Origin of the sequence: Brevundimonas sp., assembly GCF_036659295.1 — a bacterium.
In the GTDB taxonomy this organism is placed as follows: domain Bacteria; phylum Pseudomonadota; class Alphaproteobacteria; order Caulobacterales; family Caulobacteraceae; genus Brevundimonas.
This window is the reverse complement of the sequence record NZ_JAVXCU010000015.1, coordinates 1,858-47,427: the sequence shown is the minus strand read 5'-3', so window position 1 is coordinate 47,427 and position 45,570 is coordinate 1,858. Positions and strand designations below refer to the sequence as shown.

Sequence of the window (45,570 nt, the reverse complement as noted above, 5' to 3'; positions counted from 1 at the left end):
GACAGATCGCCACCTATCCGGATGGTCAGTTTGTCGTCGAATATGATGGCGAGATCGTCGGCTATGCCGCCAGTTTCCGCATCGACGAGGCGGCGGCCCTGTCGGCCCATAGCTGGGAACAAATCACCGGCGGCGGCTATGCTTCGCGCCATGATCCGCATGGGGCGTGGCTATATGGCATGGAGGTCTGTGTGGACCCGACACGCCGGCGTCTGCGGATCGGCCAGCGCCTTTATGATGCACGCCGCGATCTGGTCGAAGCCCAGAACCTGAAGGGCATTATCTTTGGCGGGCGGATGCCGGGTATCTATCGCCGCCGTGCAGACCTGCGTGATCCGGAAACCTATTTGCAGGCGGTGCTGGACCGCAAGTTCAATGATCCGGTCATTGCCTTCCACATGCGTTCGGGTTTCGAGCCGGTGGGCGTGCTGAAGGGCTATTTGCCGACCGACAAGCAGTCACTGGGCCATGCCACCCATATGGTGTGGCGCAACCCCTATTTCCTCGAAGACACCGGTAAGGGGGCCGCCTTTGCCACCAAGGAGACGGTGCGCGTGGCGACGGTCCAGTTGCAGATGCGCAAGGTCGAAAGCTTTGACGAGTTCATCGCCAATGTCGAATATTTCACCGATGTGGTGTCGGACTATCGCGCCGATTTCGTGATCTTCCCCGAACTGTTCACGTTGCAGCTTTTGTCGCTGGAACACAGGAAGCTGACACCAGCGGAATCCATCGAGGCTCTGACCCGCTATACGCCGCGCTTTGTCGAGGCAATGCGCAAGCTGGCGGTTAGCTATAATGTCAACATTATCGGTGGCTCGCACCCGACCCGCACCGAGGATGGTGACATCCAGAACGTGGCCTATGTGTTCTTGCGCGATGGCTCGGTCCACGAGCAGGAAAAGATCCATCCGACCCCCAATGAACGCCACTGGTGGAACATCAAGGGCGGCGAGCGCGTCCATGCCATCCCTACCGACTGTGGCCCGATCGGGGTGATGATCTGTTATGATTCAGAGTTCCCCGAAGTGGCGCGCCGTATGGTGGACGAGGGCGCGCGCATCCTGTTTGTGCCGTTCTGTACCGACAACCGTCAGGGCTATCTGCGGGTGCGATATTGCGGTCAGGCGCGGGCGATCGAGAACCAGTGCTATGTCGTGCTGGCGGGTAATGTCGGCAACCTGCCCAATGTCGAGAATATGGACATCCAGTATGCCCAGTCCTGTATTCTGACGCCGTGCGATTTTCCGTTTGCGCGCGATGGTGTGGCCGCCGAGGCGACCGAGAATGTGGAAACCGTGACGGTGGCCGATCTGGATTTGTCGGACCTGTCATGGGCGCGGGCACAGGGCACGGTGACCAATCTGCGTGACCGTAGGTTTGATCTGTACAAGACCGCCTGGACCGACGGGGGCTGATCAGTTCTCGCGGTAGAAGTTGCAGTACCAGTCGACAAAATGGCCAACCCCCTCTTCGACCGGCGTCGAGGGGGCATAGCCGATGGCGTTCAGGGTATCGGACACATCGGCCTCGGTATTGACGACATCGCCATCCTGCATGGGCATCAGGTTCAGTTGGGCCTTGCGACCCAGCTTGTCCTCGATGACCTGAATATAGCGCATCAGCGGCACAGGCTGTCCGGCTCCCAGATTGAGGATGCGCCACGGGGCCACGCCGCTGGTGGCCGGATCGGGCAGTGTCGGGTTCCAGTCGCGATTGTTGCTGGCAGGTTGATCCAGCGCGGCGATGATGCCGGTGACGATATCGTCCACATAGGTAAAGTCGCGACTCATCCGCCCTTCGCCATAGACGTCGATCGGTTCGTTCTTGAGGATAGCGCGGGTGAATTTGAACAGCGCCATGTCCGGCCTGCCCCACGGTCCATAGACGGTAAAGAAGCGAAGCCCCGTCGTCGGAATACCGAACAGATGCGCATAGGAATGGGCCATGGCCTCATTGGCCAGCTTGGTCGCCGCATAGAGGGTCAGCGGGTGGCTGGCCCCGTCATGGACACTAAAGGGTAGCTTGCCGTTGGCACCATAGGCCGAGCTGGTCGAAGCATAGACCAGATGCTGGCAGCCTGTTGCGCGTGCGCCCTCAAGGATCGACAGGAAGCCGACCACATTGGAATCCACATAGGTTTCGGGCGCTTCAAGGCTGTAGCGAACGCCCGCCTGTGCGCCCAGATGGACGACGCGCGTGGGTTTTTCAGAGGCAAACAGCCCCGCCACGCCCTCGCGGTCGGCAAGGTCCAGCGTGTGGTGGCGATAGTTCGGATGCGACAAAAGCTGATCCAGCCGCGCCTGTTTCAGCGCCGGATCATAATAGGCGTTCAGATTGTCCAGACCGATGACCGTCTCGCCGCGCGCCAACAGGCGCTGTGCGGTGTGAAAGCCGATAAAACCGGCGGAACCTGTGACGAGAACGGTGTTGGACATGGTCTTTGCGATAAACCTGTCCGCGCGCCTTCGCCAGAGGGCTTATGCGCGCCCAAGAGCCTATGAACGAATGGCGATCAGGGACTTGGTCAGCGGGCCGACCTTTTCGTCATGGTGGGCGGCATCGGGATACAGGAAGCGGAACTGGGTCTTGTCCAGCAGGCGGGCATGCTGGACATCACGCATAGCGGCCCCGACATCGGCGGCCTTTTGCGAGAAGCCGTGGCCGCGTTTCATCAGGGCGCGAGCGCGGCTCTGTTCGCTCTTCCAGTGGAAGAACAGGCTGGAGAAATGCGGTTCGACCGGAAACCAGAAATAGGGTGTCTGGACGTAATAGCGCGGGGCCAGACGGCGGCATTCGTGTGCGAAGGCCTCCATCCTGACCCAGTCGCCAACATGCTCGATGACCGAGTTGGAATGGACCAGATCGAAGCTGTTGTCGGCATATTGCGGCAGGTGGGTGGCATCGCCATCGATGACGGTGAACAGGGCATCGTCCCACACATCGTCCACGCCGCCCGGATTGACGAGGGTGATGTGGACATTGGACGCCTTCAGGAAATCGACGTCGAACAGGTGCCAGTAGCTGGCTTCGCCCCCCAGATCGATGATGCGGACCTCGCCCTTTTCGGCGTGGATGGTCTCGATCAGCGACACGATCCGCTTGCTGCGCGCACGGCGAAAACGCGACACCAGAGAGTCGGGATTGTTATTGTCTTGGAGGGCGTGGATCAGCTTCATGCCGCCTCATTGGCATAACCATACTACTGTAAGCTTAAGCGCGTCGCCTTTTCGGCCATGGCGGTTGCCTTTGACGGTTCGGCCAGACGCGAGCCTGCGCCGATGGCGACCGAGGCCAAAAGAAACACCACGGCCAATATGGTCAGCCAATAGTCGTCGCGCGCGGGAACCAAGGGCCGCACAAACAGCAGCACCAGAAAACCGATGATCCCCAGCGCACCGGGCAGGCTGATGCCTATGCCCAGAAACACCAGATGCCCGTAACCCATCAACCATGCGCCGCCGATAATGGTGGCGATAGCGGGGGCCAGCAGGCCGCGCATTTCGCTGAGTGACGGCGAAATGGCGGCTGTAACGCACATGGCAATAACGGCCAAAAGCACCGGCCATACAAAGATCAGGGCCGCTTGCGGGGCCATGATCTGCAAGGCGATCCCTAATGCGAAGGCCAGAATAACACTGCCGATCCAGCCGCCCCACTGCGTGCGCGATGCCGCACCGGGCCACAGGGAAAGCACAGCGGCGAGTGTGCCGGCACCGATCAGAACCGGCTGTACGCCATCGACCAGATTGACCAGCACGGTAATGGCCGCCAGCCCGTACCCCAGCAGGCGGCGATATTGCGCGCGGGCCCCCGACATCAGGATAAAGGCCAGTGCCAGTACCGCCAGAGCCGCCGAGGCCTCCATCCATGGCAGACGGCGCAGCAGGATATAATACTGGCCCGAGGTCTCAACCGGCACGGCCAGAAGACGCAATCCCTGACACAGGATCAGGCTGGCGCTGATGAACCAGACCCCGTCCAGCGCACCTTGCAAAATCTGTTTGGGACCAAGACGGGTCACAGCGCGCGCGCGCCAGACACTGAAGGCCAGACCGGCGGCCGACAGCACTAGGACTATCCAGTTTCCCCACAGCGGCAGATGGATGACGATACGGCCAAACACATCCGCATAGGCGCGGTTGTCGCCCTTGGGCGGGATGGCCTGTGCCTGCATCATGCGGCTGGCCATTTCCAGAGTTTGGGAGCCGATGTGCTGGAGCGACCCCTGATCCAGATTTTCAGGCGTGGATTCTGCGGTGTGATATTGGCGGGCGCGGCCGACAAAGGCGATGTTGATGCCCTGTGCGCCCTGATTGCGCGGGATGGTAAAGTCGGTCCCGTTGGGCATGCGCTCATACATGAAGCTGGCCAGCGATGTGGTGTCGATGCCGCCATCGGCAGACCATGCCAGAGGTGCAAAGGCCTTGATGGTCGGGCCGTCACCGCGTCCTGTTTCGAACATGGTGGCGCGACCGCCGCCGCCTCGGGCTTCCAGATTGATGATGAAGCCGATTGTGGGGGCCAGAGCGTGTTCCTCGAAGAAGATACGCGCCCCTTCCAGCCCGATTTCCTCGGCATCGGTGAACAGTACGATCAGATCGCGTTGCGTGTCCTTGCGGGCTTGCAGAGCGCGGGCGGCTTCCAGAATGGCGGCTATGCCTGTGCTGTCATCGGCGGCACCGGGGGAGTGCACGCTGGTATCATAGTGGGCCATCAGGAGGATGGGTGGCAGGCCGGACTGGGTGCCCTTGCGGACCGCGACCAGATTGACGGCCTGAAAACCGGCAGCCTCGGGCGTGCCGCCTTCTTTTTGCAGGCGCTGGACGGCACCGACCGTCAGGGAGCCGGTCTGTTCGGAAACACTAAAGCCTAGTTCGGTCAGGCGGCTGGAAAGGTGTTGCCGCACGCGCCGGTGTTCTGCAGAGCCCAACGGGTGCGGGGCACGGGCGATCTCGCGCACATCCACCATGGCGCGGGTGGCCGAAAACTGGTCGGCGGGAGCATCCAGCGGACGCGGTCGTGGCGTCTGCAGGCTGAGTACCGCCAGGGCGAACATCAGGGCCAGTGTACCGAGCAAGGCTGATAACCGCATCCATCCCTCCATGGATCGAAGCGCGTATTGGCTATCAATGTTCTGCAGATAGCAAGAGGGCGGTTCCAGCCTTGCCGGAACCGCCCTCAAGACGCATCAGACTTTAGATCTTATGGGATCAGAAGCGCTTGGAGACTTCGATGCCGTACATGCGCGGATCGTTGACGAAGACGGTCAGGTTGTTGAAGTCGATCGCGCCGAGGATGTTGTCCTCATCGGTGATGTTGCGAACATAACCGGCCACTTCCACATCGCGGCCCAGATGACGCCAGCCTGCACGCAGGCCGCCTTCAAACTGGGTGCCCAGCATGAATTCCTTGGATTCATACAGGAAGATGTTGGTGTTCTTCTGCATGACCCAGTCGGTCGCAGCGAACAGTTCCTGATCGTTGCCAATGGACTTCACATAGGACAGCACGAAGTTGGCCGAATATTCCGGAGCCATCGGGAACGGGTTGCCGTTGATGCTGGCGCGGTTGGTGCCACCGACATTGACGAGCGGATCGGTGATGGTGCAGCCGCCGGTGCACAGAGGCACGCTCAGGCCGTTGTCCTTGATCTCGGTGTCGTTCCAGGCAAAGCCACCGGCGAAGGTGAAGCCTGCACCCAGATAGACATCACCGTCGATCTCGATACCCTTGCCGACACCTTGGTTGGCGTTCAGCAGGCGGTTCGAGTTGTTGTCGCCACCGATGGCGGTAAACTGCATGTCGTCCACTTCATAGAAGTAGGCGGTACCGTTCAGGCGGGCGCGACCATCCCACAGGCGGGCTTTGAAGCCGGCTTCGTAGGACATGACGGTTTCGCTGTCAGCGGTGGTGAGGATCGGCAGGCTGCGGCCTTGGATCGACGGGCCGCGATAGCCATTGGCGATACGGGCGAAAACGTTCCAGTCGCTGTTCACTTCGTACAGGGCACTGATGTCCCACGAGACCTGTTCGTCGCCAACCGAGACGGTGCTGGTCGGCAGCAGGACATTGGCGGGGTTTTTCACGTCAATGGTGATGTCGCCGCGATAGTCGCGGTTGTCTTCGGTGTAGCGCAGGCCACCGGTGACTTTCAGGGCATCCGTCAGCTGATAGTTGGCCTGACCGAACACCGACCAGGAATCCGACTTCTGGATGATGTCGGTTTGCTTGTCCGGCGACAGGCCGCCTACGCCGTTATAGGTGTTGGACACCAGGTTAAAACGGTCCTGGAAGTAGAAGGCACCGACCTGCCAGTCGAGACGGTCGCCACCGTTCGAAGCCAGACGCAGCTCGTAGGTGTTCTGGACCAGATCCGAATTATCGGTGCCGCTTTCAACGCGGAACGGGGTGGCATAGCCGGCACCGACCGGTGCGGTGAACGAGACACCGCCGTCGATATCGCCATCGCCCATCGACTGGCCCTGATAGGAGCCGACAACACCCGTCAGGGTCATGTTGCCGAAGTCATAGGCCACTTGCAGCGACTGCGAGGTGGTGTCCTGCTTCTGGAAATTGTTACGGCCGCCATCGTAATAGACGGTGTCGCGGTCGTAGTTGTCGTTCAGCTTGTTCGAACCCTTGGTCAGGGCGTTGGCGCGGTTCAGCGTGCCGGTACCGGCATAGTCACGCGCTTGCAGTGTCGCCAGAACCGACAGACGCTCGGTCGGGGTCCACGACAGGTGGCCACGGATGGCGCGGTCTTCGAAATTGCCCAGTTCCTTGCCGTCCGGATTGGCAAAGCTGGCATCATAGGCGTTGTTGACCCAGTCATCGCGGTGGTTCCACAGACCGGCGACGCGCAGCGACAGAGTGTCGTTCAGCGGCAGGGTCACGCCGCTCTCGGCGCGGACCGAACCGTAGTTACCCATCGACAGCGAGCCAAAGCCTTCGAACATGTCGCCCGGCTTGGTGGTGTCGATCTTGACGACGCCAGCGGGGGTGTTGCGGCCGAACAGGGTGCCTTGCGGACCGCGCAGAACTTCCATCTGTTTGACGTCGAACAGCGGGAAGCCCTTCAGGTAGACGCTTTCGAGGACGACTTCGTCCATCACAACCGAAACCGGCTGCGAGGCGGTGAAGTCGAAATCGACGTTGCCGAAGCCACGGATATAGAAGCGCGGCGCGTAACGGCCGTTCGAGCTTTCGACGTTCAGGCTGGGTACGCGACCGGCCAGAGCCAGAATGTCGGCACCGCCGGCGTTCACAGCCGCCAGCGTCTCGGTGTTCATGGCCGTGACGGCGAACGGCACGTCACGGATGCTCTCGCTGCGGCGCTGGGCGGTGACGACGATATCGCCGACCGAGGCGGTTTCTTCGACAGTCTGAGCAAAGGCCGGAGCGGCAACCAGCAGGGCGAGGGTGCTGGCCGAAACGGCGAGGGCGGCAATACGCTTCATTTCTATATCCCCTAGGAATGATGGGCGGGGGTCTAGAGGGTGGACGCGGCTCAAGCCAAGCTCGAAAGACCGTCGAGCGGTGAACCTTTTATGACATGGCCACAGTCGGGCAAAACCTGAGCCCTACAGACGGATATCGCCCTTGCTGCGCCCGATTGCCGCAGTTCCAACACATTGTGTGCCTTTTTACATCAGCCCTTTGCGAAGCCTGCGTCCTGCACATGTTAAGGGCGGATGGTTGTCATCAGGGTCGACTTACATGTCACAGTCTTTTATTTCGCGTCGCCACCTTCTCCAGTGGGCTGCTTGCCTGCCTTTGGCGGGCGCTGTGGCCGGGTGCGCGCACAGTCCGGTTGCTCAGTCGAGGCCCAAGCTTCGGGTTCTGGCGATTTCGGACCTGCATTCATCCTATGGCCGCATCGCCCAGCTTTTGGCCGCGTTCCGTGCCGAGGTGGCCTCCAGTGATGCGCCGCATCTGATCGTCGTCAACGGCGACAGCTTTGAAAAAGGCAATGTGGTCTCGGTGCGTTCCGAAGGGGCGATCGACTGGGCTTTCATGGCCGAGCTACCCAAGATTGCGCCGACCGTTTTCAATCTCGGCAACCATGACAACGATCTGGTGCATGACCTGCATCCGGTGGTCGCGCGTATGCGCAGCCTTGGCCTGACGGTGGTCAGCAACCTGATCGACAAGCGTACCGGCCAACCCTATGCGCCATCGACGGCGCAGTTATCGCTGGGGGATGAAACCCTGCGGATTGTCGGTCTGGGTACGCCGTCCTTGAATTCCTATCCGGCGGAAAGCCGCGAATGGCTGACCATTCCCGATCCGGTCGAGTGGGCGCGCGCCAACTTCCCGTCCATGCTGGCGGGTGATGGCCTGAAGCTGGTGCTCAGCCATGTGGGCGTGGTGGACGAGCGCCAGTATTTGCCGCTGCTGCCGCAAGGTGCGCTGATGATCGGCGGCCATAACCATCTACTGTTCACCCATCAGGAAGGGGCCACCGGCTATGTCCATTGTGGACGCTGGGGCGAAACCTATGCCGTGGGCGAGTACGGGGCCGATGGTGTTGTAACGACGGCCAACCGCGAGGTTTCGGGTACGGCGGCCGGTGATCCTGTGATGGCGCGTCTGATCGCAGCCACGCTGGCGGCGCATCTGACGCCGGTTGAGCGCGCTGTGCTGGGCCATAACCCGCAGGCGCAAACGCTGGGCGAGACGGGCCGTAATGTCAGCCGTGGCTTTGCCGATGCGGTCGATGCCGACTGGGGTTTTATCGGCCACACCACGCTGGGGACCGGCCTGAAGGCGGGCGATGTGGACCAGTTCCACTTTGACGAGGTCGTACGCTTTGACGGGCGGCTTCAGGTTGCCGAGATCGAGGCCTCGCGCATGGAAGCGGTGCTGAAGGTCTGCAATCAGGATCGTCCGATGTCGATCTACGACATGACCGGCGACTTCCTCTATGCGGCCGAGCGCACAGGCGGTGTGCGGGCTGGATCGCGCCTCAAACTGGTGACCAGCGACTGGTGCGCGCGCAACCAGTCCAAATATTTCGGCACCACAGATCTGGTCTTTGTGGATGTGCCGACCGACGGGGTAAAGGCGGTCGCCCGCAAAGCCCTGCTGGGATAGGCCAGTTCTCAGGTGCTTGTCAGGCCGCGCGCTGGTTGCGGCCTGAACCCTTGACGAACAGACCGTCGCGGCCTGCAACCTGTCGAAACGCCTTGCTGTCGATCTTTTCGTCGGCCCCGAGAAACAGACAGCCGTCATCAGCCAGCGGGCCGTGCAGATGCTCCAGAGTTTTGAGGCGGGCCTCAGGCAGCATATCGCCCAGCACATAGCGACAGAATACCAGATCGAACGGGTCCTTGCCGACCAGATCATGGGGCAGGGGGGCCAGCAGATTGGCCCTTTCGAATTGCACGATCTGGCGCAGGGCCGGGCGGGCCTGCCACTGGTCCTCGACCGGATCGAAATAACGCAGCATGGCGCGGGCGGGCAGGCCGCGCTGGATTTCAAAGCCGGAATAGATGGCGCGTCCGGCTTTTTCCAGACTGCGGCGCGACAGGTCGGTACAGAGGATATCGACGCTTAAACCCTGATCGAGTGCCGCCATGGCCAGACTAAAGGCTTCCTGACCAGAGCTGCCACCGGCCACCCAGATGCGAACCGGACGCCCCTGACGGGCCTGAGCCAGCGCGGGCAGCAACTCGCGTGCATACAGGTCAAAGACATGACGGTCGCGGCGGAACCATGTCTCGGTATTCAGCAGGGTTTCGATCACGCTCCAGCCCAGCGAGCCGATCGGGCGTGACCAAAGCGTATTCAGCAGGGCTTCGACATTATGAAAGCCTTCGCGGCGGGCGATCGGGCCCAGCCGGTGCTCGGCCAACTGCATACGGTCGGGCGACAGCGCAAAACCGGCGCGACTGGCCATCAGGGCTTGCAGCCGGTCGAAATCTTCGGGGGTCATGCCGCCCACGTTTTCAGGGCACCGACTTCGTCGATCTTGGATTCAAGGATATCGCCGTCGAACGGCTTCATCACATAGTCGTCGGCCCCCGCCGCCAAGGCTTCGGCGATGCGGCGCGGATCGCTTTCCATGCTGCAGAACAGCACCTTGGGCATGCGATCTTCGCTAATTTCCTTGAGGCGTGCCAGAAAATCCATGCCGTCCATTGTCGGCATGCGCCAGTCCAGCAGCACCAGGTTCGGCATCGCCTGCAGACATTGCTCCAGCCCGTCTATGCCGTCACAGGCTTCGGTCACGTCAAAGCCCAGTCCCTCGACAATGCGACGGGCGACTTTTCGGATGATCCGGCTGTCATCAACAATAAGGCACAGAGGCTTCGGCAGGGGACATCTCTCCATCAACTTCCGGCAAGAGAAGCTTCACAATGGACGTATTGGCCCCGATCGTGTCAAATTTCAACGTGATTTGGTAGTCGTGCTAACAAGGATATACATTGTTCCTCGACAACTGTGTCCAGTCGTCCACCGATTTCCGATATAGTCAGCCACAGCCAGTAGGGCTGAATCCACTGCCCGTGCAGACCCTCGGACAGGGGCTGGCCCCTAAGGCCGGCCAGAGCCTCGGGCTTGAGGCGGGCACGGTTGCCTTGCGCCTGACCGGCAAGGGTAAGGCCATTGTCTTCCTGACGCGCGGTGATGGTGGCGGTGCCGCCCAGCGCAAGGGCGCTGTGGGTCAGATAGGCCAGATTCAGCAAGGCCCGCGCATGGGGCTTTGACAGGGACATTTCGGGAATGCGCCAGTCAATCTGGGCGCGTCCGCCGTCGGTCAGCCCCAGCACCAGATTGTGAATCTCGGTGCTGGAAAAGCGCTCGGCACTGGATGAACTACCAAAGGCCACACGGGAGAAATTGACCAGCGAGATCATTTTACGCGCGCTTTGACGGATGAGGCCCATGGCGTCGTCGCGCATATCCTGTGCGGTCGGATCATCCAGCAGGTCCAGCCCCGACATTACGGCCCCGGACGGACTGATGAAGTCATGGCACAGCTTGGCGGCGACCAGAGCGGTCAGCTCGGCACCTTGCGGCAGAGCAGGTTGCTCTTCGCCAGAGTGGCCAGAGGTACGGGCGGCGGTATCGGTCAGAAAAGACATGCGTGTCCCGATCCTGAAAACGAGGATCCAAAAACGTAGTTAATGAAGGTTAATCAATCCCTGACCTGATTTGCCGGTTCGTTAAACTGCTGGATTGGAGTATCTGCACAAAACCATGTCCAGCACGTCAGGTCCCCCCATGTCTCCTGCCTCGCCCGAAACACTTGAACGCCTTGAGGCGGACCTTGTCTCGGGCCGTCTGGCTGTCGTCATTGCCGAGATCGCCGAAGAGGCCGCCGAGGTCATTCGCGGCTTTTGGCAACAGGGTGTGGTGGCCGAACACAAGGCCGATAACAGCCCTGTCACCGAGGCCGACCGTGCGGCCGAGCGACTGATTTTAGAGCGTCTTGCGGCCGAGTGGCCTGGGGTGCAGACCGTGGCCGAGGAACAGTCCAGTGATAGCGGCCTGCCCGCTGGATGCGACGGCTGGTTCTGGCTGATTGATCCGCTGGATGGCACGCGTGGCTTTGTGCAGGGCCGCGAGGCCTTCAGCGTCAATATTGCCCTCATACACGATCATCATGTGGTGGGGGGCGCAGTGGTGGCACCGGCGACGCACACCTCGTGGCGCAGCGGACCTGCGGAGGGCGGGGCTTTTCGTCGCCAGAAGGACGAGAGCTGGCACCCTATCCATGTGCGCGAACGCCCTGCCGAGCCGGTGGCTCTGGTCAGCCATAGCCTCAGCGACGAAGAGGCCGAGCGCCTGATCCGTCGCCATGGCTGTACGCAATGGCAGGCGCTGGATTCATCGCTGAAACTTTGTCTGATTGCCGAGGGCCGGTTTGATGCCTATCCGCGCACCGGCCCGACCTCCGAATGGGATATCGCGGCCGGTCACGCAGTCTTGCAGGCCGCAGGAGGCCGCATCATTACGCCGGATGGCCAAGGCCTGCTGTACGGCAAGCCGAGCTTTGCCAACGGGGCCTTTGTGGCACTGGGTGGCTAAATTTTAAGGAGCGGGCTCAGGCGGCGCGTGAAGACGTGACGCGGGCCATTTCCAGCTGGGCGGGCAGGCTGACCGGCATGTCGCGCTCGCAGGCCTTGGCAAGGCGTTTCAGGCGCTCGATATTGGGGGCGTGCACCACCACTCCGGCCAGAGACGGGTCCAGCAGGGCGTGTGCCAGACACAGGTCTTCGGCTTCCCAGCCCGGTGTGGAATACAGGAAGGCAAACGGGTTGGGCACGTCTTCGACGACCGGCTTTTTGCGGCCCATGCCGAACAGGCCTTTTTGCGCCTCGGCAACGACAGGGCGTTTAGGAGCCACCAGCAGGGACTTGGGGAAGTAGTCGGTCGAGAACACGATCATCTGCTGCTCGCGGGCCGAGCGCAGGCAGGACCTCTGGCGGGCATCCATCTGGATGTGGCTGGGCGTATAGAGGACGTCAAAGCGGCCGCTATGAATATACACCTCCATCACCTCCGAATTGCCGCGCAGCCCCAGACGTTTGACGCGTTCGTCCGCGCGCAGGGTTTTCAGCGATTGTGAGGGCAGTTCGCTCTCGGACGGATCATCCAGAATAACCGTGTCCATATAGACGAGGCCCGAGGCCTTGAGGACGGCACCGATAACGGCGCTCAGGCCCTCGGGTGTGAAATTGCGTTTGCCATTGGGCAGGGGGCCAACCGTCAGGGCAATATGCAGGAGGTCGCGGTCAACCTGACGCAAGGCCTCGCCCGCCGTACGGATAAGGGTGGGGTCGAGGCTGTCGATGAAGAAGCTGTTCACGCCTTCTTCGACGGCCGTATCAATAAGATTGCGTATGCCGTTGGCACCGGACACAGCAACCGCTGCATCCAGTGTCAGTGTTATTGCTGAAACTGCAGAGCCGACCTCTCCGAGAGGACGATAGCGCATATCAGATAACCTCTGCGGGGGTTTTGGCATCAAAACTGACCGAGTGGACCACGGTGCCCAGCTTGTCCTTGAGGGCGGCATTGCACGCGCGGCCACGGTTGACGCGGCTCATGCCCTCGAAGGCGCTGGAGACGACCAGCGCCACCCAGTGGTCCTCGTCGCCTGCGGTGTCACGCAGGTCAATGACAGCGTCCGGAAAGGCGTCGGTCAGGTGCGCGCGCAGTTCGTCGGCAGACATAGGCATGGGCGGAACTCGTTTCAGTAAGCGGTACAGTCCTATAGCCAATAGGCGTCTCTGAGCAGATTGTCAGCCTGCGCTGTTGGTCGAGGGCCTTTGACGTTCATACAGGCCAAGGGTTGAGCCTTTGTGTAGACCCTGCCCATAGGGCTTAAACCCGACCGCCTCGGCCAATTTGATCGAAGGCGTATTGGGGTCGGAGATCATGCAGACGGTGCGCTCGAACCCCAGAACACTATCGGCATAGTCCAGCACAGCGGACACCGCCTCGCGTCCCAGACCCTTGCCATGAAATGGCGAGGTCATGGCCCAGCCGATTTCGGGGGCGGTAAAAGGCGGCGACAGGTCGCGGCGATAATCGAACAGGCCGACACTGCCCACCAGTGTCTCTGTGTGATCGCGCAGGACCCAGTTGCCATAGCCTAGAACCTGCCAGTGGCCGATATCGCGCAGCAGACGCAGCCAGACATCCTCGGCGCACATGGGCTGGCCGGAGATGTAGCGGGTGACGCCTTCTTCGGCCCACATAAGGGTCAGGTCTTCGAAATCGGTGGGGGCGACGGGGGTCAGCGTCAGGCGCTCGGTACGAAGGATGGTCACATCAGGCCTAGTTGTTTGAAGCTGGTCACGCCGTGGCGTCCGGCGATCAGGTGGTCGTGAATCTGGATATCCAGTGCGCGGGCCGCCTCTATGACCTGTTTGGTCATATCGATATCGGCGCGGCTGGGGGTCGGGTCGCCCGACGGATGATTGTGGACGATAATCATGGACTTAGCACTTAACTCAAGGGCGCGGCGCACGACCTCGCGCGGATAGACCGGCGCATGGTCGACCGTGCCGCGATTTTGGATTTCATCGCGGATCAACTGGTTCTTGTTGTCGAGATACAGGATGCGGAACTGTTCGCGCGGCTCGTGCTGCAAGGCCAGTCGCACATAGGACAGCAGGGCCGTCCATGACGAGATCACCGGACGCTTGGCCACTTCGTCCAGTGCGGCACGGCGGGCGGCTTCCTGTAGGGCGCAAAGATCAAGGGCGGTTTGTTTGCCGACGCCGCGCATCTGGCCTTTGATGTCGGTGGCCCGCACGGTCAGCATGTCTTCGAGCGAGGCAGCCATCACACCGGACATGGAACCGAAACGGTCCAGCAAGGCCTTGGCTAGTGGTTTGACATCGCCCTGCGGCTGGCTGCGGAACAGGAACAGCTCCAGCAGCTCATAGTCGGGAAGGGTGGAGAGTCCGCCTTCCAGCGCTCGTTCGCGCAGACGCTCGCGATGGCCCAGATGATGGGCCTTGGGCTTGGCCGCTATGGGTATGCTGTCCGTCATAGTCTCCCCCCGAAAGAGGAGACTAGACGTAACTGCGTTCGTCAGAAAGTGGGGCGGAACATGTTCTTGGGCGAGGCCGAGAAGATTTCGACGCCGTCTTCGGTCACACCGATGGTGTGCTCGCACTGCGAGGACAGCGACTTGTCGCGGGTCACGGCGGTCCAGCCATCGGACAGAACCTTCACGCCGGGCTTGCCGAGGTTCACCATCGGCTCGATGGTGAAGAACATGCCGGGCTTCAGGACCGCGCCTTCGCCACGGCGGCCATAGTGCAGCACGTTGGGATTGTCGTGGAAGACGCGGCCGATGCCGTGACCACAGAAATCGCGCACCACGCTCATGCGCTGGGCCTCGACGAATTTCTGGATGGCAAAGCCGATATCGCCAAAGGTATTGCCCGGCTTGACCTGGGCCAGACCCAGTTCCAGCGCATCATAGGTGACTTCGACCAGCTTCTTGGTGCGGGCGTTGATTTCGCCGACCGGATACATGCGGCTGGAATCGCCATGCCAGCCGTCAACAATGACCGTGTGGTCGATATTGACGATGTCGCCTTCCTTCAGAACCTTGTCACCTGGAATGCCGTGGCAGACGACATGGTTGATCGAGGTGCAGATGGTCTTTTCGTAGCCTTTATAGCCAAGGCAGGCAGGGATCGCATTATTGTCGAGGGTGAACTGGCGCACCAGATCATCCAGATAGCCGGTGGTAACGCCCGGTTTGACGTGCTCGGTAATCATGTCCAGCGCCTCGGCGACCAGACGACCGGCCTTGCGCATGCCTTCGAAATCTTCCGGCGTGTGAATGCGGATCTCGTGGCTACGGACCAGGACGTCGGTTTCCAGTTCGGGCGTTTCGTACATGACAGACTTTCAGCATTTTGCCGTGCTCGCGAGCCTTGGCGGCTGTCGGGTCGGGCAATGTAATTCCGGTATGCCGCGTGCGAAGGCGGCAACTTCTAAGTTCAGATGGTGTTTCTATCACAAAAGCGCAATCGCGTCAGCTTTCGACGGGATAGGACATGATGGAAATGGCGAGGCTAATAAATGCCAAGCTTTACGCTAAGGCGGCATGATAAGCTAAGTAACAACGTTATGGATGATTAAATATTCTTCCCTAAGGTAAGTTATGGCCAAAAAAGTGCGACTTATGCGCCACTCCGTTACTGGTTTCTCGCAGTGTGACGATCCTGTGAAAGGCAGAAACGATGACAAGAACATCGGGCCTGATAAGCCTTTGCTTCTCTCCCCGAGCAAAGGCCCATCGCATCGGTAATGATGGGCCAGTAACTATAGGTGACATCTATGACTTCCAGGAACATGGCCCGCGCTGGCGCCTTGGCGATCCTCATGACTTCGGTGGCCGCTCCGGCCTTCGCAGGCTCCTTCTATCTGCAGGAACAATCGGCACGCGGCATGGGTCGCGCCAATTCGGGCGAAACCGCTGACAAGGGCGTAGAGTCCATGTGGTGGAACGCTGCTTCGATCGCGCGTTCGGGCCGCGAAGTGACCATGTCGCTGCACGCCATCCGTCTGGATGCCGAAGCCACCAATGATGGCTCGTACGTGACCTATACCAACCCGAACACGGGTGACCGTTACGACGTGCCGGTGATGAATGCCCGCCAGACCGAAAAGCCGCTGGAAAACGGTCTGGTGCCGAACTTCGCCATCGCCATGCCCTTGACCGAGCGTCTGGCTGTTGGTGTGGCTGTGGCCGCTCCGTACAACTTCACCACCAAATATTCGGACAACTCGTTTGCCCGTTATGATGCCGGTACCTCGGAACTGCGCTCGGCGGATCTGGGTCTGACCGCCGCCTATCAGGTCAATGACTGGCTGGACGTCGGTGCTGGCGTGAACGTGGAATACGTCAAGGCCAAGCTGACCTCGGCCATGCCGGGCTTTGCTCCGACCTTCGCTGATGGTTCGTCCTCGCTGGAAGGCGATGGCTTTGCCTATGGCTGGAACGTCGGCGCGCAAGTCCACACCGGTAAGTGGGATCTGGGTCTGTCCTACCGTTCGGCCATTGAGCACGAACTGGAAGGCGATATCGTCACCACCCTGACCGGCCCGCTGGCTCCGAACAGCGTCGATTCTGCCGGTAGCGCCGAAATCAACACGCCCTGGTTCGCCTCGGCATCGGTGCGCTATGCCGCCACCGACAAGCTGACCCTGAACGCCCAGATCAACCGTATCGGCTGGTCGGAATTTGACGCCATCCGCGTGTCCTATACGGGCGGTGGTGACACCATCCACCAGAACTACGAAGACGTCACGACCGGCGCGATCGGTCTGGACTATGCCTATAGCGCCAAGACCACCCTGCGCGCTGGCGTCGCTTACGACCCGACCCCGACCACGGATCAACTGCGTACCGCCCGTATTCCGGATGCAGACCGCACCCTGTTCTCGGTTGGCCTGAATACCGAAGTCACCGAAGGCGTCGGCTTCGATGCAGCCGTGACCTATATCGCGATGAACGAGTCGAAGATGCACGACGACCGTAACTTCTATAACGGTCTGGTCACCTCGCACCTGCGCGGTGACATCGAAGGTTCGGGTCTGGTGTTCTCGATGGGCACCACCATCAAGTTCTAATCCTTTGCAGGATTGAACATGGAAAACGGCGGCTCCGGATGGGGCCGCCGTTTTTGTTTGGGCCACATTTAGTTTGGGCTTTGGGCAACAAAAATAGGCCGCCATCCCGAAGGAAGGCGGCCCGTTTTTATCTATGAGGCTTAAGCGCGGCTGAAGCTTTTTGCGCCATTGCCGCCGCCGTTCGGGCGGCTGCGGGGGCGACGCTTCATTTCGCCGACCGGAGCCGGTTCACGAACCGCAGGCTCGCGCGGGGTCTTGGGACGCTCGCCTGCCATCGGATCGTATTCGCGCTTCGGCGCTTCAACGGTTTCACCCGAACGGCCGCCCTTGCGGATGCGGTGCGGCTGACCACCACCCGACGGGCGCTGCTCGTTGCGACGACGGTTGCGGTTACGGTTGCCTTCGCCGTCACCCTTGCGCGGCTCGCGCTCGGGCAGGGTGGCCTTGGCCGAAACGCCAGCAGCCATGATCGAGGCGTCCAGAGCCTGTAGGCCCTTGTCGTTGCGACGGTCGGTCATCGGGATCTTCTGGCGGGTCACCTTTTCGATGTCCTTCAGAAGCTTCATTTCGTCGCCAGCCACGAAGCTGATGGCGGTGCCCTTTTCACCGGCACGGGCGGTACGGCCGATGCGGTGAACATAGGATTCCGGCACGAAAGGCAGCTCGAAGTTCACAACGTGCGTGACCTTGTCGACATCGATACCGCGTGCCGCAATATCGGTGGCGACCAAAACGCGCAGCTTGCCGTTCTTGAAGGCTTCCAGAGCGCGTTCGCGTTGCGGCTGGGATTTGTTGCCGTGGATTGCGCCGGCTTCAACGCCGCCAGCTTCCAGATAGGCCGCAACCTTGTCGGCACCGTGCTTGGTCTTGGTGAAGACCAGGCAGCGCGTATAGGACGGGTCCGAGAACAGTTCGGTCAGCAGGGCGCGCTTGCGGCCTTGTTCAACCCAGATCACCGATTGTTTGATGCGCTCGACGGTCGTGGCTTGCGGCGTGACTTGAACCTTGACCGGATCTTTCAGCAGTTCGCCAGCCAGCTTACCGATTTCGTTCGGCATGGTGGCCGAGAAGAACAGGTTCTGGCGACGGGCCGGAAGGCGGCTGACGACTTGGCGGATCGGCTTGATGAAGCCGAGGTCCAGCATCTGGTCCGCTTCGTCGAGGACGAAGATTTCGGTCGAGGACAGGTCGAGGGTTTTTTGCTGGATATGGTCCAGCAGACGGCCCGGTGCAGCTACCAGAATGTCGAGGCCCTGCTGCATGGCGCGCTCTTGGCCGCCATACTTTACGCCGCCGAAGACAACGGCAACGCGGAAGCCGAGGTGCTGGCCGTATTGTTTGAAGCTGTCTGCGATCTGGGTGGCCAGTTCGCGGGTCGGCGACAGAACCAGGCAGCGCGTGGTGCGCGGCTTGGGCGCAACGCGGTTTTCAGCCAGACGGTGCAGGATGGGCAGTGCGAAGGCGGCAGTCTTGCCGGTACCGGTCTGGGCGATACCCAGCAGGTCGGCACCCTTCATCACGTGCGGAATAGATTTGGCTTGGATCGGGGTCGGCTTGTCATAGCCAGCTGCCCTCAGGGCAGACATCAGGCCGGGATTCAGGCCCAAGGATTCAAAAGTGTTGTCGCTCACGTCGTTCTTTCACGAATAACGACGAACGCTAACAGCCGTCAGGCCAAGCAGCGCGCGTCGTCCGCCCGTATCGTACGGGCAGGTAACGGGCGCCGCCCCGCGTGTCCGGACGACGTATGATCTTGAGGAACCGACGGCTCAACAGACAGGCGTATTCTTGAGAAAGAAAGGCCCACACGCGCTGGAGCACGACGGAAACCGCACTGTGCGGTAGCGGGCAAATGAGGCTTAAGGGCTCAAGAGTCAAGGGTAGGGGCGAAAACACGCCTAAAGTAGATTGATCGCCAGATTGACGGCCAGTGCCAGAATGACGGTGTTGAACAGCCAGGAGAGGAGGCTGTGTACTGTCGCAATACGGCGCATGCGGGCCGTGGAAATCTGCACATCGGCGGTCTGGTTGGCCACGCCGATAATCAGGGCGAAATGCAGGAAGTCCCAATAGCTGGCTTCTTCTTCGCTCGGAAAGATCAGTCCTTTGCGATCGCGTGTGCCATCTGGGCCAGAGGTGGCTGGGCCAGAGGTGTCCGGAGCGTAGAACTCATGGGTGTAGTGCAGGGTAAAGATCACCTGCACGAACAACCATGACAGGGCGATGGTGGCGATGGTCAATATGGCATCAAAGGCCGTGGGTTTGCCGCCGGATGCGGCCATATAGACAATCACAAAGACGCTGGCCGCCGCCGCCAGCAGGCTGAGCGGCAGGACGCCGCTACCAGCCTGATCCATTTCGCTTGCGCGTGCGTGGATGTCGCTGATGGTACGGGCGCGGGTCATGCGAAACAGGGTCAGCAGCAAAAAGGCGGCGACACCGCTATCCCACGCCACGGCCAGTCGCGCGGGCCAGTTCCAACTGGCGGGTTCGATAGCCAGAACTGACGCCATGACGGCCAGTCCCAGCCACAGGGCCACATGCAGCCGCACAATGCGAGGGGCGATGGTCATCGGACGATGTTACGTGATTTACATCCGATGACCAGTAGCTCGCTGTAACCGGCCCTAGGCGGTGGCCCGCTGCTCCGGCACTTTGCTCGTCTGTTCGGCATTGCACACGGTTTGCGGCACAATGCGGATGAAGGCTTTGAGGCTGTTGTCCCAGTCCCCCAGAAGGCGCTGGGCCAAGGGGGAGCGGGTAGCGGTCAGATGGGCCTCGACCAGTTCTTTCAAGCGCGTGGCAGCCTCGGCATTCAAGGTGCCAAGCGTTGCCAGATCGCCATTCAGGGCCTGTGCCGCATGGCCGCCCGGGTCCAACACGAACAGTTCGCCGCCGCTCATACCCGCAGCAAGGTTCCAGCCGGTCTGGCCCAGAACCACCACGCGGCCGCCGGTCATATATTCGCAACCGTGAGCCCCCAAGCCCTCGACAACGGCCTCGGCACCGGAGTTGCGAACGGCAAAACGCTCACCTGCCGCGCCCGCTACAAACAGACGACCCGAGGTGGCCCCGTAAAGGGTGGTGTTGCCGCAGACCTGCTGGTTCTCGCGCCATTCATAGGGACGGACGCGAATATCCGCACCGGACAGCCCCTTGCCGACATAGTCGTTCACTTCGCCGACCACATCCAGCACGAGGCCCTTAGTGGCAAAGGCCCCGAAGCTTTGACCGGCAATACCTTCCAGCTTCAGCGTCAGGCGACCTTGCGGACCTTGCGGACCGTATTTGCGCACGATGGCCGACGACAGACCTGCGCCGACCGTGCGCTGGGTGTTCTTCAGAGGATAGGACAGTTCCAGCGTCTGGCCCGATTGCAGGAAGGACTGGGCATCCTTCAGGACCTGTGCATCAAGGCTCTCGTCGATTTCCTTGCGGTGCTTGTCGGCCAGACGGCCGGGCTTATCGACATCGACCTTCATCAACAGCGGGTTGAGGTCCAGATCATCCAGATGTGAGCCACCACGACGGACTTGGCGCAGCAGGTCGGTGCGGCCGACAATCTCGTCAATGGTACGCGCACCGATGGAGGCGAGGATTTCGCGCACTTCCTCGGCGATGAAGGTGAACAGGTTGACCACCTTTTCGGGCGTGCCGGTGAACTTGGCCCGCAGGCGTTCGTCCTGCGAACAGATGCCGACAGGGCAGGTGTTCGAATGGCACTGGCGTACGATCAGGCAGCCCATGGCGATTAGGCCCGCCGTGCCGATGCCAAACTCTTCGGCCCCCAGCAGGGCGGCGATAACGATGTCACGGCCCGTGCGCATCCCGCCATCCGCCCTCAGGCTGACCGAGGAACGCAGGTGGTTGAGGCTGAGGACCTGATGGGCCTCGGCCAGACCGATTTCCCACGGCATGCCCGCATGCTTGATCGAGGTTTGCGGAGACGCACCCGTGCCGCCGTTATGACCGGCGATCAGGATGGCGTCGGCCTTGGCCTTGGCGACACCGGATGCAATCGCGCCGATGCCGGTGGCCGATACCAGTTTGACCGTAACCTTGGCCTCGGGATTGATGGCCTTCAGATCATAGATGAGCTGGGCCAGATCCTCGATGGAATAGATGTCGTGGTGCGGCGGCGGAGAGATGAGCGTGGTGCCGGGGACAGCATGGCGCATTCGCCCGATGAACTCTGTGACCTTGAAACCGGGCAGTTGGCCGCCCTCGCCGGGCTTGGCACCCTGTGCGACCTTGATCTCGATTTCGCGGCACTGGTTCAGATATTCGGCGTTGACACCGAAACGGCCCGACGCCACCTGCTTGACCGCCGAGTTGGCATTGTCGCCATTGGGGCGCGGGACATAACGCGCGGGGTCTTCGCCGCCTTCACCCGATACGGCGCGTGCGCCCATCCGGTTCATGGCGATGTTCAGCGTCTCGTGGGCTTCGGGCGACAATGCCCCCAGCGACATGGCCTGCGACAGGAAGCGCTTGCGGATGTCGGAGACGCTTTCGACCTCGTGCAACTGGACGGGCTTTAGCCCTTCCTTGAAGTCGAGCAGGTCGCGCAAAGACAGGTCCGGTTGCTCGGCGACAGCGGCAGAATACTGCTTGAAGCGCTTATAGTCGCCGCGATTGGTGGCGTCCTGCAACAGGTGGATGGTCTTGGCGTCGTGGCCGTGGGCTTCGCCGTTGGCACGGATGCGGAAGAAGCCGCCCATAGATGGCGACGGTATGGCATCACTGCCAAAAGCGGTGGTGTGACGTTGCAGGGCGGCGCGTTCCAGACCGGCCAGACCAATACCCGAAATGCGCGACGATGCATTGGGGAAGAACTCGGCGGCCAAGGCCCGCGACAGGCCCAAAATCTCGAACTCGCAGCCGCCGCGATAGGCGGACATGATGGAGATGCCCTTGCGCGCCAGAACCTTGAGCAGGCCCGCCTCGATACCCTTCTTGTAGTTGAGGCAAGCGTCCTTCAGGGACAGGTCCCCATAGATGCCGCGCTCCAGACGGTCCTGGAACAGTTCCTGCGCCAGCCAAGGATTGACGGCCGTAGCCCCCACACCAACCAGAACGGCAAAGGCGTGCGGATCCAGCGTCTCGGACGAGCGCACCACAATCGAGCAATAGGTACGCAGCGCCGCATCGGTGAGACGCAAATGCACCCCCGATGTCGCAAGGATCATCGGCACGCCGAGACGGTCTTCGGAGACATGCTCGTCGGTCAGGACGATCAAGGTCGAGCCGGTGCGGGCAGCGGCCTCGGCTTCGTCACGAATACGGTCGAGCGCAATACGCAGACCGGCTCCCGCATCTGTGCCCGGCAGGGGTAGCGGGTAGCTACAATCAATGACGGTGGTCGAGCCGTCGGCCACGACGCCCAGCAGGCGGTCAAACATACCGGTGGTCAGGACAGGGCTGTCCAGCACGAACACATCGGTCTGAGCCTCGTCATGGGCCAGAATATTGCCAAGGTTCTTGAAGCGGGTTTTCAGGCTCATGGCCCCTGCTTCGCGCAAGGGATCGATGGGCGGGTTGGTGACCTGAGAGAAGTTCTGGCGGAAATAATGCGCCAGAGGACGCGGCAAGGACGACAACACGGCGGGCGGCGCATCGTCGCCCATCGAGCCCAGCGCTTCCTTGCCGTCGCGCACTAGCGCATCCAGCAACAGATCACAGTCCTCGCGGCTGAAACCGGCGGCGATCTGGCGGCGGATCAGCGCATCGCCGGTGGCGGCGCGTGGCTCGGGCCCTGGGCCGATTAGGGGCTCCAGATCGACCATGTTGCCGATCCAGTCCTTATAGGGATGGGCGGCAGCCAATGCGTCGACGGCCTCGTGTTCATCATAGACACGGCCTGTCTTCAGATCGACGGCGATCAGTTTGCCGGGGCCGATATGCAGGCGGCGCTTTACGCGCCCTTCCGGCAGCGGCACCAGACCGGCTTCGGAACCTGCCAGCAATAGGCCATCGACGGTTTCGACCGCACGTAGGGGGCGCAGGCCGTTGCGGTCCTTACCGGCAACAACCCAGCGACCGTCAACGGCGCACAGGGCAGCAGGGCCGTCCCACGGCTCCATCACGGCGTTGCAATAGGCATAGAGGGCGCGGTGTTCTGCCTTCATCACCATGTCGTCCGACGACCACGCCTCTGGCACCAAAAGGGCCTTGGCCATAGGGGCGGGGCGACCGGCGCGAACCAGAACCTCGAACACATTGTCCAGCGCCGCCGAGTCCGATCCGCCCGCCTGAACAACCGGCTTTACCTCGTGGTCACGATCGCCGAAGGCCGAGGCGGCCATGCGGATTTCGTGTGATTTCATCCAGTTGAGGTTGCCGTGCAGGGTATTGATCTCGCCATTATGGGCGAGGGTGCGGAACGGTTGGGCCAGCTTCCATTCGGGGAAGGTGTTGGTGGAATAGCGCTGGTGGAACAGGGCGTAGCCGGATGCAACCGTCGGGTCGTTCAGGTCGATATAAAGTTGGCCCAGCAGCTCGGCGCGGACCATGCCCTTATAGACGATGGAGCGGGCCGACAGCGAGCAAACATAGAAGCCGCCCAGACCCGATTTGGTGACCGCGGCCTCGATGCGGCGGCGGCACAGATACAGTTCCCGCTCCAGCGTCTCGCCATTGGCGTCGGCTTTCCACAGCGCTTCGGGAGCCGCCAGCATGATCTGTTCGATCTCGGGGCGGGTCTGTTCGGCGCGAGTGCCGACGACTGATAGGTCCAGCGGTGTCTGGCGCCAGCCATAGATATAAAAGCCCGACCGGATGGCCTCGGCCTCGACAATGGCGCGGGCGCGGTCTTGGGCACCAAGGTCTGTGCGCGGCAGGAATATCTGCCCGACGACCACAGGGCCGGAGCGCAAGGATTGGCCCACGGCCTTCACCTGTGCGGCAAAGAAGTCATGCGGGATTTCGATCATGATCCCTGCGCCGTCGCCGGACAGGCCATCGGCATCGACCGCGCCACGGTGGGCCACAGCCTTCAGCGACTGGATAGCCATGTCCACAACCTCGCGGCGCGGCTTGCCGTCGATGGCGCAGACGAGGCCGACGCCGCAGGCATCGCGCTCGGTGGTTGGGTCGTAGGATCCGGCAGCGACCAGCTTGGCGCGCGCGGCTTGATACTGTTCCAGCCAGTTGTTGTTTTGGTCGGTCATGCTGCGGCTTCCTCGGTACGCGCGCGCAAGTAACGGTCGATTTCGGCGGCGGCATCCTGACCGTCGCGCACGGCCCAGACGACGAGGGAGGCACCGCGCACGGCGTCCCCTGCGGCAAACACGCCATCAAGGCTTGTGGCAAACCCGCCTCTGGCCACCTGAACGGTGTTCCAGCGCGAGATTTCCAGCGAAGCGTCCATCTGCTCTGCGAAGTTTTCAGGCTCGAAGCCGAGCGCCTCGATGACCAGATCGGCAGCGACGTCGAAATCGCTGTCGGCGACAGGCGCGATTTCGCGGCGTCCCGTTGGCCCCGCATCGCTTAAGGCCATGCGCTGGGCGCGAACGGCGCTGACGGCTTCCCCCTTGGACATGAGCGCCTTGGGGGCGGCCAGCCATTCAAAGGTGACGCCTTCTTCTTCGGCGTTTTGAACCTCGCGGGCGCTGCCGGGCATATTGGCGCGGTCACGGCGATAGAGGCAGGTAACGCTGGCAGCGCCCTGACGGATGGCGGTGCGGACGCAGTCCATGGCGGTGTCGCCACCGCCGACGACCACGACATTCTTGCCCTTGGCCGTGTCGGCTTTGATAGCATCGCCCAGATCACGTCTGTTCTGTGCGATCAGGTAATCGAGCGCTGGCAGGGCATCATCGGGACCACAGCCGGGGATGCTGAGACGGCGGGCCTGATAGACCCCCATGGCCAGAAGCACGGCATCATGCTTGGCACGTAAGGCGTCCATGCTGATATCGGTGCCGACCGAGGTGTTCAGAACAAACCGGACCCCGCCTTCGACCAAGCGGTCAATGCGGCGCTGGACGATGTGCTTTTCCAGCTTGAAGCCGGGGATGCCGTACATCAAAAGGCCGCCCGCGCGATCGTGACGGTCGTAGATGGTGACGTTGTAGCCCGCACTGCGCAGACGATCGGCAGCCGCCAGACCCGCAGGGCCAGCGCCCACAATGGCCACCGACTGGCCGCGCTCAAGCAAGGGGCGGATCGGTTCTACCCAGCCGTTTTCGAACGCCTTGTCGGCAATCCATGCCTCGACCGAGCCGATGGTCACACCGTCCCAGCCGGATTGTTGCAAGGTACATGCGCCTTCGCACAGTCGATCCTGCGGGCAGATGCGGCCGCAGATTTCCGGCATGGTCGAGGTCGCGCTTGCGGTCTTCCACGCCTCGCGCAGATCGCCATCGGCAGACAGGGCCAGCCAGTCCGGAATATTGTTCTGGAGCGGACAGGCATTCTGGCAAAACGGCACGCCGCAGTCCGTGCAGCGTGAGGCCTGTTTGGGGCCGCTCTCGGCTGTCGGTTTGAGTGTGATCTCGTCAAACGACAACACACGCGACTGCGCCGACGACTTCTCCAGTCGCCGCGCTTCGATCAGGAAACCACCAGGGTTTGAGCGTCCACCTTTTTGCATGCGCTCACTTTGACTTCCGGGACGGCGTTCTGCAAATATTTTTCGATGTGGCAATGAAAAATATCACTGAGGCATTTTTTATTGCGGTTTTTGGTAAAAACGGACTTTTTAAATGCGTTACAAATGCTGCATCGCGACATAAATCTGCATCGTTTTTTGAGAATGTTTCGCTGAAACCGCTGATCCGAAGGGGCGGCACGGGAAAATGTGTCGGAACAGAGTTCTCCCAGTAGGGTTCAATCTCCCATGCAACTCAGGGAGAAGCTGTCATGGCGAGGGTCGAGCGCGGTGCGGGTGTGGGAAGTATCCTGATACGAATCTTGGGCGTCGTGATCGCTGTCATCGGGCTAACGCTGGTGATTGGCGGTATCCAGTTGGCGATGTTGGGCGGGTCTTTCTATTACCTGCTGACAGGGGCCTTGATGGTCGTCAGCGGGGGCCTGCTGTTCCTGCGACGGCTATGGGGCGCGTGGCTCTATGTGCTGATCGTGATCGGCACAGTGGCCTGGGCGGTGTGGGAGGTCGGGCTGAACGGCTGGGCCTTGGTGCCGCGTGTGATCGCGCCACTGGTGCTGCTAGTACCGGTTATTCTTTCGCTGGGCGGCCTAAAGCGCGAGCGCGGCGGTAGGGCTGTGCTGGGCGGTTTTGCGGCCCTTGCCGTTGTTTGCATCCTTGGTGGTGTGATTGTCGGCTTTGCCAATCGCGCGACGGTCAGTCACCCCGTACCGGCAGCAGGACAGGACCTCGTCGGTGATCCAGCCATGATCAAGGTCAATAGCGACTGGCCCGCATGGGGCGGCTCCGACAGTGCGCAACGCTATTCGCCGCTGACACAGATCACGCGTGATAATGTGGGCAAGCTGGAACGGGCCTGGATGTTCCGCACCGGCGATCTGCCCGAAGAACGCTGGGGCGCGGAGACCACACCGCTCAAGATCGGCGATACCCTTTATCTGTGCTCGGCCCGCAATCGCTTGTTTGCAGTTGATGCGGCGACCGGCGAGCAGAAATGGACCTATGATCCCAAGGTTTCGGACGAGCAAATCCCCTATACGGCGGCCTGTCGCGGGGTGGCGCACTATCAGGTGCCCAATGTCGATACGGCCCAACCCTGTGCATCGCGCATTATCGAAGGCACGCTGGATGGTCGCCTGATCGCGGTCGATGCCCGCAATGGCCAGCCCTGTCAGGACTTTGGCCAGAACGGTGCCGTCAGCATCAAGCACGGCATGGGCGATCCCTATCCGGGCATGGTGTCGATCACCTCGGCTCCTGTGATCGTGCGCGGCATTGTGGTGACCGGCCATCAGGTTCTGGATGGCCAGCGCCGCTGGAATGCCTCGGGTGTCATTCAGGGTTTTGATGCGGTGACGGGGGCTGTGCGCTTTGCATGGGACATGATGCGTCCCGAAACCACGACACTGCCGCCCGAAGGCCAGACCTATACGCCGGGGACGCCCAATATGTGGACAACGGCCACGGCGGACGAAGCCTTGGGTCTGGTATTCCTGCCGATGGGGAACTCGGCTGCGGACTATTATTCCGCCACCCGCCGTCCGGCCGAGAATGATTATGCGACCTCGCTGGTGGCACTGGATGTCACCACGGGCAAGCCGCGCTGGCACTACCAGACCGTCCATAAGGATGTGTGGGACTATGATCTCGGCTCGCAGGCGACACTGGTCGATCTGCCTATGAACGGGATGATGGTTCCGGCGGTGATCCTGCCGTCCAAACAGGGCGACATCTATGTGCTGGACCGCCGGACCGGTCAGCCTCTGCACGAGGTGGAAAACATCAAGGTGCCGCAGGGCGGTGTCGAACCGGAACAGCGCACCCCAACCCAGCCGACATCGAAATTCCATACCCTGCGCAAGGCCGATCTGACCGAGCGCGATATGTGGGGTATGTCGCCGATCGACCAGATGTTCTGCCGTATCCAGTTCCGTCAAGCCTCCTATCAAGGCTTCTTCACCCCGCCGACGGCAGACCGTCATTACATCCAGTATCCGGGCTATAATGGCGGTTCGGACTGGGGCGGTGTGGCGGTTGATCCGGTGCGCGGCGTGATCGTGGCCAACTATAACGACATGCCGAACCACAATATTCTGGTGCCGCGTGTCGAGGCGGACAAGCGCGGCTGGTTCCCGCGTGATGACCCCCGCTATATCGAGCGCGAGAAGGAAGCGGCCAACCGTGGCGGCAACCTGTCCAAGTCCAAGGCCGAAGGTGCAGGCGATCCGCAAACGGGTGTGCCCTATGCCATCGACGTCAATGCGGGCTGGCGGGTGAAGTTTACGGGGCTTTTGTGCAAACAGCCTCCCTATGGCGGCATCCGCACCATTGATCTGCGTACAGGCCGCACCTTGTGGGACCGTCCGTTCGGTACGGCCCGCAAGAATGGGCCGTTCGGTATTCCGTCCATGCTGCCGGTTGAAATCGGCACGCCAAACAATGGCGGCTCGGTGGTAACGGCGGGTGGTTTGATCTTCATTGCTGCGGCAACCGATGATCTGATTCGCGCCATCGACATCGAAACCGGCAAGACGGTGTGGTCCGATGTCCTGCCCGCCGGTGGTCAGGCCAATCCGATGGTCTATGAGCAGAATGGCCGCCAGTATCTGGTCATCATGACCGGTGGCCACCACTTCATGGAAACCCCGCGTGGCGATCAGCTGATTGCTTATGCCTTGCCGCAACGCGGCTAGGCATAAGCTTATTTTCTGCCCCTACCGCCCTTCGGGCTACTTGAGGGGCGTAAGTGAGAGCGTCTTAAAATGGAAAGGCCGGAGTTATGCTCCGGCCTTTCTGTTGTGCAGAGTGCCGCAGGGATTACGGGCGGGTCTGGCCCTGTCCGCGCACCATGTATTTGTAGGTGGTCAGTTGCTCGGCCCCGACAGGACCACGGGCATGCATGCGACCGGTGGCGATACCGATCTCGCCGCCAAAGCCGAACTCGCCGCCATCGGCATATTGGGTCGAGGCATTATGGACCACGATGGCGCTGTCCACACGGTTGAGGAAGGTGGAGGCCGCCTCGGCATCATCGGTAACGATGGCCTCGGTATGGCCCGAGCCATACTGCTCGATATGGGCGATGGCGGCGTCGATATTATCGACTACGGCAACCGACAGGACAGGGGCCAGATATTCGGTGGACCAGTCCTCGAGGGTGGCCTTGATCATATCCGGCACAATGGCGCGTGCGGTATCATCGGCGCGCAACTCGCACCCTTTGGCGCACAGGTCGGCGGCAATCAGGGGCAGCAGCACGGGGGCCACAGCCTTGTCGATCAACAAGGTCTCGGTTGCGCCGCACACCGAGACGCGCCGCATCTTGGCATTGACCACCAGAGCGCGGGCCATATCGGCATTGGCTGCCTCATGGACATAGGTGTGGTTCATGCCTTCCAGATGCGACAGCACGGCCACGCGGGCCTCGGCCTGAACGCGGGCGACAAGGCTCTTGCCGCCGCGCGGGACGATCAGGTCAATCGTACCGTTCAGGCCTGACAGCATCAGGCCGACGGCGGCACGGTCCGGCGTATCGACCAGTTGCACCCCGTCGGCGGGAAGGCCCGCTTCGGACAGGGCTTCACCGATCAATCCGGCAATGGCCAGTGACGATTGAAGGCAGTCCGAACCACAGCGCAGAATGGCGGCATTGCCCGAGCGGATACACAGGGCGGCGGCATCGGCCGTCACATTGGGACGGCTCTCATAGATGATGCCCAAAACGCCAATGGGGGTACGCACGCGGGCGATATCCAGCCCGTTGACGGGTGCGGTCCAGCGTTCGGTCTCGACGCCCAGAGGGTCTTTGGTACCGGCAATCATATCGACCGCGGCAGCAATGCCCTCGATACGCGCTGGGTCTAGAGACAGCCGGTCCAGCATGGCCTCGGTCATGCCATTGGCGCGACCATTGTCCAGATCGATACGGTTGGCATCAAGGATGGCTTTGGCATTCAAGCGCAGTTTGATCGCCAGCAGGTGCAGTGCATTTGTGCGCGTCTCGCCGGAGGCTTCGCGCAGTCGGCGGGCGGCCATGCGCGCCTTTTGGCCGCGCTCCAGCATGGCGGCAGTCAGGTCGCTCATTGTGTCAGGCCTCCAGAACCAGATCGTTTCGGTGGACCACAACCGAAGGGCCGCGATAGCCGATCAGCGTCTCGATATTGTCCGAGTGCTGGCCCTTGATGCGTTCAACATCGTCATGCGGATAGTTGATCAGGCCGACACCGAGGCGGGTGCCAAACCGGTCCTCAAGACGCACGCTGTCGCCTTTTTCAAAACGGCCGGTGACGGAGGCAATACCGGACGGCAGCAGGCTCTTGCCCGCCCGCAAGGCTCGCACGGCACCGTCGTCCAGTGTCAGGCTTCCGGCAGGCGCGACGCTTCCGGCGATCCACTGTTTCCATGCGGCCAGAGGGGTGGACGAGGCATGGAACAGGGTGGCCTTGGCCCCGTCGCGCACGGCTTTGACGGGGTGGCGTTGCAGGCCCGAGGCGATCAGGGTGGCGCATCCGGCAGAGCCTGCGATCTGGACGGCGGCCAGCTTGGTGGCCATGCCACCAGTGCCGACACCCGCATCGGTATTAGCCCCTGTGCCCATGGCCAGAATCTCGGCCGTCAGGCGCTCAACAACCGGTAGATGTCGGGCCTCGGGGTCGCGGCGCGGATCGGCGGTATAGAGGCCGTCCACATCGCTGAGCAACACCAGCAGATCAGCCTGAACCAGTTGCGCGGCGCGCGCGGCTAGGCGGTCATTGTCGCCGTAACGGATTTCCTCGGTGGTGACGGTGTCGTTCTCGTTGACCACAGGAATAATGCCGTGGGCCAAAAGCGCCTGAGCAGTGGCGCGGGCATTCAGCCAGCGGCGCCTGCGCTCGGTGTCGTCGCGCGTCAAAAGGATTTGGCCGGCCAACAGGTCATGGGGGGCGAGGGCCTCTTCCCATGCCTTCATCAGCAGGCTCTGGCCGACGGCGGCGGCGGCCTGTTTGTCGGCCAGCTTGCGCGGGTCCGTCTGGATGCGGGCGCGGCCAAGGGCGACAGCGCCGGAAGAGACAATAATGACCTCGCGGCCTTCCTGTCTGAGATCGGCAATGTCCTCGGCCAGAGCTGCCAGCCATGCACGGTTGGCCTCCTTGCGACGAGGATCGAACAGCAGGGACGAGCCGATTTTCAGGACGATCTTGCGGGCCTGATCGAAGGCAGCCTGCGGCGAGGTCGCGCCGGTGGCGGGAGCGGAGGTCAGGTCGGTACGGATATCATCGGTCATGGTCACGTCCTACTGACTAATGCCGAAGTATCTTCACGTCATCATGTTCAGGATGATAATTTTTCAGATAGAGGTCATAAAAAACGCCCGACAAAGAAGATTTGTCGGGCGTTGAGGTTTTCTAGTCCGGAAAAGACTAGCTGTTCTGGGTCCAGCTGCCGCCCAGTGCCTTGAACAGGGTGACCTGTGCATTGGCGACGGACTGTTCCGAGGCGGCCAGAGCCGCATCGGCACCGGCTAGCGTGCGTTCGGAGTCCAGTACGCTGAGGAAGTTGTCGATACCGGCGTCGAAACGCATGCGTGACAGCTCGGCGGCGCGCTTGGCCTGATCGCGGGCGGTGCGCAGGGCACGTTGGCGATCCAGCTCGTTGGGATAGGCCGACAGAGCGGTTTCGGTTTCCTGAAGCGCGGTCAGAACCGTCTGGTCGTAATCGGCCAGAGCGGCATCTGCGAGGGCATCGGCCTGTTTGATACGGGCGCGGGCCGCAAACACGTTCGGGAAGGACCACGAGATCAGCGGGCCAACCGAGAAGCGGAAGTTCTCGTTATTGCCCAGATCCGATGAGTCCAGAGCCGTCGAACCCAGCGAGCCGCCAAGGCGGACCTGCGGGAACATACCGGCCGTAGCCACATTCACACGCGCACCGGCAGCCGCCAGTTTGGCTTCGGCCTGACGGATGTCGGGGCGGCGAGCCAGAAGGGCGGAACCGTCTCCGACCGGAATCGGTTGCGACAGTTGCGGCGTGGTGTTGCAGGCCTTGGCCGCTTCGCTGGCCTCGGCGGGCGTGCGGCCCGTCAGGGTGGCGAGACGGAACAGGGCTGCATCGCGAGCCGCCCGCAGAGGCGGCAGGCTGGCGCGGGTTTGTTCCAGAGCCGCACGGGCGCGGGCCACGTCCAGACCATTGCCCGAACCGGCATTGAGCAGGTTCTGGGTCAGGTCGGCCGTCTGGCCTTGCAGACCGATGGTGCGCTCGGCCACGGCCACCTGTGCATTGAGGGCACAGGTATCGGCATAGGCGCGGGCGGTTTCGGCCACCACGGTCACACGCACAACCTCCAGAGCCGCCTCGGCAGCACGATGGTCGGCGCGGGCCGCACGGATGGTGGACTCGACGCGGCCGAACAGATCGACCTCGTAGGACATGTCCAGACCGACATCATAGGTGTCGACGTCCGGCAGTTCGGCACCGCCGGCCGCCGGATTGGTGATGGTCGAGGACTGGGCGCGGGTGGCCGCCCCCGTTACCGTCGTGGACGGCAGACGGTTCGAGCGGGCTTCCGACAGCGAGGCACGGACGGCGCGCAGATTGGCGGCGGCTGCTTCCAGCTGGTTGTTCTCGGCCAGAGCCTGTTCGATCAGGCCATCCAGCGTCGGGTCGTTATACAGACGCCACCAGTCGCCCTGTACTGCCGCGGTCGAAACCGCGGCAGACTGGGAACCGATGAAATCGCCTTGTGACGAGACCGGTGTGGTGGGGACCACAGGCTTGGGACCGACAGCACAGGCTGCCAGAAGCGCTGCCGAACCGGCGGCCATCATCAGGTTGCGGATTTTAACAGACATCAGGCATCTCCCTGACGCGGAGCAGCCGGAGCCGGATCCGTATCATTGGGGTCAAAAGGATCGTGCGGGGTCGAGCCATAGGTGGTCGGCAGTTGACGTTCCTTTTGCGGACCCTGGGGCAGTTTGCCCGCGAGCCAGCGACACACGACATAGAAGACCGGCGTGAAGAGCAGGCCAAAGACCGTCACGCCGATCATGCCCGATACCACAGAGATACCCAGCGATTGGCGCATCTCGGCACCCGGACCGGTGGCCACGGCCAGCGGCAGAACGCCGAAGATGAAGGCGAACGAGGTCATCAGGATCGGACGTAGACGCTGGCGCGAAGCCTGCACGGCGGCGTCGAAACGGTTAAGACCGTGTTCGTCCTCGGCCTGTTTGGCGAACTCGACGATCAGGATGGCGTTCTTGGCGGCAAGACCGACAAGCACGACCAGACCAACCTGGACGAGGATGTTGTTATCCAGCCCCATCAGGTTCACCCCGAGCAGTGCGGCCAGAATACACATCGGCACGATCAGGATAACGGCCAGCGGCAGGGTGAAGGCTTCGTACTGGGCAGCCAGCACAAGGAAGACGAACACCACAGCCAGCACGAAGATCATTACAGCCGAAGATCCGGCGGCTTTTTCCTGGAAGGCCATTTCGGTCCATTCGTAACCGAAACCGCTCGGCAGGGTCTGTGCGGCCAGACCTTCCATGAAGGTCAGAGCCTGACCCGAGGAAATGCCCGGTGCAGCCTGACCCTGAAGCTCGGTGGCGGGGAACAGGTTGTAACGCACCACACGCGACGGGCCGGACGACTCGTACAGGTTGGCAACGGCACCGACCGGCACCATGGCGCCCGAAGTGGAGCGGACCTTCAGATTGGCGATGTCGGAGATGTCATCGCGATACGACGGTTCTGCCTGTGCCGTCACACGGAAGGTGCGGCCCAGATAGTTGAAGTCGTTGACGTAGCTGGAGCCCAGATAGATGCCCAGCGTACCGAACACCTGCGAAGGCTGGACGCCCATCATCAGGGCCTTGTCGCGGTCAACATCGGCGCTGATACGCGGCGATCCGGTGTTATACATCGAGAAGACTTGCTGGACGTCGTTCGGGTTTTGAGCGGCAGCCCCCATCATGGCGAAGGTTGCGCCTTCAAGGGCCTTGTAACCGGCACCCGAGCGGTCCTGAATCATCATTTTGAAGCCGCCATTACCCATGCCTTGAACCGGCGGGGGCGACAGCATGAAGATCTGGGCTTCTTGGATTTGGGACGCAGCACCCGTCAGGGCACCACCCAGAGCGGCAGCAGCCTGATCCTTTTTCGGACGGTCGTCCCAGTGCTTCAGCTTGATGAACATGGTGGCGGAGTTGGAGCTCAGCGAGAAGCTGGAGCCGTCAAGACCGGCCAGAGCCGCAACCTCGGCGACATTTTCGTTGCCGTTGATGATGGTCAGGGCGCGATCCAGAACTTCGGACGTGCGTTCAAGTGAGGCACCAGCCGGAAGCTGGATGACGCCGATCAGAACACCTTGGTCCTGGTCGGGGATAAAGCCCGAGGGCGTATCCACCAGACGCCAGCCGGTCAGGGCCAGCAGGCCGACATAGACCGCCAGAACCACGACCACCATGCGGACCAGACGGGCAGTCAGTGCGCCAAAGCGTTCCGACAGCCAGTCAAAGCCGACGTTGAACTTGTTGCCCGCCCAGCCGACATAATAGCCGATGGTGCCAAGCACGCCCTTCTTGCGGGTAGCATGTTCGTCGTGGGCCTTGTGCGGCTTGAGCAGCAGAGCGGCCATGGCCGGAGACAAGGTCAGCGACAGCAGCAGCGAGATCAGGGTGGCCGTGGCGATCGTCACCGCAAACTGGCGGTAGAAGATACCCGGAATGCCCGGCATGAAGGCTGTCGGGACGAACACGGCGGTTAGCACCAGCGAGATAGCCACCAGAGCGCCCGAGACCTCGGCCATCGAGCGATAGGCCGCTTCGCGCGGTGTCAGACCCTTGCGGATATAGCTCTCGACGTTCTCGACCACGATGATGGCATCGTCCACGACGATACCTACGGCCAGAACAAGTGCGAACAGCGACAGGGAGTTGATCGAGTAGCCCAGACCCAGCAGCACGGCGAACGTACCCACCAGAGCCACAGGAATAGCGGCCACCGGAATGATGGCGGCGCGCCAGGTCTGCAGGAAGACCAGCACCACGATCGCCACCAGAATGACGGCTTCGAACACGGTGTGGATCACCGAGTCCACCGAGGCCTGAACGAACTCGGTCGGGTTATAAGGGATGGTATAGTGGACGCCCGGGGGGAAGTCCTTGGCGATGGCGTCCAGCTCGGCCTGTACCAGTTTCGCTGCGGACAGCGAGTTGGCACCCGGTTGCTGGATGATACCCATGCCGATACCCGGCTTGCCGTCGAAGGTGGCGTTGACGCCATAGTCCTGCGGGCCGATTTCGATACGGGCCACATCGGACAGGCGGGTCACGCGACCCTGTGCATCGGTACGCAGGACGACCTGACCGAATTCCTCGGGGGTCTTCAGGCGGCCTTGCAGGTCGATCGGGGTCTGGAACTGGGCCGGATTTTCCGGATAGGGAGCCTGACCCAGCGAACCGCCGGCAGCCTGGATATTCTGGGCTTGCAGAGCGCCCACAATGTCCTGAGCCGACAGGTTACGGGCCGCTGCCTTGGTCGGATCGATCCAGATACGCATGGCATAGTTGCCACTACCGAACACCTGAACCGAGCCCACACCCTCGATGCGCAGCAGTCGGTCGCGCACGGTCGAGTTGGCAAGGTTACCCATATAGGTGGTGTCGATGGCCGGATCGTCAGAGACCAGTGCCGCCAGCATCAGGAAGCCGCTGGAGGCCTTGTTGACCATGACGCCGGAGCGACGCACTTCTTCGGGAAGGCGCATCTCGGCCAGAGCCACGCGGTTCTGGACCAGAACCTGCGCGGTATCGAGGTCGGTGCCCGGCTCGAAGGTGACGGTCACAGAGACCGCACCGTCTGCCGTCGAGGACGAGGACATGTAGAGCATGCCCTCGACGCCGTTTACTTCCTGTTCGATCGGCGCGGCAACGGTCTCGGCGAGTGTCTCGGCAGAGGCACCCGGATAGGCCGTGTTGATGGTGATGGTCGGTGGCGCAATCTCGGGATACTGCGCCAGCGGAAGGTTCGGATAGGCAAACGCCCCCACCAGAGTGATGAAGGTGGCGATAACGATCGCGAAGATCGGCCTATCGATGAAAAAGCGGGAGAAATTCATAATCTAGTTTCCGGCCTTATGCCCTCTTTCCTCAACCTGCGTTGACGAAGGTGGCGGAAGAGGCCGTCGACGCAGCAGTCGTCGGGGCCGGGTTGGCAGCAGCATCGGAAGGTTTGATCTCGCCGTTCTGGGCGGTGACCTTCTGGCCCGGACGGGCGCGTTGCTGGCCATTGATGATGATGCGGTCATCCGGTGTCAGGCCCGTACGCACGACGCGCAGGCCGCTGACGACAGGACCCAGCTGGACAGGCTTGGCACCGACGGTGCCGTCCTTGGCCACGGTATAGACGATGCGACGCGGACCATCGGCGATGACAGCCGAATCCGGGATCAGCATGGCCTGATAGGCGGCGGCACCGGCCAGTTGGGCGTGACCATACATGCCCGGCTTCAGGAAGCCGTTGGCATTGGGAAGCACAGCGCGCAGACGGATCGTACCCGATGCCGGATCAATGGCATTGTCGGTGAAGTCGAGCGTACCGGCATGGGTAAACTCGGTTTCGTCCTGCAGGCGTACCTTGATCGGCACAGTACCCTTGGCGGATTCGCGCTGATATTTCAGAGCGGTCGCTTCGGAACCGTCAAAGACGAAATAGATTGGCGAGCTCGAGACGATGGTCGTCAGGATGTCACCGGCCGAGGAGCCGCCACCGATCAGGTTGCCCGGATCGACACGTCGGTCGGAGACACGGCCCGAAATCGGAGCGGTGACGCGGGTGAACTCGACGTCCAGCGTGCGGGCGCGGATCGCGGCATTGGCAGCGGCCAGTGCGGCGTCTGCGGTTTGCACGGCGGCCTTCTTGGCGTCGAACTCGGCTTGCGAAACAGCTTGCGAAGCCAGCAGGCTTTCGACGCGGGCCAGATCGGCCTTGGCGAGAGCCGACTGGGCCTGGGCCTGTGCCAGCTGGGCGCGGGCGCTGGCCAGAGCAGCCTGGGCAGGGCGCGGGTCCAGCGTGAACAGCAGTTGGCCCTGACGGACGAAGTCGCCATCCTTGAAGTGAACATGCTGGATGTAGCCGCCTACGCGGGCGCGTACATCGACATTGCGGGTGGCTTCAAAACGGCCCGTGAACTCGTCCCAGTCGACAACCTGTTGTGACAGTGCCGTTGCAACTGTCACAGGCGGTGCGCCTTGGGCTGGAGCTTCCTGACCTTTTGAACAGCCATAGAGGGCTGCTGTCGCTAGGACAGACGCCACCGCGATCTTAACCGTGCGCATCGGCACAATCTCCTGGGGTATAAACTCGAGTAACCGACCAAACGCGCGAAAAGGGGAGGAGGCGCCCAGTCAACAGGCGTGGACTTAAAGCGCAGAGACACAAGTCTTGTCAACAGCTGATGACAAGCCCATACTGTGACACATAAGGCAGATGAGCTGATCGTTGACAACAGAAGTAAAACACCGTTCGCGCAATGCGGTTGCAACGCGGCAAGCCATACTGGATGCAGCACGTCTGCGCTTCATGGCCCACTCCTACGAAGACGTCGGCATGCGCGATGTCGCGCGCGATGTGGGCGTGGATGCCGCACTGGTGTCCCGTTATTTCGGCGGCAAGGAAGAGTTGTTCCTTGAAGTGCTGGATAGCTGCAAGAACAAGCGCAACATGATGGAGGGCGACCGCACCTGTTTTGGTGAGCGTGTTGCGCGCGAGATTATCCTTGGCCCGTCTGCCGCAGAAGAGGATGGCAACGGTTTTAGCGGACTGTTGATCCTGTTGCGCTCGATAGGCTCGACGAAGGCCATGGATATTGTCCAGAGCACGTCCAATGCCAACTTCTTCCAGCCGTTGACGCTGTGGCTGGGTGGTAAACATGCGGCCGGACGGGCGCGTCTGGTTGCCGGTATGATTATGGGCGTGGCGATCAGCCGTGAAATGTCCGACGGCTATGCCGAGGTGGACACTGTGGATCGCGAGGCGATGGTGCAGCGTTTTGCCGCTATTCTTCAGGCCGAGGTTGATGCGGGCTAAAAACCGTCACGCGGCGTAAAGAAAAAGGCGGATCATGCGATCCGCCTTTCTTTTTGTCTTCACGTCCAGACTTCGGAGGCTAGGCCCAGAGTTACTAAGCCCAGTGCATTGGCACATGGCGGGCTGCGGCCCAGTGGATGGCGCGGATGGCATCGACGATGGCGCGGGTGGCGGCCTCTGTGCCCAGTTCACCGCCCAGATCGCGGGTGACTTGATTGGAAGCCTGAACCGCAGCCACTGCCGCCTCGATGGAATCGGCCTCGTCTTCCAGTTGGAAGCTGTGGCGCAGCATCATGGCGGCTGACAGGATGGCCCCGATGGGGTTGGCCTTGTCTTGTCCGGCGATATCGGGGGCCGAGCCGTGGATCGGCTCGAACAGGCCGGGACCGTCCGAACCCAGCGAGGCCGATGGCAGCAGGCCGATAGAGCCGCCCAGAACCGAGATTTCGTCGGACAGGATATCGCCGAACATGTTCTCGGTCAGGATGACGTCATAGTCGCGCGGGCGCAGGATCAGGTGCATGGCGGCAGAGTCCACCAGCGCATGTTCCAGCGTCACATTGGGGAATTCCTCGGCATGGATGCGGGTGACGGTTTCGCGCCACAGACGCGAGGTCTCCATCACATTGGCCTTGTCCACTGAGGTCACCTTGCCACGGCGTTGCTCGGCGGCCTTGAAGGCGGCGCGGGTGACGCGCTCGATTTCAGGGGTCGTATAGGTGCACAGGTCGGAGGCCGAGGTTTCGGTGCGGGTGCGCTCACCGAAATAGACACCACCGGTCAGTTCGCGGAACACCAGCAGATCGGTGCCTTCAACGATCTCGCGCTTCAGCGGCGAGCGATGCGACAGGGCGGGCGACACCTGCAACGGGCGCAGATTGGCAAACAAGCCCATGGCCTTGCGGATGGTCAGCAGACCCTGCTCGGGGCGAACCGGCTTGCCGTCATATTTGGGATCGCCGACCGCACCCAGCAGCACGGCGTCGGCTGCGATACAGGCCGCTTCGGTTTCCGCAGGCAGTGGTGTGCCCGTGGCATCAATGGCGACGCCGCCGATCAGATGTTCGGTAAAGCCGAAGGTATGGCCATAGATATCACCCACGCAGGTCAGGACGCGCTGGGCGGCCTTGGTTACTTCGGGGCCGACACCGTCACCGGGCAGGACGACGATGTTGAAATTACGTTTCTCGCTCATGGTGCTGTCCTTTGGGGGCGGGGTCATTACGGGCGGTTTCAAAAGCGGCGATCGGGGCGTCCTTGGCCAGAAGCCAGCCGAGGGTATCAACGCCGTCGAGCATGCACTGGCGGGCAAAGGCCTCGACCTTGAAGCTGACAGGGACCGCATTGCCGCGCTGGATCTGGTTGTTTTCCAGATCGATGGTCACAGGCTGATCCTGATTTTGGGCCAGATCATCCCAGACCTCTTGCGAGACGACGATGGGCAAAAGTCCGTTCTTCAGCGCATTGGAGGTGAAGATGTCGGCAATCTCGGTCGAGACAACGGCACGGAAGCCATAGTCCAGCAAGGCCCACGGCGCATGTTCACGCGACGAGCCACAGGCAAAGTTCGGCCCGCCCAGCAGGATGCGGTGCTCTGTGGGATCGATGCGGTTCAGAATGGCTTCGGGCTTGGCCGAACCATCGGCTTCATAGCGCCAGTCATAAAAGGCCTGATCGCCCAGACCGTCACGTGTGGTGGTGGTCAGGAAGCGGGCAGGGATGATCTGGTCGGTGTCGATATTGGCTTGCGACAGGACGACGACCTTGGAGGTCAGTTTGGCAAACGGTTCCATCAGGCGATCTCCTCGGCGGTGGCCAGATGACCGGCAATGGCACTGGCGGCGGCGGTGGCGGGGCTGGCCAGAATGGTGCGGGCGCCCTTGCCCTGACGGCCTTCGAAATTGCGGTTGGAGGTCGAGACGCACAACTGGCCCTCGCCCACGACATCGCCGTTCATGGCGATACACATGGAACAGCCGGGGATGCGCCATTCGGCACCGGCATCGGTGACGATGGTGTGCAGGCCTTCAGCCTCGGCCTGCTGGCGAACAGCTTCGGAACCGGGCACGACCAGCATCCGTACGCCGTCGGCAACCTTGCGGCCCTTCAGGACCGCAGCGGCCGAGCGCATGTCCGACAGGCGGCCATTGGTGCAGGAGCCGACAAAGACCACATCGACCTTTTCACTGGTCGTGGCCTGACCTGCGGCAAAGCCCATATAGGCCAAAGCGCGGGCATCGGATTCTGACTGGGGTTCAGGGGCGGCATCGCCCACCGGAATGGCGGCATCGGGCGTGGTGCCCCATGTGGCCATCGGACGGATTTTCGAGCCGTCCAGCGTGACTTCCTTGTCGAAGCTTGCGCCTTCGTCGGTCGCCAGCGACAACCAGTCTTTGGATGCAGCCTCATAGTCGGCGGGCACAAAGCGACGGCCGCGCAGCCATTCGACGGTCTTTTCGTCCGGCGCGATCATGCCCGCACGGGCACCCGCTTCGATGGACATGTTGCACAGGGTCATGCGCCCCTCCATGTCCAGCGAACGGATGGCCTCGCCAGCATATTCGATGACATAGCCGGTGCCGCCGCCAAAGCCGATGGTGGCGATGATGGCCAGAGCCACATCCTTGCCCGACACGTCGTTGCGCAACTGGCCGTTTACGGTCACGCGCAGGGTCTTGGCCTTGCGCTGGATCAGGCACTGGGTGGCCAGCGTATAGCCGACTTCCGAGGTGCCGATACCGAAGGCCAGAGCGCCGAAAGCACCATGGGTCGCGGTATGGCTGTCACCGCAGACTACCGTCATGCCCGGCTGGGTCAGACCCAGTTCGGGTCCCATGACGTGAACCACGCCGCGCTGGTCGCTGTCCCAACCGGCCAGTTCGATACCGTGGCGTTTGGTATTGGCTTCCAGCGTCTCGACCTGTTTGCGGGCCTGTTCGGTCACATAGGGCAGCTTGCCGTCCGGACCTGCGGGCAGGGTGGGGGTGGAATGGTCCAGCGTTGCAAAGGTGCGGTCGGGGCGTCGCACCTTCAGACCACGCGCTTCCAGTTCGGCAAAGGCCTGAGGCGAGGTAACTTCGTGGACCAGATGCAGGTCCACATACATCACACCGGGTGTGGCTTGCGTTTCGGCAACGACGACGTGCCGCTCCCACACTTTTTCATACAGGGTTCTGGGCAAGATATTCGACATGGTCTCAGGCTGGCTCAAACTGCTTGTTACCTAATGCATTAACCGATTGATGAATCGGTTCAAGCCAACCGTAGCGATCAGGGGTGCTGCCGTCGAATAATCCGCGGAAGGCTTTGTTGACGGCCTTGGTCACAGGGCCGGGACCCGCGGCACGGGTAGGGATGCCATCGACCGAGCGGACAGGGGTGATTTCGGCGGCGGTGCCGGTCATGAATACCTCGTCGGCGACATACAGGCTTTCGCGGGTCATTGACTGTTCGCGGACCTCGTAGCCCAGACCGCGTGCCAGCTTGATGACGCTGTCGCGGGTGATGCCTTGCAGGATGGAAGAAGAGGACGGCGGCGTCATCAGCACGTTATCGCGCACGACAAACAGGTTCTCGCCTGCGCCTTCGGACAACAGGCCGTCCGCACCCAGCGCAATTCCCTCGCCATAGCCACCCTGACGGGCCTCGCGACCGATCAGATAGCCGGACAGATAGTTGCCGCCGGCCTTGGCACCGCTGGGGATGGTGTTGGGCGCGACGCGGTTCCAGCTGGAAACACAGGCATCGACGCCTTTCTCCAGAGCTTCTTCGCCCAGATAGGCCCCCCACGGGAAGGCGGCGATCATGATATCGGTCGTGATGGCATCGGGTGACGGGGTCACGCCCATGCCGCAGCCCCCCAAAAAGGCCAGCGGGCGGATATAGGCCGACTTCAGCCCTTCGGACGCCACGGTGTCACGGCAGGCCTGAACCAGATCCTCGACCGAATAGGGCATGGGGAAGTGATAGATGCGGGCGCTGTCATGCAGACGGCGCACATGGTCGGTCAGGCGAAAACCGCACGGGCCGTTCGGGGTGTCATAGACGCGGATACCCTCGAACACCGAGGTGCCATAGTGAAGCGCGTGGCTCATGACGTGGACGGTGCAATTCTCCCATGCCGTCAGTTGTCCATTGAACCAGATTTTTTGGGCCAGCGGCTTCATTGTCTTGTCAGTCCAGTCTGCGGCAGAGCCGCTTGGTTAAGCGCCGGACGCGACCGGCATACTTTATAATTATATAGGGGGCTCAATATTCGGGATTTAGGCGGCGTTGGCCGAAGCGGTGTCTTCGATGCGGCGCACGCCGAACAGACGGTCGATCTGGCGGCCCAGATTGTCCACGCATCGTGTGCCGTCGCGGCTGGCCACATTGAGGGTCAGGGTGCGCCAGTCGCCCGCCATTCCCGTATGGAAGTCGGTCATGCTCATGCCGTGGATTTCAAACCCGCGACGTTCCACCAGACCGATCAGGCGTTGCAGCGAACCGTCGGCGCGGTCGATCTGGATGTGGATCGTATTGCTCATCGCGAGCCCTCCATCATTTCAGAGTTGTTCTTGCCCGGCGGCACCAGCGGCCAGACATTGTCTTCGGGGTTGATGATGACGTGCGCCAAAATGGGGCCGTCGGTTTCCAGCAGGCGTTTCAGGCCGTCCGTGACCTGATCCTTGTGGTCGATGCGGAAGGCTTCGATGCCGAAAGCCTCGGCCACCTTTACGAAGTCGGGATTGTCGGACAGATCGACTTCCGAGAAGTTCCGCTCGAAGAAGAACTCCTGCCACTGGCGCACCATGCCCAGACGCGAATTGTCCAACAGCACGATCTTCAGCGGAATCTTGAAGCGGTTGACCGTGGCCAGTTCCTGAATGTTCATCATCACGCCGCCGTCGCCGGTGATGGTGACAACGCAGGCATCCGGATCGGCCAGCTTGGCGCCGATACCGGCAGGCAGGCCATACCCCATAGCGCCCAGACCGCCCGAGGTCAGATGCGCCGACGGGCGCGAGAACTCGCAGTGCTGGGCGACCCACATCTGGTGCTGACCGACATCGCAGGCGGCGATGAAGGACGGGCCAGCCAGTTTTGACAGTTCGTTCAGCAAGGCGGGGGCGTAAACGCCTTCACCCGGTGCATTATAATCAGCCGTACATTCGGCCATCTGGGCGCGGCACTGGTTGGACCAGTCGCGCACATTAATAGTGGCCCCCGAAGCCAGTTCGCGGTTCAGGGCTTCCAGATTGGGTTTCAGATCACCGACGACCGGAACAGCCACAGCGCGCAGCTTGCCGATCTCCGATGCATCGACGTCGAAATGGATCACGCCCGCATGGGGGGCGAACTCGTTCAGCTTGCCGGTGGCGCGGTCATCGAAACGGGCCCCGACAACGATCAGCAGATCGGACGCCTGAACCGCATCATTGGCGGCACGCGTTCCGTGCATGCCCAGCATGCCCAGATAGTTGTCTTGGCCCGTCGGGATGGTGCCCAGTGCGTTCAGGGTCGAGACCTGCGGGATGTCTGTCAGGCGTGCGAACTCGCGCACGGTTTCGACTGCGCCCGAGATCTTGGCACCGCCGCCTATATATATAATGGGGCGCTGTGCATTACGGATCGCCTCGGCGGCGGCTTTGATCGCGCTGTCGGGCGCAATGGCGTTGTCGTTCGGCAGGTGGAAGGCGCGGGTCTCGGCCGTAGCCTGAAACTGGATGTCCTTGGGCAGGTCGATCAGCACCGGGCCGGGACGGCCCGTTCGCGCGATGTGAAAGGCTTCTTCGATGATGGCCGGAATGTCGGCGGCATCGCGCACCAGATAGGAGTGCTTCACCAGAGGTATGGTCACGCCCATGATGTCGACTTCCTGAAAGGCGTCGGTGCCCATGACGCCTTGGGCGACATTGCCGGTGATGCAGACCATGGGAACCGAATCCAGCATGGCATTGGCAATACCGGTGACCAGATTGGTAGCCCCCGGACCGGATGTCGCCATGCAGACGCCGACCTTGCCCGAGGCGCGGGCATAGGCGTCGGCGGCAAAGGCGGCCCCCTGTTCGTGGCGGCACAGATAGTGACGCACGCCCGATCCGGCGATGGCGTCATAGATGGGCATGATGGCCCCGCCCGGATAGCCGAATACGACATCCACACCCATCCGCTCCAGAGTGGAGACGACGAGGCTGGCACCGGTTTGGGCGGTGGTCTCGCTGGCGGGTATTTGAATGTTGGCAACGGTCATCTGGGCGGGTCCGTGGGGGAAGGGCTTAGGCGGCTTTAGGTTTGGGAGCCTGCAACCAGGCCATACGATCACGCAGACGGGCACCGACCTCTTCGATCTGGGTGTCGCGGTCTTTCTGCATCAGGGCTTCGTATTGCGGCTTGCCCTGCTCGTTCTCTTCGATCCAGCGACGGGCGAACTCGCCCGACTGGATGTCGTTCAGAACATCCTTCATGCGATCTGCTGTCTCGTCATTGACGACACGCGGGCCGGAAACCAGAGCGCCCCACTTGGCCGTTTCCGAGATGAAGTGGTGCATCTTGGAAATGCCGCCTTCGTAGAACAGGTCCACGATCAGCTTCAGTTCGTGCAGGCATTCGAAATAGGCGATCTCGGGCTGGTAACCGGCATCGACCAGAGTGTTGAAGCCACGGATAACCAGTTCCTTGGCACCGCCGCACAGGACGGCCTGTTCACCGAACAGATCGGTTTCGGTTTCTTCGCGGAAGGTGGTTTCCAGCAGACCGCCGGTCGCACCGCCATTGCCCTTGGCATAGCCCATGGCGCGATCACGGGCCTTGCCGGTGACGTCTTTCTCGATGGCGAACAGTGACGGCACACCGCGACCACGCTGGAACTCGCGGCGGACCAGATCGCCCGGACCCTTGGGCGCAACCAGAATGACGTCCATGTCGTCACGCGGGGTGATGCGCTCATAGATGATCGAGAAGCCGTGCGCGAACAGCAGGGCAGAGCCCTTTTTGGCGTTCGGCTCGATGATGTCTTTATAGACGTCGGCCTGAACCATGTCTGGCGTCAGGATGGCGATGATGTCGGCATCCTTGACGGCGTCGACCGGCTCGGCCGTGGTCAGACCGTCTTCGGTGGCGTGTTTCCAGCCCGTGCCGCCATGGCGAACGCCGACGATCACGTCATGGCCGGAGTCCTTCAGGTTCTGGGCGTGGGCACGGCCCTGCGAGCCATAGCCGATGATGGCGATCTTCTCGCCAGCGATCGCGCCGGGTTTGATGTCTTCGTTGGTATAGATGGTGATGGCCATGGTTCAGGCGTCCTCGGAAACAGGCTGGATAGCGGCAGTGGATTGATAGCGATCCGGCGTCTGGGCCGGAGGCGGGTTCGGGATGGTCACAGCACCTTGCGAAGCCGAAGCGACGCTGGCGCGGTATTTGGCAAAGACGCCGCGTGCTTCGCGCAGTTCACGCAAGGTGAAGGCGGCACGGCGCGCGGTCAGATCGGCATCGGTGTCGATGCGACGGTTGGGAACGTCGATGGTGATGGTGTCGCCAGTCTCGATCAGGGCGATGGGACCACCAACAGCGGCCTCGGGCGAAACGTGTCCGGCGACGAACCCGTAGGATGCACCCGAGAAGCGGCCATCGGTCAGCAGGGCGACATTCTCGACCTTGCGACCCTTCAGGGCGGCTGTGATCTGCAGCATCTCGCGCATACCGGGGCCACCCTTGGGTCCCTCATAGCGGATGATGATGACATCGCCTTCGCCCGCTTCGCTCGACTGGACGGCGGCAAAGGCGGCTTCCTCGCAGTCATA

General features: G+C 61.8%; 35 protein-coding genes. 6 read left to right on the top strand and 29 right to left on the bottom strand.

Annotated features, from left to right (window positions below):
• Positions 1-1,418: bifunctional GNAT family N-acetyltransferase/carbon-nitrogen hydrolase family protein (locus tag RSB01_RS04865; RefSeq protein ID WP_332625121.1), on the top strand; the 1,418-nt coding region annotated here is incomplete at its 5' end.
• Here the strand turns inward: RSB01_RS04865 and RSB01_RS04860 are convergent.
• From RSB01_RS04860 to RSB01_RS04845, 4 genes are all read right to left on the bottom strand, one after another.
• Positions 1,419-2,438 carry an NAD-dependent epimerase gene (locus RSB01_RS04860; RefSeq protein WP_332590115.1) on the bottom strand — a complete coding sequence of 340 codons (1,020 nt, stop codon included), beginning with the start codon at positions 2,436-2,438 and terminating at the stop codon, positions 1,419-1,421.
• 60 nt (positions 2,439-2,498) lie between these two features.
• Positions 2,499-3,179: a methyltransferase domain-containing protein gene (locus RSB01_RS04855; protein ID WP_332590116.1), complete on the bottom strand. Its 681-nt coding sequence runs from the start codon at positions 3,177-3,179 to the stop codon at positions 2,499-2,501.
• A gap of 23 nt (positions 3,180-3,202) precedes the next feature.
• Positions 3,203-5,095, bottom strand: coding sequence for a M20/M25/M40 family metallo-hydrolase (locus RSB01_RS04850; protein ID WP_332619639.1), 1,893 nt, complete (start codon positions 5,093-5,095; stop codon positions 3,203-3,205).
• 118 nt (positions 5,096-5,213) lie between these two features.
• Positions 5,214-7,460, bottom strand: a complete 2,247-nt coding sequence (locus RSB01_RS04845) for a TonB-dependent receptor (protein WP_332619640.1) — start codon at positions 7,458-7,460, stop codon at positions 5,214-5,216.
• Positions 7,461-7,719: 259 nt separating this feature from the next.
• Between RSB01_RS04845 and RSB01_RS04840 the strand changes: the two genes are divergently transcribed.
• Positions 7,720-9,096: a metallophosphoesterase gene (locus RSB01_RS04840; protein ID WP_332619641.1), complete on the top strand. Its 1,377-nt coding sequence runs from the start codon at positions 7,720-7,722 to the stop codon at positions 9,094-9,096.
• Positions 9,097-9,115: 19 nt separating this feature from the next.
• On the opposite strand, the gene RSB01_RS04835 is transcribed toward RSB01_RS04840, so the two are convergent.
• Genes RSB01_RS04835 through RSB01_RS04825 form a run of 3 tightly spaced genes read right to left on the bottom strand, consistent with a single transcriptional unit; the run spans position 9,116 to position 11,090 of the window.
• Positions 9,116-9,937 carry a protein-glutamate O-methyltransferase CheR gene (locus RSB01_RS04835; RefSeq protein ID WP_332619642.1) on the bottom strand — a complete coding sequence of 274 codons (822 nt, stop codon included), beginning with the start codon at positions 9,935-9,937 and terminating at the stop codon, positions 9,116-9,118.
• The gene (locus RSB01_RS04830; RefSeq protein ID WP_332590403.1) at positions 9,934-10,335 is read right to left on the bottom strand and encodes a response regulator; all 402 of its coding nucleotides are present in this window, start codon (positions 10,333-10,335) and stop codon (positions 9,934-9,936) included. The genes RSB01_RS04835 and RSB01_RS04830 overlap by 4 nt, the downstream gene beginning before the upstream one ends.
• Positions 10,336-10,385: 50 nt before the next feature.
• On the bottom strand, positions 10,386-11,090 hold the full coding sequence (locus tag RSB01_RS04825; protein WP_332590402.1) for a histidine phosphotransferase family protein: 705 nt from the start codon (positions 11,088-11,090) through the stop codon (positions 10,386-10,388).
• A 139-nt stretch (positions 11,091-11,229) separates the two neighbouring features.
• Here RSB01_RS04825 and cysQ point away from each other — a divergent pair, with 139 nt between their 5' ends.
• Positions 11,230-12,036: a 3'(2'),5'-bisphosphate nucleotidase CysQ gene (gene cysQ / locus RSB01_RS04820; protein ID WP_332590401.1), complete on the top strand. Its 807-nt coding sequence runs from the start codon at positions 11,230-11,232 to the stop codon at positions 12,034-12,036.
• Positions 12,037-12,052: 16 nt separating this feature from the next.
• Here the strand turns inward: cysQ and RSB01_RS04815 are convergent, their stop codons facing one another.
• From RSB01_RS04815 to map, 5 genes are all read right to left on the bottom strand, one after another.
• Positions 12,053-12,946: an oxidoreductase gene (locus RSB01_RS04815; protein ID WP_332590400.1), complete on the bottom strand. Its 894-nt coding sequence runs from the start codon at positions 12,944-12,946 to the stop codon at positions 12,053-12,055.
• A 1-nt stretch (position 12,947) separates the two neighbouring features.
• Positions 12,948-13,190 (bottom strand): BolA/IbaG family iron-sulfur metabolism protein, encoded by a 243-nt coding sequence (locus RSB01_RS04810; protein WP_332590399.1) that lies wholly within the window; start codon positions 13,188-13,190, stop codon positions 12,948-12,950.
• Positions 13,191-13,253: 63 nt separating this feature from the next.
• A complete protein-coding gene (locus tag RSB01_RS04805; RefSeq protein WP_332590398.1) occupies positions 13,254-13,784 on the bottom strand; it encodes a GNAT family N-acetyltransferase in 531 nt (176 codons plus the stop codon).
• On the bottom strand, positions 13,781-14,512 hold the full coding sequence (gene radC / locus RSB01_RS04800) for a DNA repair protein RadC (protein WP_332590397.1): 732 nt from the start codon (positions 14,510-14,512) through the stop codon (positions 13,781-13,783). Before radC ends, RSB01_RS04805 begins: the two co-directional genes overlap by 4 nt.
• A gap of 41 nt (positions 14,513-14,553) precedes the next feature.
• Positions 14,554-15,375 carry a type I methionyl aminopeptidase gene (map, locus tag RSB01_RS04795; RefSeq protein WP_332590396.1) on the bottom strand — a complete coding sequence of 274 codons (822 nt, stop codon included), beginning with the start codon at positions 15,373-15,375 and terminating at the stop codon, positions 14,554-14,556.
• Between the two features lie 441 nt (positions 15,376-15,816).
• Here map and RSB01_RS04790 point away from each other — a divergent pair, with 441 nt between their 5' ends.
• Positions 15,817-17,112 (top strand): outer membrane protein transport protein, encoded by a 1,296-nt coding sequence (locus tag RSB01_RS04790; RefSeq protein WP_332625120.1) that lies wholly within the window; start codon positions 15,817-15,819, stop codon positions 17,110-17,112.
• 140 nt (positions 17,113-17,252) lie between these two features.
• Here the strand turns inward: RSB01_RS04790 and RSB01_RS04785 are convergent, their stop codons facing one another.
• The 4 genes from RSB01_RS04785 to RSB01_RS04770 all read right to left on the bottom strand — a co-directional run bounded on the left by RSB01_RS04785 (position 17,253) and on the right by RSB01_RS04770 (position 25,705).
• Entirely contained in the window at positions 17,253-18,698 is a 1,446-nt protein-coding gene (locus tag RSB01_RS04785; RefSeq protein ID WP_332590405.1) for a DEAD/DEAH box helicase, read from the bottom strand.
• 312 nt (positions 18,699-19,010) lie between these two features.
• Positions 19,011-19,685 (bottom strand): DUF1345 domain-containing protein, encoded by a 675-nt coding sequence (locus RSB01_RS04780; RefSeq protein WP_332590394.1) that lies wholly within the window; start codon positions 19,683-19,685, stop codon positions 19,011-19,013.
• Positions 19,686-19,739: 54 nt separating this feature from the next.
• Positions 19,740-24,281, bottom strand: coding sequence for a glutamate synthase large subunit (gltB, locus tag RSB01_RS04775; protein WP_332590393.1), 4,542 nt, complete (start codon positions 24,279-24,281; stop codon positions 19,740-19,742).
• Complete coding sequence (locus RSB01_RS04770; RefSeq protein ID WP_332619579.1) at positions 24,278-25,705, bottom strand: NAD(P)-dependent oxidoreductase; 1,428 nt, start codon at positions 25,703-25,705, stop codon at positions 24,278-24,280. The genes gltB and RSB01_RS04770 overlap by 4 nt, the downstream gene beginning before the upstream one ends.
• A gap of 269 nt (positions 25,706-25,974) precedes the next feature.
• On the opposite strand from RSB01_RS04770, the gene RSB01_RS04765 reads away from it, so the two are divergent.
• Positions 25,975-28,413, top strand: coding sequence for a membrane-bound PQQ-dependent dehydrogenase, glucose/quinate/shikimate family (locus RSB01_RS04765; protein ID WP_332591113.1), 2,439 nt, complete (start codon positions 25,975-25,977; stop codon positions 28,411-28,413).
• A 124-nt stretch (positions 28,414-28,537) separates the two neighbouring features.
• Here the strand turns inward: RSB01_RS04765 and RSB01_RS04760 are convergent, their stop codons facing one another.
• The 5 genes from RSB01_RS04760 to RSB01_RS04740 form a co-directional block, all read right to left on the bottom strand.
• Entirely contained in the window at positions 28,538-29,803 is a 1,266-nt protein-coding gene (locus tag RSB01_RS04760; RefSeq protein ID WP_332591112.1) for a glutamate-5-semialdehyde dehydrogenase, read from the bottom strand.
• Positions 29,804-29,807: 4 nt separating this feature from the next.
• Positions 29,808-30,983, bottom strand: coding sequence for a glutamate 5-kinase (gene proB, locus RSB01_RS04755; RefSeq protein ID WP_332591111.1), 1,176 nt, complete (start codon positions 30,981-30,983; stop codon positions 29,808-29,810).
• Positions 30,984-31,119: 136 nt separating this feature from the next.
• Positions 31,120-32,547, bottom strand: a complete 1,428-nt coding sequence (locus RSB01_RS04750) for an efflux transporter outer membrane subunit (RefSeq protein ID WP_332625119.1) — start codon at positions 32,545-32,547, stop codon at positions 31,120-31,122.
• On the bottom strand, positions 32,547-35,819 hold the full coding sequence (locus tag RSB01_RS04745; RefSeq protein WP_332625118.1) for a multidrug efflux RND transporter permease subunit: 3,273 nt from the start codon (positions 35,817-35,819) through the stop codon (positions 32,547-32,549). The genes RSB01_RS04750 and RSB01_RS04745 overlap by 1 nt, the downstream gene beginning before the upstream one ends.
• 31 nt (positions 35,820-35,850) lie before the next feature.
• Entirely contained in the window at positions 35,851-37,038 is a 1,188-nt protein-coding gene (locus tag RSB01_RS04740; protein WP_332592025.1) for an efflux RND transporter periplasmic adaptor subunit, read from the bottom strand.
• A 163-nt stretch (positions 37,039-37,201) separates the two neighbouring features.
• Between RSB01_RS04740 and RSB01_RS04735 the strand changes: the two genes are divergently transcribed.
• Positions 37,202-37,789 carry a TetR family transcriptional regulator gene (locus RSB01_RS04735; protein ID WP_332592026.1) on the top strand — a complete coding sequence of 196 codons (588 nt, stop codon included), beginning with the start codon at positions 37,202-37,204 and terminating at the stop codon, positions 37,787-37,789.
• A 94-nt stretch (positions 37,790-37,883) separates the two neighbouring features.
• On the opposite strand, the gene leuB is transcribed toward RSB01_RS04735, so the two are convergent.
• From leuB to RSB01_RS04695, 8 genes are all read right to left on the bottom strand, one after another.
• Positions 37,884-38,984: a 3-isopropylmalate dehydrogenase gene (leuB, locus tag RSB01_RS04730; protein WP_332619606.1), complete on the bottom strand. Its 1,101-nt coding sequence runs from the start codon at positions 38,982-38,984 to the stop codon at positions 37,884-37,886.
• Entirely contained in the window at positions 38,968-39,585 is a 618-nt protein-coding gene (gene leuD, locus RSB01_RS04725) for a 3-isopropylmalate dehydratase small subunit (RefSeq protein WP_332591191.1), read from the bottom strand. Before leuD ends, leuB begins: the two co-directional genes overlap by 17 nt.
• Positions 39,582-40,982: a 3-isopropylmalate dehydratase large subunit gene (leuC, locus tag RSB01_RS04720; protein ID WP_332591190.1), complete on the bottom strand. Its 1,401-nt coding sequence runs from the start codon at positions 40,980-40,982 to the stop codon at positions 39,582-39,584. The genes leuD and leuC overlap by 4 nt, the downstream gene beginning before the upstream one ends.
• 4 nt (positions 40,983-40,986) lie before the next feature.
• Positions 40,987-41,955 (bottom strand): branched-chain amino acid transaminase, encoded by a 969-nt coding sequence (locus RSB01_RS04715; RefSeq protein WP_332591188.1) that lies wholly within the window; start codon positions 41,953-41,955, stop codon positions 40,987-40,989.
• 96 nt (positions 41,956-42,051) lie between these two features.
• The gene (locus RSB01_RS04710) at positions 42,052-42,315 is read right to left on the bottom strand and encodes an ACT domain-containing protein (RefSeq protein WP_332591187.1); all 264 of its coding nucleotides are present in this window, start codon (positions 42,313-42,315) and stop codon (positions 42,052-42,054) included.
• Positions 42,312-44,021 (bottom strand): acetolactate synthase 2 catalytic subunit, encoded by a 1,710-nt coding sequence (gene ilvG / locus RSB01_RS04705; RefSeq protein ID WP_332591186.1) that lies wholly within the window; start codon positions 44,019-44,021, stop codon positions 42,312-42,314. The genes RSB01_RS04710 and ilvG overlap by 4 nt, the downstream gene beginning before the upstream one ends.
• Positions 44,022-44,046: 25 nt before the next feature.
• Entirely contained in the window at positions 44,047-45,060 is a 1,014-nt protein-coding gene (ilvC, locus tag RSB01_RS04700; RefSeq protein ID WP_332591185.1) for a ketol-acid reductoisomerase, read from the bottom strand.
• A 3-nt stretch (positions 45,061-45,063) separates the two neighbouring features.
• Positions 45,064-45,570, bottom strand: a 507-nt coding sequence (locus RSB01_RS04695) for a dihydroxy-acid dehydratase (protein ID WP_332625117.1), incomplete at its 5' end; no start/stop codon positions are given.

What these genes read in the sequence shown, in the direction of transcription:
- radC (WP_332590397.1), bottom strand. Translation starts at nt 14,512, where the DNA reads ATGACGGACAGCATACCCATAGCGGCCAAGCCCAAGGCCCATCATCTG.
- RSB01_RS04835 (WP_332619642.1), bottom strand. Translation starts at nt 9,937, where the DNA reads ATGACCCCCGAAGATTTCGACCGGCTGCAAGCCCTGATGGCCAGTCGC.
- RSB01_RS04810 (WP_332590399.1), bottom strand. Translation starts at nt 13,190, where the DNA reads ATGCCTATGTCTGCCGACGAACTGCGCGCGCACCTGACCGACGCCTTT.
- RSB01_RS04855 (WP_332590116.1), bottom strand. Translation starts at nt 3,179, where the DNA reads ATGAAGCTGATCCACGCCCTCCAAGACAATAACAATCCCGACTCTCTG.
- RSB01_RS04780 (WP_332590394.1), bottom strand. Translation starts at nt 19,685, where the DNA reads ATGACCATCGCCCCTCGCATTGTGCGGCTGCATGTGGCCCTGTGGCTG.
- map (WP_332590396.1), bottom strand. Translation starts at nt 15,375, where the DNA reads ATGTACGAAACGCCCGAACTGGAAACCGACGTCCTGGTCCGTAGCCAC.
- RSB01_RS04715 (WP_332591188.1), bottom strand. Translation starts at nt 41,955, where the DNA reads ATGAAGCCGCTGGCCCAAAAAATCTGGTTCAATGGACAACTGACGGCA.
- leuB (WP_332619606.1), bottom strand. Translation starts at nt 38,984, where the DNA reads ATGAGCGAGAAACGTAATTTCAACATCGTCGTCCTGCCCGGTGACGGT.
- RSB01_RS04825 (WP_332590402.1), bottom strand. Translation starts at nt 11,090, where the DNA reads ATGTCTTTTCTGACCGATACCGCCGCCCGTACCTCTGGCCACTCTGGC.
- RSB01_RS04845 (WP_332619640.1), bottom strand. Translation starts at nt 7,460, where the DNA reads ATGAAGCGTATTGCCGCCCTCGCCGTTTCGGCCAGCACCCTCGCCCTG.
- RSB01_RS04850 (WP_332619639.1), bottom strand. Translation starts at nt 5,095, where the DNA reads ATGCGGTTATCAGCCTTGCTCGGTACACTGGCCCTGATGTTCGCCCTG.
- RSB01_RS04770 (WP_332619579.1), bottom strand. Translation starts at nt 25,705, where the DNA reads ATGCAAAAAGGTGGACGCTCAAACCCTGGTGGTTTCCTGATCGAAGCG.
- cysQ (WP_332590401.1), top strand. Translation starts at nt 11,230, where the DNA reads ATGTCTCCTGCCTCGCCCGAAACACTTGAACGCCTTGAGGCGGACCTT.
- proB (WP_332591111.1), bottom strand. Translation starts at nt 30,983, where the DNA reads ATGACCGATGATATCCGTACCGACCTGACCTCCGCTCCCGCCACCGGC.
- RSB01_RS04830 (WP_332590403.1), bottom strand. Translation starts at nt 10,335, where the DNA reads ATGGAGAGATGTCCCCTGCCGAAGCCTCTGTGCCTTATTGTTGATGAC.
- ilvC (WP_332591185.1), bottom strand. Translation starts at nt 45,060, where the DNA reads ATGGCCATCACCATCTATACCAACGAAGACATCAAACCCGGCGCGATC.
- RSB01_RS04785 (WP_332590405.1), bottom strand. Translation starts at nt 18,698, where the DNA reads ATGTCTGCCCTGAGGGCAGCTGGCTATGACAAGCCGACCCCGATCCAA.
- RSB01_RS04740 (WP_332592025.1), bottom strand. Translation starts at nt 37,038, where the DNA reads ATGCGCACGGTTAAGATCGCGGTGGCGTCTGTCCTAGCGACAGCAGCC.
- leuC (WP_332591190.1), bottom strand. Translation starts at nt 40,982, where the DNA reads ATGTCGAATATCTTGCCCAGAACCCTGTATGAAAAAGTGTGGGAGCGG.
- RSB01_RS04815 (WP_332590400.1), bottom strand. Translation starts at nt 12,946, where the DNA reads ATGCGCTATCGTCCTCTCGGAGAGGTCGGCTCTGCAGTTTCAGCAATA.
- RSB01_RS04790 (WP_332625120.1), top strand. Translation starts at nt 15,817, where the DNA reads ATGACTTCCAGGAACATGGCCCGCGCTGGCGCCTTGGCGATCCTCATG.
- RSB01_RS04745 (WP_332625118.1), bottom strand. Translation starts at nt 35,819, where the DNA reads ATGAATTTCTCCCGCTTTTTCATCGATAGGCCGATCTTCGCGATCGTT.
- RSB01_RS04765 (WP_332591113.1), top strand. Translation starts at nt 25,975, where the DNA reads ATGGCGAGGGTCGAGCGCGGTGCGGGTGTGGGAAGTATCCTGATACGA.
- RSB01_RS04710 (WP_332591187.1), bottom strand. Translation starts at nt 42,315, where the DNA reads ATGAGCAATACGATCCACATCCAGATCGACCGCGCCGACGGTTCGCTG.
- RSB01_RS04860 (WP_332590115.1), bottom strand. Translation starts at nt 2,438, where the DNA reads ATGTCCAACACCGTTCTCGTCACAGGTTCCGCCGGTTTTATCGGCTTT.
- RSB01_RS04750 (WP_332625119.1), bottom strand. Translation starts at nt 32,547, where the DNA reads ATGTCTGTTAAAATCCGCAACCTGATGATGGCCGCCGGTTCGGCAGCG.
- gltB (WP_332590393.1), bottom strand. Translation starts at nt 24,281, where the DNA reads ATGACCGACCAAAACAACAACTGGCTGGAACAGTATCAAGCCGCGCGC.
- RSB01_RS04840 (WP_332619641.1), top strand. Translation starts at nt 7,720, where the DNA reads ATGTCACAGTCTTTTATTTCGCGTCGCCACCTTCTCCAGTGGGCTGCT.
- RSB01_RS04760 (WP_332591112.1), bottom strand. Translation starts at nt 29,803, where the DNA reads ATGAGCGACCTGACTGCCGCCATGCTGGAGCGCGGCCAAAAGGCGCGC.
- ilvG (WP_332591186.1), bottom strand. Translation starts at nt 44,021, where the DNA reads ATGACCGTTGCCAACATTCAAATACCCGCCAGCGAGACCACCGCCCAA.